The following is a 56730-nucleotide window of genomic DNA, read 5'->3' as shown; positions in this document are numbered from 1 at the left end:
GCGCTCGTCGAGACCGCCGCCGGGCTGGTGGAGGACGTCGAAGCCGTCGGCCGACTCCGGCACGACGTCGCCGTCGAAGAACAGGAGGCGGCGCTCGGCGGGCAGGGCGCGCACGGTCGACAGCGTGTCGGCGAGGCTCGCGGACGCGACACGGGCGGCACCCTCGGGGGAGAGCGCCGGGGTCAGCCGGGTCTTCACCTTGCCGGGCAGGCACTCCTTCGCGACCACGGCCACGGTGATGCCGGCGGTCATGCTCGCGTCCCCTCAGCCGAGGCGGTGACGGGTGCGGAGCCGGGCCGTGCCGCGGAACCGGTCGGGGCGGTGGAGCCGGCCACGTGACGGACGGAGGCCGGTGCGACGACCCGGACACGGGCCTCCCGGCGGTAGGCGCGCAGCAGGCGGGTCATGTCGCGGACCGCGTTGACCGTGCCGCGGAGCGTGCCGGTCACCTTGCTGTCGCCGATGCGCTGCGCGTAGCCGATGTCGGACTCGTCGACGCGCCAGCCGGCCGCGTGCGCGGCCAGGACCATCTCGAGCGGGTAGCCGCTGCGGCGGTCCTGCAGGTCGAGGGAGACGAGGTCCTCACGACGCATCACGCGCATCGGACCGAGGTCGCGCAGCCGGTAGCCGGTCGCACGGTGCATGAGGATGGCGAGGACGCGGTTCGCGAACCGGGCGTGCGGCGCCCAGGCGCCCTTGCCGGTCGGGACGCGCCGGCCCAGCGCCAGGTCGACGCGGCCGCTGGCGACGCGGTCGACGAGCGGCGGCAGTTCGGCGGGGTCCATCGACGCGTCGGCGTCGCAGAAGGCGACGAAGTCCGCGGTGGCCGCACGGACGCCGGCGGCGCAGGCGGAGCCGAAGCCCTTCACCGGTTCCGTGACGACGAGGGCGCCGTGGGCGCGCGCGACGTCGGCGGAGCCGTCGGTCGAGCCGTTGTCCACCACGATCGCGCGGTAGCCCTCCGGCAGGCGTGCGATCACCTTCGGCAGGGCATCGGCCTCGTCGAGGCACGGGAGGATGACGTCGACACTCATGTCCGTCATTCGGTGCCGTTCGTCAGAACGACGGGTCTGTCCTGTCATGCACTCGACGTAACACGACGACGCGCGGCGGGGTACAGGAAACTTGTACCCGCTGGTCAGTCAGCGCACTGTTCCGCGGCGCGGTCCCCAGAACGGGGGACAGGCGCGCTTCGTGAGCAGAATGGTCGGGTCGCGTCCGGCGACCCGACCATTCCTGCTCACGAAGCGGGCTACTTGACGGCGCTCCGGAGGGGAGCGGTGGCGAAGTCGCGCATGCCGGCCGCGAAGTCGACCTCGGCGCGCCAGCCGAGCTCGACGGCGATGCGGTCCGAGCTCGCCGTGACGTGGCGGACGTCGCCCAGGCGGTACTCGCCCGTGACGACCGGCTGCGGGCCGTCGGGGCCGGCGATCGCCGCGGCCATGTCGCCGATCGTGTGCACGACGCCGGACCCGACGTTGTACGCGCGGAACGAGTCGGCGGGCAGGTCGGCGGTCGCGGCGATCGAGGCGGCGTTCGCCCCGGCGACGTCGTCGACGTGCACGAAGTCCCGGCGCTGGGCACCGTCCTCGAACACGCGGGGCGCCTCGCCGCGGGCCAGTGCCGAGCGGAACAGTGAGGCGACACCGGCGTAGGGGGTGTTCGCGGGCATGCCGGGTCCGTACACGTTGTGGTAGCGGAGCGCGATCGCCCGGCCGCCCGTCGCGCGCGCCCAGCTCGAGGCCAGGTGCTCCTGTGCGACCTTCGTCTGCGCGTACACGTTGCGGGGGTCGAGCGCGGCGGACTCGTCGATCAGTCCGGGCAGCAGGGGGTGGCCGTCCGGGCCGATCGGGTCGAAGCGGCCGGCGTCGAGGTCCTCGCGGCGACGGGCCGGCGGGCGGACGGGCTCGCCGTCGGACGTCGTGTACGAACCCTCGCCGTAGACGACCATCGAACTCGCGACGACGAGCCGGCCGATGTCGTGCCGGTCCATGCCGGCGAGGACGTGAGCGGTGCCGGCGTCGTTCGACGAGACGTAGTCGGGGGCGTCCTGGAAGTCGACGCCGAGGCCGACCTTGGCGGCCTGGTGGCAGACGACGTCGACGTCGTCGAGCGCGGCGTCGAGCGAGACCCGGTCGCGGACGTCGCCGTGCACGAACTCGATGCCCTGCTGCTGGTGGGCTCGGAGGACTTCGCCGGGATCGCCGTGGACGTCGTCGCGGAGGGAGTCGAGGACGCGGACCTCGTGGCCGTCGGCCAGGGCGCGGCGGACGATCGCGGAGCCGATGAAGCCGGCGCCGCCGGTGACGAGGAGGCGGCTCATGCGGTGGGGCCCGTGGTGGGCTGGGCCTGCGTGACGCTGGCGCCTGTGGGCTGGGCCTGCATGATGCTGGCGCTCGCGCTGGTCGGGACGAGTTCGCGCGGGGTGAAGTCGGCGGGGATCGCGGCGACGATCTGGCCGATGGCGCGGACGATCACCTCGTTGGCGCGGGCGAGGCGTTCCATGACGAGGGCGTGGGTGACCACGGCCCCGGCGTCGTCGACGTCGGCGCCGCCGGCCGCGGCTGCGGCCTCGTCCTCGGTCGGGGCCAGGCCGGCGTCGGCGTCGGTGACGAACGACAGGTTGACCGTGGCGATGCCGAGTTCGGCGGCGAGCGGGACCTCGGGCGTCATCGTCATGTTGATGGTGTGGCCGCCGGCCTGGCGGAGCCAGACGGACTCGGCGCGGGTCGAGAACCGCGGGCCCTGGATCACGACGCACGTGCCGGTCGGACGGAACGGCACGTCGAGTGCGGCGATCGCCTCGACGGCCGCGCGCCGCAGCGTGGGGTCGAAGGGGTCGGCGAACGACAGGTGCTGGACGTCGTCCTCGAAGAACGTGTCCGCACGGCCGAAGGTGCGGTCGATGAGCTGGTCGGTCACGACGAAGGTGCCGGGGGCGTAGTCGGGGTGCAGACCACCGACGGCGCTCGAGGACACGATCGCCCGGACCCCCAGGGAGCGGAGCGCCCAGACGTTGGCGCGGTGGTTTATGCGGTGCGGTGCGACGGAGTGCGCACGACCGTGCCGGGTGAGGAAGGCGACCCGACGGCCGGACATCGTGCCGATGCTGATCGGGCTCGACGTCGGGCCGAACGGCGTCGGCACGTCCAGTTCCTCGGCGGTGCCCTCCTCGAACAGCTGGTAGAGGCCGGAGCCCCCGATGACACCGATCGTCACGGCTTCGTCGTTCTCCACAGGTCCTCCGAAAGGTCGTCGGCGCGGTCTGCGCGCTGGATACGCTACTGACGCCGGCCCCGGACGAACCGGGAGCGGCGACACCATCCCTGTTCGGAGGCACCTGTGCGAACGATCGGTCAGCACCGCGACGACCTGGCGGCGTTGCTCGCGCCGGTGGTGGCGGGCCTCGGAGCTGCGTCGTGGCGGATCGACGACCTGGCCGTCGACGGCCGCGCCGGTCACGGGCACCGCGTACTCGCTGCGCCCGTCGCCTCGCCGGTCCCGTTGCCGCCGTTCGACAACAGCCAGATGGACGGGTTCGCGGTCCGGGTGGCCGATGCCGGGCAGGACGTCCAGGTCGTCGCACCGATCCCGGCCGGGGTCGTGCCCACGCCGCTCTCCGTCGGCACAGCGGCACCGATCATGACCGGTGCGCGGATCCCTGACGGCGCCGATGCGGTCTTCCCGGTTGAGGCCACGTCGCCGGGGTCCTTCCCGGCCGCGCTCGACCTGGGGCACGTCACGGTGCCCGCTGACCTCGTGCCGGGCACCTTCGTGCGAGCGACCGGCAGCGACCTGGCCATCGGTGCGTCCATCGCTCCGACTGGTGCGCCGATCACCCCGGCCCTGCTCGGCGCGCTCGCGTCCGCCGGAGTGTCCACCGTGCAGGTCCGGCGCCCGCTGCGGGTCCTCGTCGTGTCGACCGGGTCCGAACTGCAGGGCGCCGACGCCGACGCGGCGACGATCGGCGACGCGAACGGCATCGCACTGCGAGCGGCGCTCGCCGAGGTCGGGGCTTCGTCCCGCGCGGTCCGGGTCCCCGACGACGTCGACGCGTTCGTCACCGAGCTCGACGACGCCGTGGGGGAGTGGGCCGACCTCGTGCTCACCACCGGGGGGATCAGTGCGGGCGCGTACGAGGTCGTGCGGCAGGCACTCGAACCCCGCGGGCTCGCCGTCACCCCGGTCGCGATGCAGCCCGGCGGGCCGCAGGCGTTCGGCAGCGTGGTGCTCGCCGGTCGCCCGGTGCCCGTGGTCTCGTTCCCGGGCAACCCCGTCTCCGCACTCGTCTCGTTCGAGGTCTTCCTCCGTCCGCTGCTCGCGCCCCTCGTCGGACTGCCGACCGACCGCGCCGTGCTGCACCTGCCCGCGGCCACGGCTGCGAAGTCACCGGGTGGCAAGCACCAGGTGCGACGCGGTCGGGTGGCCGACGGGGTCGTCCACTTCGTGGGTGGACCGAGTTCCCACCTGCTCGCGCACTACGCGGCCGCCACGCACCTCGTCCACGTCCCGGTGGGGGTCGACGCCGTCGAACCCGGTGACGTCCTGACCGTCTGGAGTCTCCGATGACCGATCCCGTCGACACGTCCGGCGTGTCTGATCCGTCCGACGCGGCCGATCCGTCCGACGCTGCCGAACAGGCCGACCTGTCGCACGTGCGCGCTGACGGGTCCGCGCACATGGTCGACGTGTCCGCGAAGGACGTCACCGACCGCTCGGCGACCGCCACCGCCACGCTCGTCACCCGGCCCGACGTCGTGGCCCGCATCCTCGACGGCTCCCTGCCGAAGGGCGAGGTCATCGGCACCGCCCGCATCGCCGCGATCATGGCGGTGAAGAAGACGTCCGACCTCATCCCGCTCTGCCACCCGCTGCCCATCGCCGGCGTGCAGGTCGACATCACCGGTGCCGACGACCGCGTGCTGATCGAGGTCTCGGTGCGCACGACGTCGCGGACCGGCGTCGAGATGGAAGCGCTGACCGGCGCGAGCGTCGCCGCACTGACCGTGTACGACATGGTGAAGGCCGTCGACCGAGCGGCCTCGATCACGGACGTCCGGGTGCTCGAGAAGCACGGCGGGCGCTCCGGGGACTGGAGCAACCGATGACCTCGCAGCCGACCAGGGGCCGTGCCGCCGTCGTGGTGGTGTCCACGCAGGCCGCCGCCGACCCCGCACTCGACCGCACCGGGCCCGTCATCGCAGGGTGGCTCCGCGAGCGGGACTTCACCGTCGCCGAACCCGTGATCGTCCCCGACGGCGGGGCCATCACCGAGACCGTGACCGCCGAACTGCTCGCCGGAGCCCGGATCGTCGTCACGACCGGGGGAACCGGCGTCACCCCGACCGACCGGACACCCGAGGCCGTCGCACCCCTCATCGACCTCGAGCTGCCGGGCATCCTCGAAGAGGTCCGTCGTCGGGGCCTCGCCGGAGCCGGTCCGACCGCACTGCTGAGCCGCGGCATCGCCGGCATCAGCACCGGTGGAACCCTGATCGTCACCCTGCCCGGGTCCCGCGGCGGCGTCGCGGACGGACTGGCCGTACTCGACGGGCTGGTCGAGCACGTGCTCGCGCAGGTGCACGGCGAGGGCCACGCGCCGCGGAGTGCGTCGTGACCGCGTCGCCGGCCCCGGCACCGGATGCGCGCGTCGTCCTCGCCGACGTCGTCGACCGGGGGATCACCGTCGACGAGGTCTCGGCCGTCGTCGCCACCGACCAGGACGGCGCCGTCGTCACCTTCGCCGGCGTCGTCCGCGACCACGACGGCGGCAAGGGCGTCACCGCCCTCGACTACGAACGACACCCCAGCGCCGGCGACGTCATCGCCGAGGTCGCCCGCACCGTCGCCGACGCCCACCCCGACGTCCGGATCGCCGTGCTGCACCGCGTCGGGTCGCTCGGCATCGGGGACGTCGCGCTCGCCGCAGCGGTGGCGTCGTCCCACCGGGCGCAGGCGTTCGCGGCGTGCGGCGAGCTGGTCGACCTGGTGAAGGAGCGCGTGCCGATCTGGAAGCACCAGCGGTTCACCGACGGGACGGACGAGTGGGTCGCGGCGCTGTGATGGATGCTCAGGTAAGGGTGGTTGGGTCGCACCGGTGACCAAGACGCAGACAGCTGCCGACCAGCGGTGGGCCGACGCGGAGACCCGGGCGCGGGTATTCCTCGCGCAGCCGCGGAATCACCGCGTCCTGCCCATCCGAGGGTTCGTGCTGGCTGTCGCCCTGACGTTGGCGCTCCTGGTCGTCATCAGCTTCACACTGCCCCCGGGCTCCGACGCACGGCTGACGCTCTCCGCCATCGGAGCCGGCATCGCGGTCCTCGTCTTCGTCGCAGAGGTCATCCGGGCCGTCCGGTTCCGACGCCGTGCGAGCCTCGCCGTCGTGCGTGTCCAGGTGCTCGCGTCGTTGCTGCAGCGCGAGCAGCGTGCGGTGTCCCGGGCAGCGACGGGCAAGACGGAGGCTCCGGCGGATCGACGGATCGTGGTCGACGCCGTCGCGACCGACCTGGCGAGCGGCGACGGTCTCCCGATGCTCGCCGGACAGCTGGTGGTCTGGACGGCGCTCGCCGTCTCAGGGGTGACCTTCTGGCCGCTCTACCTCGTCGGAGTCCTGGTCGCGGCTGTCCAGTTCGTGTGGACCACCCGCTCGGCAATGCTCGCCCAGCGGTACCTCGCTGCGTCACCGACATCGTGAGCACCGAGCGCGCCGACGCCGACCCTGTGCACCTTCGCAACCGCGACGCTCGTTCGGGGCATGGTGAGACTCCAAGCGGATCCATAGAATCGCGAACATGAGCGTCTTGCTGCCCGGGATCACCGTCATCCTGCTGGTCTTCGCCCTGATCGACATCCTGACGAAGAACGACGACCAGATCCGCGGCCTGCCGAAGATCGCGTGGGTGATCCTCGTGATCCTGGTCCCCGTCGTCGGCAGCATCGTCTGGTTCGCCATCGGCCACGACTGGGCACCGGGCGAACGGAACCACGGCCGCTACATCGAGCCCGCTCGCCACGAGGACCGGTACGCCACCCTCGGTGACGCCCGGAGCGCCCACGGCGCCAAGCGCGTCAGCGGCACGGAGCAGGAGCTCGCCGAACTCGAGCGCGAGATCGAGTACTGGGAGGCGCAGGCTCGCCTGAAGCGCGCGAAGGAAGCAGCGGGCGAGGGCGACGCCGCACCCGCGAGCTGACGTACCCGACCGCCGGAGCCGAACCGGCCTCGGGGAGCTGACCCGGGCCTCCCGGCTGACGCGCCGGCGCACCGCGCGAGGTCTGTCGGGTGGTGCGAGGTTGCGCGCCCCGTGCGCCGCTACAACCTCGCACCGAGCGGGCAACCTCGCACCACTCGAACAAGCGCGCACCGTGCGACCAGAGCCAGCCAAACACCCCAACCACCCACCCCGCACCGACCACCCCGCCACGCCGCCTACCCTTGACGCGTGGCACATCTCCTCGGCGCCGAGAACCTGCATCTCGAGTTCCCCACCAAGGTCGTCTTCGACAACGTCACCCTCGGCATCGACGAGGGGGACCGGATCGGCGTGGTCGGCCGCAACGGTGACGGCAAGTCGACCCTGCTCGCGCTGCTGTCCCAGCGCCTCGAACCCGATGACGGCCGCGTCACGCACCGCCGCGGGCTGACGGTCGGCTACCTGGACCAGCGCGACATCCTCCCCGAGGGTGCGACCGTCGGCAGCACCGTCGTCGGTGACCTGGAAGAGCACGAGTGGGCCGGCGACCCGAAGATCCGCGACGTCATCGGCGGCCTGGTGTCGGACATCCCTTGGGACGTCAGCGTCGACGAGCTGTCCGGTGGGCAGCGCCGCCGCGTCGCACTCGCCCGACTGCTCGTCGGTGACTGGGACGTCCTGTTCCTCGACGAGCCCACGAACCACCTGGACGTCGAGGGCATCCAGTGGCTCGCCGAGCACATCAACCGTCGCTGGTCGTCGAACCAGGGCGGCATGGTGGTCGTGACGCACGACCGGTGGTTCCTCGATGCGGTGTCGACCGACACGTGGGAGGTGCACGACGGCGTCGTCGACCCCTTCGAGGGCGGCTACGCGGCGTACATCCTGCAGCGCGTCGAGCGCGACCGGCAGGCAGCCGCCAGCGAGCAGCGCCGCCAGAACCTGGCCCGCAAGGAGCTCGCGTGGCTGCGCCGCGGCGCACCGGCCCGGACGAGCAAGCCGAAGTTCCGCATCGACGCGGCGAACGCCCTGATCGACGACGTCCCGCCGATCCGCGACACGGTCGCGTTGGCGAAGACGGCGACCGCCCGCCTCGGCAAGGACGTCGTCGACCTGCTCGACGTCAGCGTCTCGTTCGACGGCACCCAGATCCTGGACCGCATCGAGTGGCGCATCGCACCGGGGGAGCGGACCGGCATCCTCGGCCCGAACGGTGCCGGCAAGTCGACGCTGCTCAACCTCGTCTCGGGCACGCTCGCGCCGACGAGCGGCCGGGTGAAGACCGGCAAGACCGTGCAGGTCGCGATCCTCGACCAGCAGCTCGCCGACCTGGCGCAGTTCGCGAACGACCGGGTGCGCGAGGTCGTCGCCCGCAAGAAGACGAGCTACGTCGCCGACGGCAAGGAGATGACGCCGGCACAGCTGCTCGAGCGCCTCGGCTTCACGGCGGAGCAGCTCTCCACGCCGGTCAAGGACCTGTCCGGTGGGCAGAAGCGCCGCCTGCAGCTCATGCTCATCCTGCTCGACGAGCCGAACGTGCTGATCCTCGACGAGCCCACCAACGACCTCGACACCGACATGCTCGCGGCCATGGAGGACCTGCTCGACACCTGGCCGGGCACGCTGCTGGTCGTCTCCCACGACCGGTACCTGCTCGAGCGCGTCACCGACCAGCAGTACGCCGTGCTCGGCGGGCACCTGCGACACCTGCCCGGCGGCGTCGACGAGTACATGCGGCTCCGTGCGGCCGGCACCGGTGGCGGGACCGCTTCTGCGGCCGCCGCCGCGTCTGCCGGGAGGCCCGACACCGCTGGTGGGACCGGCTCGGCCGGGGCCGTGGCCGGGTCGAGTGCGTCGGCCGGTCCCGGCGCGTCCGCTGCGGCCGCCTCGGGCTTGTCGGGCGCGGAGCGTCGGACGGCCGAGAAGGAGATGTCGGCGCTCGACCGCAAGATCGCGAAGGTCGGCGCGGACCGGAAGAAGCTGCTCGACCAGTTCGCGACCCACGACCAGTCGGACTACGCCGGGCTCGGGGAGCTGCAGGCGAAGCTCGCGGCGCACGAGGCCGAGATCGAGCAGCTCGAGGAGCGCTGGCTCGAGGTCGCGGAGCTGCTCGGGGTCTGAGCGGGTCTACTCCGCTGGCGTCGCGTCCTCGGGGGCCCCGCCGCCGGGGTTCGCGACGACCTCCCACAGGTGCCCGTCCGGGTCCTGGAAGAAGCCGGACCACATGCCCCACGGGCGTGTGTACGGCGCCGCGAGCATCATGGCGCCGGCGATCCGGGCCCGGTCGAGGAACGCTTCGGCGTCGGCCTGACTGTCGACGAAGTGCCCGATCGTCGCCGTGGGGCCGTCGGCGAGGGCGACTCCGGAGTCCTTCGCCATGTCGTCCCGCCCGTAGACGCTGACGATGAGGCCGTCGTCGAGGGTGAACATCGCCGTCGTCCCGCCCGCCTGGGTCTCCGTCGACGGGAACTCGGTGCCGATGACCCCGCTGCCGTCGATGCCGAGCAGGGCGCGGTAGAACTCCGCCGATCGTGCGACGTCGGCGACGGCCAGGGTGATCGCGTGCATGGGCCGGAGGCTACCCCTGGAGCGCGGAGCCCTGTCCGCCGCAGCGCCACAACGCCGCTGCCAGGGCGTCGATCTCCTTCCGTGCGCCCGGATCGCTCGTCCCCTCGGCGAAGACCGTGAACACGACGCGGTCCCCGGCGACCTCGTCGGTCACACCCGTCAGGCCGAACATGTCGTCGAGGGTACCGGTCTTGCCCCGGACGTGCCCGCGCGCGTCCGCTGCGGCACCGGTGAAGCGGCCGTGCTCACGGAGCGTGCCCGTGCGTCCCGCCACGGCGAGCCCGGCGTCGACCGGGGCGAGACCGTCCTGCTTCGCGGCGACCGCCCGCATCAGCGTGGTGAGCGCCGAGGCGGGCACCCGGTTGTCCGGGCTGAGACCGGAACCGTCCACGAGTCGCAGGCCCTCCGTCGGCACCCGGTAGCGGACGAGTGCCTTCGTGCTGCCGGCCTGCACGGCGTCGAAGGACCGACCGGCACCCTCGGCGATGGCGACGTGGCGGGCGAGCACCTCGGCCAGGGTGTCGTCGGAGTCGGTGAGCAGCATCCCGACGAGTTCCGACACCGTTGCGGACTTCACCGATCCGAGCACCTGCGCACCGGACGGCGCCGTCCCCGAGGTCGTGTCCACCCGGACGGCCGGCCCGAGGAGCGCCGCGAACGCCGTCGCTGCCCGGGCGACCGCTCCGGCGCTCCGCATCGAGTATGACTCCGTCGGGTCGTCGCGATCACCGTCGACCATGAGCGCCGTGATGTTCGAGACGCTGCCGCTCGTGCGGGCGCTCTCCGGCCAGCTCGGGTGCCACGCCGGGCCGTCGAACAGGGCCGTGTCGACCTGCACCGCGGTCACCGGCTGTCCACCGCGGGCCGCCAGCACCTGCTCCGCCAGGTCGTCCAGGTGCGGCGCGTGCGGGTAGACGCTGTCCTGACCGGACGGCAGCCGGCTCAGGGTCGGGTCTCCGCCGCCGACCAGGACCACGGCACCGGGTTCGGCGCCGGCGACCACCGAGGTGGTGAACCGGTGGTCGGGTCCGAGGGCGGACACCGAGGCGGCGGCCGTCACGACCTTCATCGTGCTGCCCGTCTGCGTCGGTTCGTCGCCGCGGTGCGTCAGGATCGGCTTCCCCGTCCTGGCCGATCGCGCGTCGACGAACAGCGAACCGGCGTGCCAGCGGGCGGCGAGCGCATCGGCGGTGCAGCGCTCGCCCGCCGCCGTCGCCTGGCGCTGGGCCCCGATGGCCGAGGTCGTCGCGGTGATACCCGCGGCCAGCAGCAGGAGCACCACGGCGAACACGATGGTGTGTCGGCGTCGATGGATGAGGGCACGGAATCTGGGCACGCGACCATCGTGGCGAGCACCGGGTTCGGCGCACATCGACCCGGCGACCGAAGCGCGGCCGTGGGCTTCGTTCCAGCGGGTGAAGCGGTCTCGGCGGTCCGCTCAGTCGCCGAGGCCGAGGATCAGCCGTCGGAGCAGCCCGGCCAACTGGTCCTGCTCGGCGTCGGACACCCCGGACAGGATGTCCCGCTCCGCCGTCAGCAGGTCAGCGATGGCGGCGTCGACCGCCACCCGGCCCTGGTTCGTCAACGCCACGAGGATGCCACGGCCGTCCTTCGGGTCCGTCCGCCGACCGACCAGGCCCCGCGCCGCCAACCGGTCCACCCGGTTCGTCATGGTGCCGCTCGACACCAGGGTCTGCTGCAGCAGGGTCTTCGGGCTCAGCTCGTAGGGCTCGCCTGCCCGCCGAAGGGCCGACAGCACGTCGAACTCCCACGGCTCCATGTCACCCGCGTCGAACGCCGCACGCCGAGCGCGGTCGAGGTGCCGGGCGAGGCGATCCACGCGGGACAACACCTCGAGCGGACCGAAGTCGAGGTCGGCACGCTCGCGCCCCCACGCCGCGACGATCCGGTCGACCTCGTCCTGGTGCGGCATCCCTCCATCTTGGCCGAACCCGGGGCGGACGGCCAGCCGCGTCGGTCATGGGAAGATGGACGAGCACCTGCGGGTGCGTTCCGCCTTGGTGTAATGGCAGCACGACGGCCTTTGGTGCCGTTAGGTCCGGGTTCGAATCCTGGAGGCGGAGCTGCAGGGTGGGCGGGCGGGGTGATCGTGCTCATCACCCGCCCGCTACGCCTGACGTCTCCGGTGCTACTCGAGCAGCCCCTCCTTGGTCAGCCAGTCCTTCGCGGCGGCCTGGGCCTGGGCCTTCTCGCTGCCCTCGACACGGTTGCGCAGCGCGATGAGGTCATCGGTCGTCAGCTTCTCGGACAGCTTGTTCAACGTCGACGCGAGCTTCGCGCTGTAGATGTCCTTGTTCAGGAACGGCAGGATGTTCTGCGACGCGATCAGGTTCTCGGGGTCCTTCAGCACGAGCAGCTTCTTCGTCACCAGGTCGGGCGACGTCGTGTAGATGTCGGCCACCTGCACGGTGTCGTCGACGAGTGCCTTGACCGTGTCGGGCCCGCCGTAGTCCTCGATCGACTTGAACGTGACCTTGTCCACGCCGTACGTCGACTTCAGCCCGGGGATGCCGTACGGAAGGGTGCCGAACTGCGGGTTGGCGCCGAGCGAGAACGGCTCGATCTTGGAGAGGTCACCGATCGATGTGAGGCCGTTCTTCTCGGCCTCGGCCTGGGTCACGACGTAGGCGTCCTTGTCCTCGGCCGGAGACGGCTCGAGCACCTGGAAGTCCTTCGGGATCTCGGTCTTCAGCGCGGCGTCGACCTCCGCTGTCGTCTTCGCGGTCGCCTTGGTGTCGTAGAAGAACAGCAGGTTGCCGTTGTACTCCGGCATGAGGTTGATCGAACCGTCCTTGAGCGCGGGGATCGTGGTCTGCCGTGGGCCGAGGTTGAACTTGGTCGTGACGTCGAACCCGGCGTCCTTCAGGACGAGGGCGTACATGTTGCCCAGGATCTCGCTCTCCGGGAAGTTGAACGAGCCGACCACGATCGGCGTACTGCCCGATCCGTCGTCTCCGCCCGATGCTGGCTTCGTGGGGTCCGAGGTGGAACAACCGGAGAGTGCCACGATCGCCCCGACCGCGATCACACCCGCGAGGATGCGTGTCCTGGTGCCTGCTGTGAACATCAGTGGTCCCTTTCGTCGACGGAGAGTGCCGTCACCGCGCGGCGCCGGAGTGGCAGCGCGCGGACGTGTGTGCGGCGGCGGCGGGTCTGCCCCTCGGGGCCGCGGCGGGTGAGGTGTTGTGCGAGTGCGAACAGGCCGTCGATCACGAGGGCGAGGACCGTCACGAGCAATGCACCACCGAGGATGAGGTCGTTGTCGTTCAGGCTGATGCCCGTCGAGATGATCGCGCCGAGCCCGCCCAGCGAGATGTACGACGCGATCACGACGGTCGCGATGACCTGGAGGACCGACGCGCGGATCCCGCCGATGATCAGCGGCAGCGACAGCGGCACCTCGACCTTGAGCAGGATCTGCAACTCGGTCATCCCCACCGAGCGCGCGGCGTCCACCGTCTGCGGGTCCACGGACTCCACACCGGAGTACGCCCCGGCGAGGATCGAGGGGATCGCCAGGACGACGAACGCGATGATGGACGCGATGAAGGCGGTCTGCGTGAACGGCACGGTCATCCCGATGATGACGAAGAGGGTGCCGAGCAGGCCCAGCGTCGGCAGCGCGCGCATGGACCCGCTGAACGCGATGACGAAGCTGCGCCCGCGCCCGGTGTGACCGATGTACAGGCCCAGCGGCAAGGCGATCAGGGCGGCGATGGCGACCGAGATGAACGTGTACAGCAGGTGTTCGCCGATCCGGTCCTGGATCGGGAGTGGGGTCTGCAGGCCGGGGCGGTAGTTCGCCGGGTCGAGGAGCCAGGCGACCGCATGGAGGAAGAACTGCACGGTCAGGCCCCCCGTTCGATCGTCGCCAACGCGGCCCGACGGCGCGACCGACGCGACCGCACCTGTATCCGTCGCGACCACGGCATCAGGACGCGCCCGAGCGCCACCAGGACGGTGTCGAAGACCAGCGCGACGAAGAGACTCGCTGCCACGCCGACCAGGATCTCCTCGAGGAACTGACGCTGTCGCCCGTCCGTGAACAGGAAGCCGATGTTCGCGGAACCGACCAGGGCTCCGACCGAGACCAGGGCGACGGTGCTCGCCGAGACCACCCGCATCCCCGCGAGGAGGACGGGACCCGCCAACGGGAGCTCGACCGTCCAGAAACGCCCCCATGCGGAGTACCCCACTGAGGTGGCCGAGTCGACGACGTCCGCAGGGACGGCGGCGAACGCATCAGCTGCCAACCGCACCATGATGGCGACCGCGTACACCGACAGCCCGACGACGATGTTCACGGGATCCGTGATGCGGGTGCCGAGCAGGTAGGGCAGGATCACGAAGAGCGGCAACGACGGGATCGTGTAGAGCAGGCTGCCGCCGCCGACGATGACCGATCGGACGGCCTGCCAGCGGTTCGCCACCCAGCCCAACGGCACCGCCACGACGAACCCGAGGACGATGGGCACTGCCGCGAGACCCGCGTGCGTGACGGTGAGGCTCCAGACGAGACCGAAGTTCGCGATGATCCAGTTCAGGTCAGCATCCCAATCGTCATCCAGCGATCGGGACCAGCGCCCCGCAGGAACGCTGCGTCGCTCTCAAGGTAGTCGCGCAGGACGGTTCTGACCGGGCGGGTGGTGGTGGCAGGGGCACGCTGGGCCAGGTCGACCGCGTTTACGGTTGCGACGCGTTCCCGCACGGGCGCGTCCACGAACCCCACGAGACGAGACGACCATGTTCATCCACGACCGGAACCACGCCTGATGGACGTCCCACGGCTGCACGTCGCCAGCGCCGCGACGTTCGACGAGACCGCTGCCGACGTCTGGGCGCGCATCGGTGACTTCGGCGATGTGCGCTGGATGCCCGGCGTCGAGCAGGTGGAGCACCTCGAGCACGGCAGTGTGCGGAAGGTGCACCTCCAGGGCGGCGGGCCACCCGTCTCCGAACAGCTCGTCGCGTCCACCGCACGGTCGATGACGTTCAGGTTCTCCGATCCGGGGGCCCTGCCGGTCGCGCACTACCTGGCGACGCTCCGCGTCCACGACGAGGGTGACGGCAGCCTCGTCACGTGGTCGGCGGAGTTCGCAGCCGACGGGGCCGAGGACGAGACGGCTCGTGCGCAGATGACGGCCTGGTACGAGGCCTGCCTCAGCAACGCCGGCGGAACCATCCTCTCGCCGCTGTCGTTGCACGTCTTCGTGAGTGACTACAAGCCCATCAGCGCTCCGGTGGCCGAGTGGAGCTCCGCCGATCCGGCCACCTGGCCCGCCAGCACGGCGACGCTCATCGCCGGCGTGACCGACGCGGTCCTCATCGACGCGCTCATCACCGCGACCGAGGTGGACGAACTCGTCGCCTGGATCGCGGCGACCGGCAAGAACCTGACCACCGTGTACGTGACGCACGGTCACGCCGACCACTTCCTCGGCTTGGCAGCGGTGCTCGCCGCCTTCCCGGGCGCGACGGCAGTGGCGCTCCCCGAGGTCGTGCCGTTCGCCGACGAGCAACTGACCGACGCGTACCTGGCGTACTGGGGTGCACTCTTCCCTGGCCAGCTGCCGGAGACCGTCGCCGGCCCGAGACCGTTGCCCTCCCCCTCCATCGACCTCGAGGGGCACCAGCTGGTCCCGATCTCGGTCGGACAGAGCGACACCGATCCGTCCAGCGTGGTGTACGTCCGTGACCTGGACACGGTCGCCGGGGGCGACGTCGTCTACAACAACATCCACCCGTGGCTGGCACAGACCGGACCCACGCAGCGGGAGGAGTGGGAAGCCGCGATCGACATGGTCGACGAGCTCGAGGCGTCCTGGGTGGTGGCGGGGCACCGGGACCCGCACGCTCCGTCCGACGCTGCGGGTCCGCTCATCGCCGCCACTCGCCGGTACCTCGCGGACTTCAGCGCCGCAGCTGCGGAGTCGACGTCCGGCGACGCGCTCATCCGGGCGATGCTGCAACGCCACCCCGACCTCGGCAATCCCTACACGCTGACCGCCTCCGCCGTGGCGCAGTTCCCGGGGGCGGTCGACGCAGACGACGTCGAACGATGACCGAGGACACGGACGACCCCATCGGCGCAGGCGCGTCGGCGGCGTTGCTGCGAGCCGTGGCCGGGATGGCCGAGGTGCTCCCCGCGGGCAGGCACACAACCGGAGTCGTGGAGACCATCGTCACCGGCGCGGACCTCCGGACGATGAACGGGCTGCACCCGAGTCCCGGTGCATCGATCGCCGACGTCCTCCGTGCCGCGGACTCGCTCGATCACCGCGAGAAGTGGTCGATCATGAGCGTCGAGAGCGCGACGACGGGCGCCATCCGCAGCGCAGCCGCGCAGTTCGACGCCGTCACCGAGACGACGACGACGTACGTGCGGGCACTCACGGCAGAGGCAGCAGCACGGCGGGACGCCGAACTCGACGTCCGCGCGGTGACGTCGCGTGCCGTGGCGACCGACTTCGAGGAGGTGCTCGGCGAAGCGTTCGGGGCTGGGCGGAGCCTGGGTGCTCCCTTCGTCGACGACGCCGTGCTGGCCTCCGTCGGTGTGAAGGCCGTCGTGGCGTACCGGCGCGGTGTCCCCGTGGCCACGGGCATGTCGATCCGCGACGACCTCGGCTTCCTGGGCGTCTTCGCGATCGGGGTCCACCCCGCGGCGCGACGGCAGGGGATCGGCGCGGCCGTCACAGCGCACGTCCTCGACGAGGGGCGGCGCGACGGCGCGCACACGGCGTACCTGCAGTCCAGCGCGGACGGCCTGTCGGTCTACCGCCGACTGGGGTTCGTGCCGGCGTCGGACGGGATCACGTACTGGTTCCCGTCCGACGACCTGGGAGGACGACGGGACGGCGACTCACCAGCCTGACGGCTGCGAGCCCGACCGACGGGTTCGGACTGCTCACCCGAAGGACAGCACGATCTTGTCGCGGGTCTCGCCTGCTTCGAGCAGACGGTGCGCTTCGGCCGCTTCCCGGACCGGCAGGACCAGACGCCGCTTGAGGCGCAGCGCTCCTGCTGCGAGCAACGGCATGGTGACTGCCAACGCGTCCGGCGCCCGATCCGGGCTCGGGTGGGACAGCAGCGCTCCCGAGGCCACGACCTCGGGGCCGCCGACGAGTGTGCTGACCCGGTCCGCGGTCCCGAGTGCCGTGACCGCGTCCACCAGCCCGCCGCGGCCAGCCGCATCGATCACCGCGTCGACGTGGCCGTCGATCCGGTCGAAGAGTCCGGGGCCGAACGCGATGAACTCGGCACCGAGCCCGCGGACCACGTCGGCGTCGCGTTGTCTCGCCGCACCGATCACCCGGATGCCCTGTGCTCGGGCGAGCTGTGTGACCACTGCGCCGACTGCACCGACCGCACCGAGCACCACGAGCGTCTCGCCACGCACCGCACGGACCTGGTGCAGGGTACCCACGGCGGCGTCGGCCGAAGCAGGGAGGGCTGCTGCGGCGTCCCAGCTGACGGAGGCGGGTTTCGGGTACCAGACCGGGGTGGTGATGAGCTCGCCGTACCCGCCCTGGGCCGGCAGGAGCGCAGCGACCTCGTCGCCCGCCCGCGCGTCGGCGCCGACCCCGACGGCCTCGACGACCCCGGCCGCCTCGAAGCCCAGCACGTCGCCGGGGCGCTGCGGGAACACGGCAGTGAGGTCGCCGGCGCGGATGTGGAGGTCGGTGGGACCCACCGCCGCTGCCCGCACACGGACGAGCACCTCGCCCCGTCGCGGCTCCGGCGACTCCACGGCACGCCACCGCAGGACCTCCGGACCACCGAACTCCGTGATCACGATCGCGTTCGACATGTCTGCTCCGTTCGTCTCCGGAGCATGCTCGCGGGCACGCGGTCGTCGAGCCTGTTCCTGTTCGGGACACGTTCGGTGCCGTCGCCGTCCGTACCGTCGCTGACACCCAAGCGAACGGAGTCCCCGATGTCCCCCGTACAGTTCACCCGCGAGTCGCCCGAGGTCGGGCGGATCGTGGTCTCCGACCCACCCGTGGGCTTGATGACGGGAACGACCGTCCGTGGTCTCGCCGACGTCGTCGCGCGACTGGCCGACGATCGCTCGATCAAGGTGGTCGTCGTCGAGAGCAGCACCGAGGACTTCTTCCTGAACCACTTCGACCTCGCCGCACTCGACGACTTCCCGGGCGGCGACGCCTGGGTCGACCTGGTCGTCGGGCTCTCGGAGGCGCGCTACGTCACCGTCGGGCTGATCCGCGGCCGCACCCGCGGTGGCGGCAACGAGCTCGCCCTCGCGCTCGACCTGCGGTACGCGAGCCGTGAACGTGCTCGGTTCGGCCAGCCGGAGGTCGGCACGGCGGTGGTGCCCGGAGGTGGTGGTACCGAACGGCTCCCGCGCCAGATCGGACGGGACCGTGCGCTCGAGGTCGTCCTGACGAGCGACGACTACGACGCGGACACCGCCGAACGGTGGGGCTGGGTGACCCGCACGCTCGACGACGAGGACTTGGACGGGCACGTCGCCGGGATCGTCGCGCGACTGGCGTCCTTCGACGGCGACGCGCTCGCCACGGCGAAGGCGATGGTCAACCGGACGGTGCTGCCACCTCGGTCGGAGCTCCAGGCCGCGTACCGCACGTTCGAGGAGCTGGCGGCGAGCCCCTCGTACCGGGCCCGCGCCGCCGCGGGTGCTGCACCATCGGACGACGACCAGTTGCTCGCGCTGGAGCGCGACCTCGGTTCCTTCATCGGCGCGGCGGCCCGGCGACGGGCCACCGGTGTCTGAGGCGGGCATCGTCCCGCGGACGATGACGGCGATGCAGGTCCGGGTGCTCGGCGGGCCGGAGCGGCTGGAGCGGGTGACGGTCCCGGTTCCGGTACCCGACATCGGCGAGGTCCTGGTCAGGGTCCGCGCGGCCGGGATCAACCCGGCGGACGTCGGCGACCAGCGGACCGGGGTGTTCAGCGGTCCGCCGCCGTTCACACCGGGCTGGGACGTCTCCGGCGAGGTCGCCGCGCTCGGGCCCGGGGTCACGGTCCACCGGGTCGGCGATCCGGTGCTCGGGCTGCTGCCGTTCCCCCGGCGGGCAGGTGCGTACGCGGAGTACGCGGTCGGCCCGGCGCGGGCGTTCGTGCCGAAGCCGGACACGATCGACCACGTGCAGGCCGCGGCGCTCCCGTTGGCGGGACTCACCGCACTGCAGGCGCTGGTCGACACCGCAGACGTGCAGCCCGGTGCCCGGGTCGCGGTGACGGCGGCGTCCGGTGGCGTCGGGCACCTGGCCGTGCAGGTCGTCGCGGAACTCGGGGCGCACGCCGTCGCCGTCACTTCGGCACGCAGCGTCGACCTCCTCCGTGATCTCGGCGTGCGGGAGTTCGTCGACCGCGATCGGACCACGCTGGTCGACGGCGCCGATCCGGTCGACGTCGTGTTCGAACTCGTCGGCGGGGACGCGCCACTGGCGTCGCTGCGTGCCCTCGTGCCCGGTGGTGTGCTCGTGTCGTCCTTGCCGCAGAGCCTCGGCCCGGTCCGGCCGCTCGCGGCAGAACTCGGCGTCACCGCGACCGGACTGTTCGTCGAGTCGGACGGCGCCGGCCTGGCGCACCTGGTGGAGCTCGTCCACCACGGCGCGGTCCGCCCCGTCGTCGCGGCGGTCCACGACCTGGCCGACGCGGCTCGGGCGCAGTCCGAGGCCCACGGCCCCGGCAAGGTCGTCCTGCAGGTCCCCTGAGGTGCTCGCCGCGCCGCCCGCGGGGGCGGGCCCGTGAACGCGCTGCAGGAGGACGGGAGGCCCGTGGCCGAGCCCGCCACGGGCCTCCCGTCCGCACACCGGACACGGTTCAGGGAATACCTGACGCGTCAGGTAGTTGTGTCCGGTGTGCAACGGAGAATGAGCGACGGAGAACTCGCCACCTGGCAGCGACTGCAGGTGGTGACGGAACGGCTGCGTCGACGGGTCGGCGCCGGCCTCCGGGCCGACGCCGACCTGTCCGACGCGGAGTTCACGGTGTTGGCCCACCTCGTCGACGCGGGCGGCGAGGCGCGGCCGACGGCGTGCGCAGCGGCGATCGGGTGGGACTCCAGCCGCCTCGCCCACCAGCTGCGTCGCCTCGAACGCCGGGGGCTCGTCGAACGCCGGAGTGGCCCCGACGGCGACGCACGCGGCTCGACCAGCGCGATCACGGCCACCGGACGCACGACGCACCGAGCGGCGGTGGGCGCCCACCTGCGGGCAGCGGCCACGTGGTTCGGCGACGCCCTCGACGACGACCAGCTCGCCGCGCTCGACGATGCGCTGCAGACGCTGGCCGACCACATGCGCCGTCTCGACGGCGACGGCCCGGGCGACGGACGCCCGGAGGAACAGGAGCACGAGGAATGAACACCACCACCGACACCTGGACGACGGACCCCGCCGACCTGAGTCGATCGACCGTCGTCGTCATCGGGGGCAGCGGCGGCGTCGGCGAGGGCGTCGTGCGCGCCGCGCTCGCCGCCGGAGCGACCGTCGTCGCGACGGGGCGCGACGAGCGCCGGCTCGGCGAACTGGCTGAGCGGCTCGGAGCGCTCGGACTGGCGGGGACGCTGCACACGCGGGTCCTCGACGCCATGGCCGCGACGCTCGACGCGGACGTCACCGCGATGGCCGACGAGTTCGGCGCCTTCGACGGCGTCGTCGTCTCGGTCGCGTCGTGGGGCGAGCAGGGACGCAAGCCGGCGCTCGCCCTGGACGACGACGAGTGGCAGCAGCTGCTCGACGGCAACCTCACGAGCGTCTTCCGGCTCTTCCGCGCCTTCCTGCCGGTCACGGCGCGCACGGGAGTCCTCGTGCAGCTCAACGGCATGAGCGCGGACATCCCGTTCCCGGGCAGCGCCGCGGTGGCACTGAGCGCCGCCGCGACCAAGTCGCTCACCGTCACGCTCGCGGCCGAACTCGGTGGGCGCGGCCCACGTGTCGTCCAGCTGGTGCTCGGGGTCGTCCGGACGCGGGCGCGGCAGCTGGCCGGCATCGATGACGCCCGCTGGATCGACGCCACCCAGATCGGCGACCACGTCGTCGGCCTGGTCGCGGGGACGAGCCCGCTGTCCACCGAACCGTTGCAGTACTTCACCGACCGCGCCGAGGGTCCGCGACCCGGACCCTCGATGCGCTGAACCGAGGACCCCATGGAGATCGTCCGGCCCGCCGACCGCGGGTACGCAGCACTGCAGCACGTCTACTCGAGCACCGGCCGACCCGGTTCGGTGCTCCTGCCCCGGACCACCGCCGAGGTCGTCGAGGCGCTCTCGACCGTCCGCGACACCGGCCGTCCGTTCGCGGTGCGGAGCGGGGGACACGGCATCAGCAGCATCGCCACGAACACCGGCGGTGACGTCATCGACCTCAGGGGGATCGCCTCGGTCGAGCACCGTGGCGGCCGAGCGGTCCGCCTCGGCCCGGGAGCGCGATGGGGCGCGGTGGCCCGGTCCCTCGCGCCGCACGGGCTCGCGATCAGCTCCGGCGACTCCGGCGACGTCGGCGTCGGCGGTCTCGCGACCACGGGAGGCATCGGCCTGATGGGACGTGCGCACGGGCTGACCATCGACCGGCTGCGTTCCGCAGAGTTGGTCACCGCGGACGGCACCGTCCACCGGGTGTCGGATCACGAGTCCCCGGACCTGTTCTGGGCGATCCGCGGTGCCGGCGCGAACTTCGGGATCGTGACCGCGTTCGACTTCGAGGCATCGGACGTCGCGGACGTCGTGCAGACGACCGCGGTGTACCAGCCGGTCGACCTGGCGGCCTTCCTGAGCGCCTGGGGCCGGACGGTGGAGACGGCCGCGCGAGCGGTGTCGGCCTTCCTGTACCTGGGCGCCGGGCCGACCCCGTTCGCACAGGCGACGATCGTGTACGCCGGTGACGACGTCGACGCCGCCACCCCGGAGATCGAGCGGTTCCTGCGCCTCCCCGGGCTGGCCGGGCAGCGTGCCGTCGTGACCCCGTACGCGTCGGTACCGCTGACCAGCGGTGCGCCGCACACCGGCCAGCAGCGGGCGTCGACGCACACGGGGCTCGCCGTGCACCTCGACGACGACCTCGCCGACCGCATCGCCACCCTGCTGCGCAGCCCGGGGACCGACATGGTGCAGATCCGCTCGGTCGGCGGCGCGATCAACGACGTCGACCCGTCGGCGACCGCCTACGCGCACCGGCACCAGAACTTCTCGGTGACGGCCGTGTCGGTCCGCGGGGGAGCGGCGTTCCACGACGCCTGGGAGCCCGTGCACCGACGGATGGACGGCATGTACCTGAGCTTCGAGAGCGACCACGCACTGAGCGCGGTGGCGGAGGCATTTCCGCCCGCGACCCTCGCGCGCCTGCGCGACCTCAAGGCACGGTGGGACCCCGAGGACCTCTTCGACCAGAACTTCGACGTGACCGGGTCACCGAGCGGGGAAGCGCTCCGCGCGGTGCGGTGAGCGCTCGGCGTCGCGGGTCGGGCCGTGACCGGTCACGTGGTCACGGGCTCGGCCCCGATGCGTTCGGCGAGTTCAGCGAGGGCCCGTGCGCTCGCCGAACCCGCGACGGCGTGGTACGCGCAGAGCAGGTAGCCCGGTGTGTTCGGGACCACGAAGGTCTGGTGACGGAGCGGGACCTGACCGTACCCCTCGATGAACGGTCGCACGTCGCCGTCGTAGTAGGGATCGACCTCGTGGCGCTCCCACAGCGTCCGGAAGGTCGGGTCGACGGCCGAGAGCCGGGCGGCGGTCGCGTGGAGCCGTTCGTCGTAGGGGTGTCCGTAGAACCGCATGCGGCGCGCGGTCCGGTCCGCCAGCGCGGGCCAGGTCGGCAGCGCACGGACCTCCGGGAACGTGAACACCACCTCGGGGATGCTGCGCCCGACCTCGAGACCGAGCGGGACGACGCGTCGAGCGAGCGCGTTGGAGAGCACGACTTCGTGGCGCGAGTTGAGGATGTAGGCCGGGGTGTTCGGCCAGGAGTCCAGGATCGTGGACAGCACGTCGTTCGACACCGCAGCCTCGTCTGACGCCAGGTCCTTCGGCTGTGCGGAGGCGAGGCGCAGCATGTGCTGCACGGCGGCGTCGTCGAGGCGCAGCGCGCGAGCGAGCGCCTGCAGGACCTGGTCGGAAGGCGTCCGATCACGTCCCTGTTCGAGCCGCAGGTAGTACTCCTGGCTGATGCCGGTCAGACGAGCGACCTCGTCGCGCCGGAGCCCGGGCACCCGGCGCCGGGTGTAGGACTGCACGGACACGTCCTCCGGCCGCGTGGCGGCGCGGCGCGCTCGGAGGTACTCGCCCAGTGGCGACCATGCTGCGACCACGAGCGGTCCTCCGTTCCCTCCGTCCCGGCGGTGTTTCCCGGGCGGACCTCCATCCAAGCGCAGCCGACGTCCCCGACCGCGCCGAGTGTCCCCGACGGGGACACCCTCGTGCCGTCGTCGGTCCGTACCGTCGGCGCAGTGCGGAGGGAGTGTCGTGCACAGTTCACCAGTGCGACGGGCACACGTCACCGTCGCCGCCCGGTTCGCGGCCGCGCCGACCGCAGTGTGGTCGCGGTTCGTCGACTTCGCGGAAGCACACGTCGGCCCCGGAGGGTCGGTCGAGGCCCTCCGGCCCGGTGCGAGCCGCTGGGTCCGCCGGTCCTCGACGGACCTCGGTGTCGTCGAGGAGCGGACGAGCACCGACGAAGGCGTCGTTGCCTACCGAGCGCGGGTCCCCGGTGGATCCGCGCTCGACGACCTCGACGCCGTGGTCCGGGTCTCGCAGGACGGTGCGGGCAGCCTCGTCACCTGGAGCACCGAGGCACTCGCCGAGCAGACCCTCGCGGAACGTGCGCTGCTGCGTCGCTGGCTGGGAGCCCGGCTCGGCCGCGCCGGTGGGACGGTCCTGCCGCCCTTGACCATGGACGTGTGGCTCGGCGACTACCGTCCGATCGCACGTGCCGGGCTCGACGGCACCGGGACCGCGACCTGGTCGCCGACGACGGCCACCCTGATCGCCGGGGAGCGCGACGCCGTCCTGGTGGACGCGCTGATGACCGCCGACGAGGCGGAGCGGCTCGTCGAGTGGATCCGGGTGAGCGGAAAACGCCTCCGGTCCGTGATCGTGACCCACGGCCAGGCGGACCACTTCTTCGGGCTCGGCCACGTGCTGCGCGCGTTCCCGGAGGCGACCGCGACGGCCGTCCCGGACGTCGCGGAGCATGCACGGGAGCAGACGGGTGCCGCGTTCCGGTCGCGGTGGGACGAACTCTTCCCCGGACGGTTGCCGGTCGCACTCAGCGCGCCCGTGCCGTCACCGGCCGGCACGTTCGACCTCGAGGGGCACCAGGTGCAGCTGTTCGACGTGGGGTGCGTCGCGGGGCGACCGACCAGCGTGGTCTCCGTCCGGCACCTCGACGCCGTGATCGGCGGCGACCTCGTGTACAACGGCGTGCACCCCTGGTTGCTCGGGACCGACCGGACCGACCGCGTGGCCTGGTCGCGTGCGCTCGACCTCGTCGAGGCGCTGCGCCCCGCGTGGGTGATCGCCGGGCACCGCGACCCGGACGCGACGTCGGACGCGGCCGCGCAGCAGGTGGCGGCCCTCCGGTCCTACCTGCGAGGGTTCGACGTCGCGCTCACGTCGAGCAGCGACGCCGCCGAGCTGACCCGGAGGATGGTGCACCGGTGGCCGGACCACGGGAACCGGTCAACGCTCGAGGCATCGGCGGCGACGCAGTTCGCCAGCGGCCGGGACACCGCTCGCGAGGACTACCCAGACCTCCTGCCCGGCACGCCGTCGGGCGGGCCGACGGGACTCGGCTGAGCGCTGACGGGCGGTTACGCTGAGACCGACCGGGAGGAGCGTCGTGGGCGATACGGACCTCGCAGCGCGGCTCCGGACGCTCCGGCTCGCCGCCGGGATGACGCTCGAGGCGCTGGCCGAGCGGTCGGGGGTCAGCGTCCGGGGGATCAGCGACATCGAGCGTGGCAAGAGCCTGCATCCGCAGCCCCGGACCGTGGAGGCGCTCGTGCACGGACTGCGGCTCGACGAGGGCGGCCGACGGTGGTTGCGTGCGCCGCTGCTCGGCGCGGCCGCGGACGTCGGGAGGACCGACTTCCGCCCGCCGCGCCTGGCGGACTTCACCGGCCGTGCCCCCGAGCTGGCACGGCTCGTGGCCGGCCTCGACCCCTCTGCTCACCGCCCCCTGTTCGTCGTCTCCGGACCTCCCGGGATCGGCAAGACGGCGCTGGTCACCGAGGCGTTCGGTCGGGTGGACGCACGACGGGTGTTCGTCGACCTCGCGGGGCACGGCCGTCCCTCGTCCACCGCACTCGAGGTCCTGCAGCGGGTGCTCCGCCAGTGCGACCCGGGTGACCCGCCCGGTACGCTCGCCGCAGCTCGTGCTCGGTGGTCCGAACTCTGCACCGGCGAACGGGTCCTGGTGCACCTCGACAACGTCTCCGACGAGAGCCAGGTCCGCCCGGTGCTGGTCGAGGGTCGCGCGACGGTGGTGGCGACGTCCCGCCGGAGTCTCGCCGGCCTGGACTCGGAACGGATCGTGCTCGACGTCCTCGGACACGAAGACGGCCGACGGCTGTTGGAACGAGCGATCCCGGCGGGACAGCGGGACACCGCCGCGGTCGAGGAACTCATCGCGCTGTGCGACGGGTTCCCCCTGGCGCTCCGGGTCGCCGCGAACCGCGTCGCCAGCCGGCCCGCGACGAGCGTCGCCGACCTCGTCTCACGACTCCGCTCGGCGGACCGACGACTGGCGCTGCTCGTCGCCGGCGACGTCTCGGTCGCAGCGACGATCGCGGTGTCGTACGACGACCTCGACCCGGCCGTGGCGGCGGTGTTCCGGGCGACCGCGGCGCTCGACGGCGTCACGTTCGGGCCCGACCTGGTCGCTGCGGCGACGGACGGTGGCGAGGTCGACACCGAGGACCACCTCGACCAGCTCGTGGACCTCGGGCTCGTCGAGCCGCGCGGAGCCGATCGGTACCGCGTCCACGACATCATCCGCCTGTTCGCGCTCGGTCGGCTCCGCGACGACCCCGCCGCCGAGTCCGCCGCGCGCGACCGACTGACCGGGTGGCTCCTGGACCGTCTGCTCGCAGCGGGTTCCGCGTTCGTCGTGCCCGGCCGTGCTCCGGTGTCGAGACCGGACGACGACCAGGACACGGCGCGCGACTGGATCATCGGCGAGGTCGACCACTGGTGGCCGGCGTTCCAGCGGGCCGCCGCCGGCGGACGGCACGACGTCGTCCTGACGTTGGCCTCGGTGCTGCAGTGGTTCGCGAACCTCTGGCCGGACTGGGGGCGGTGGTACGAGCTCGACCTGCTGGCCGAGCGGTCGGCCGAGGCCATCGGGGACGACGGGGCGCGGTCCCGGATCGCCGGACACCTCGCCTGGGCGGCGCACGTCGAACGCGCCGACCACGACCTTGCGGGGCGGCACGCCGAGGACGCGCTGACGGCCGCGGAACGGTCCGGGGCGGTCGACCTCGTGGCCTGGGGGCACTACCACGTCGCGTGGTCGCTCCTGGAAGCGGGTGATGGCGACGGGGCGGAGGCCCACGCGCTCGCCGCGGTCGCCGGCTTCGAAGCCGAGGACGATCCGGTGTTCCTGCACCAGGCCCGTGGGATGCTCGGCCTGGTGCTCCGCGCCCAGGGACGGCACGTCGAGTCGGTCGCGTCGTTGCACGCGACCGTCGACGGCATCGTCGAGGGACTCGACCCCGTCGACGAACGCGTCCGGTACGCCCAGGCACTCGCACGTGCGGAGCTCGCTGCGTCGCTCCTGGAGTCCGGCGCGGTCGACGAGGCGCTCGCCGTGCTCGACGACGGACTGCGCGCCGTCCCGGACGACACCGGCACGTCGCTGGGGCTGCTCCTGCAGCGACGGGCGTCGGTCCTGATCGCCCTGGGCCGCCGCGCCGAGGCGCTCCACGACGTCGAGCGTGCGCTCGGGGCGATCCCGGCCCAGGGCCGTCCAGCCCGGCTCGAAGCCCTGCACCGCGAGCTCCGCGCGCTGCGCGTCGAGCTCGGCGGACCACCGGACTGATCGCTGCCCGGTCACCCGGCCGCGGCGCCGACCGCCGTCGCCCGGACCGGACCACCCGGCGCCGCACCGGGCCGGCGCCCGAGACCGGCGAGTGCTGCGGCCCCCTCGGAACCAGCCGGCGCGTGGAAGGCCGTCAGGACGAACCGTCGGGGACCGGGCACCTCGAGCGTCTGGCACGCCAGTGTCACCGGACCGTACCCGTGCACGTGCTGGCGGACGGAGCCGTTGAGGTACGGGCGCGCGTCGTGGCGTGACCACAGCTGCCGGAAGTCGTCGTCGCGGACCGACAGGGTGCCCACGATCTCCTGGAGCCGACGGTCCCGCGGATCGCTCCCGTAGCGCAGGGTGGCAGCGGTCCGCGCCGCCGCGTCCGGCCAGTCCTCGAGCATCGCCCGCCCCGCACTGGAGAAGACGGCGAGCGGTAGGTTGACGCCGGGTCGCAGGCCGCCACCGGTCATCGCCCGCGCCAGCGGGTTGACGATCACGACGTCCTGGTTGCCGTCCATGATGTAGGCGGGGGTCCCGGTCCACTGGTCCAGCAGGCCGGCCAGCGCCGCGAGGACCTCGGTCGCGGGAGCCGGAGCCTCCATCGGCGCCTCGCCCGCCTGCATCCGTACGAGTCTGCTCATGTGGTCGACGGCCACGGCTTCGAGGTTGAGGGCTCGGCCGAGCGCGTGCAGGACCTGGTCGGACGGCTGGCGGTCGCGCCCCTGCTCGAGCCGGAGGTAGTACTCCTGGCTGATCCCGGCCCGACGCGCCACCTCGTCTCGTCGGAGTCCGGCGACGCGGCGGGGCGTGAGCGAGACGATCCCCACGTCCTCGGGCTGCACGAGCGCTCGTCGTGCGCGGAGGTACTCGCCGAGCGGGGTCACGGTGATCGGCATGACGGCTCTCCCTCTGGTCGTCCGGTGCGGCCCCGCCGAGCGGTGCTGCATGATGTCGGAGATCAGCACACCAGCAGCCCGGCGTCCGCACCATGCAGAACGCAGGCAGGAATCGAGGAAGCCGTGCCCGAAGGACCAGATGGAGCACTCCTCCGCCGTCTGCGGACCCGCGCGGGCATGACCCTCGCCGACCTCGCCGGGGCCGCACGGATCGGAGTCCGGACACTCGGCGACGTCGAACGCGGCGTCGCACGTCGGCCGCAGCGCGCGACGCTCGAAGCGCTCGCCGATGCACTCGGCGCCGGACCGGACGAGCGCGCGGCACTGCTGCGCATCGGTCGGGCTCGGGCAGCGACCTCGTCCACCGCGCCGGACGTCGTCGCGGACTTCACCGGGCGGGACGACGAGGTCCGGCGGATCGTCGACCGCCTCCGCGCCGGCGCCGGCGCCGGCGCAGGAAAAGGGGCCGGGGCCGGGGCCGTCGTCGTCATCGCCGGCGGTCCCGGCATCGGCAAGAGCGCGCTCGCTGCCGAGGCGCTGCGGACCAGCAGGGGCCGGTGGCTCCACGTCGACCTGGCAGGACAATCGGAGACGCCGCTGTCCGCACTGGACGTCGTCCGTCGTCTGGTCACCCTCGCGACCGCCGGCGCAGAGGAGGCACCGACCGGGTTCGACGCGGCGACGGCGCGCTGGCGGGAGCTGCGCGATGCACACGGCCACGCCGTCCTGCTCGACGACGCCGTCGATGAAGCGCAGGTCCGTTCCGTCACCGGCGCAGGGGGCTCCGGCGGACCGGTCGTGGTGACGTCCCGGCGGCTGCTCGCGGGTCTCGACGCGGACCTCCGCATCACGGTCGGTCCGCTGTCCGAGACCGACGGCACGGCCCTGCTCGGGCGGATGGTGCCGGACGCGACCCACGACCCGGCGCTGCGTGCGTTGGCCGGGCGCTGCGCAGGCGTGCCCCTGGCGCTCCGGGTCGCGGGCGGTCGCATCGCAGCACCGGGCGCCGACGTGGACGGGTTCCTGCAGGCGATGCTGGCCGAGGAGCTCCGGATCGGTGCGCTGCGGCACGGATCGCTGTCGGTCGAGGCGGCGTTCAGCGCCTCGTACCGGCGGCTCCCGCAGACGACGGCCCGGGTGTTCCGGTCCCTCGCCGTCATCGACGGGACGACGTTCGACGCACAGGTCGGCGGTGCGGCGCTCGGTCTCGACGAACCGACCGCCGAGGACGCCCTCGAGGAACTGGTCGACCTCGGCCTGCTGGAGCCGCGCGGGGGCAACCGGTACCACGTGCACGACCTGCTCCGGGCCTTCGCTGCCGACCGGCTCACCGAGGAGGACGGGTCGGCCGCGACGGGGGCATGGCGCGAGCGGCTGCACCGGTCCCTGCTGGCCACGGTGACCGTGGCGGCGAGCCGGTTCGCCCCGGCATCCGAGCACCGTGCAGCAGCCGACCCTGCGGCGCTCCAGGTCTCCGCCGACCCGGTCGCAGCGAGGGCGTGGATCGTCACGGAGGTCGACCACTGGTGGCCGGCGTTCCGGTCGTCGGCCGAGTGCGACAGCCCCGAGGCGAGGGCGGAGGTCGTCGGCCTGGCAACCGGACTGCAGTGGTTCTCGAACCTCTGGCCGGCGTGGGGCCGTTGGTACGACGTCTTCGGCGCTGCCGTCGACGCGGCGCGAGCGAACGGGGACCGCGGTGCATCCTCCCGCTTGCTGGGGCTGCAGACGTGGGCCGCGTTGATGGAACGCGGCGATCGTGCCGGTGCTCTCGACCTGGCGACCGCCGGCCTGGCCGACGCCGCGGCGGCTGGCGACGTCGCGGTCACGGCGAACGCCGAGTACCACGTCGCCTGGGCGCACCTCGCGCTGCGGCAGCCCCTGCTCGCGCTGCCGCACATCGACGCGGCGATCGACGGCAACACCCGGGCCGGCGACGACGCAGCGCTCGTGCAGTGTCGATCGATGGCGGGCGCGGCGCTCCACCTGCTCGAGCGGCACGACGAAGCGATCGAGGTGTTCCGGGCCGTGCTCGTGGACCTCGGACGTGCGCCGGCGGGTGATCCCGGGGCGGCCTTCACCCGCGTGGTGGCCCTGGAGGAGATCGCGAAGTCGGCGAACGCGATCGGGCGGTGGGACGAAGCGCGTGAAGCGGCCGAGGCGGGACTCGGCGCCGCGACCGAGATGGCGTGGGACATCGGGGCGGCCCGCGCCCTGCGGCAGCGCGCGGAGGCTGCTCTCGGCGCCGGCGACGTCGACGACGCGGCCGCCTACGCCCAGCGGGGCATCGCCCTCGTGGACGACGAACGCGCCGACGCCCAGGCGGTCGCGGTGCTCGGCGGGCTGCAGGAACTGCTCCAACGGACCGGGCATCAGGCGTCCTGACGAGCACGGCCGGTGAACCTGTCCCCGGCACGGACACGCTCGGCGTCCGGGCCCTCCGTAGTCTGCGACGGTGCTGCCCGACCCCGACCCCGACCCCGACCTCGACCTCGACCTCGACCGTCAGCCGATCGTGCGTGCCCGTGACGTGGAGCACGCGTACCCGGTCGCGGCAGGACCGGCGGTACCGGTCCTGCGCGGGGTGTCCCTCGACGTCCGGCCCGGGGAGATGCTCGCCGTGGTGGGCCCGAGCGGTTCGGGCAAGTCGACCCTGCTCGCGTGCCTGTCGGGCCTGGAGACCCCCCTCCGTGGCTCGGTCGTGCTCGACGGTGTCGATCTCCGCACCTTGTCGCCGCAACGTGCGGCGCGGCACCGCCGCGGCCGCGTCGGGTTCGTCTTCCAGGCGTACAACCTGCTCCCGGCGCTGACGGCCCGGGAGAACGTCGCCCTGCCCGCTCGGCTCGCCCGCAGGCCGGCCGATCGGCGAACGGTGGACGCCGCGCTGGACGACGTCGGACTCCTCGCCGTCGCCGAACGGCGACCGGAAGCGATGTCCGGTGGGCAGCAGCAGCGGGTGGCGATCGCGCGTGCACTCGTCGTCCGACCACGAGTGCTCTTCGCCGACGAACCGACCGGAGCCCTCGACACCGTCGCGGGCTCCGACGTCCTCGACCTCCTGCGTCGCGCGGCTGGTGGCGACCGATCGGTGGTGATGGTGACCCATGACCTCGCCGCAGCGGCTCGGGCAGACCGTGCGATCGTCCTGCGGGACGGCACGGTGCACGCCGAACTGGACCGACCGGACGCGGCCGCGCTGTTCGCCGCCGTCGAGCGAGCGGCGGCCGCGGCGTGATCGTGGCCCGGCTGGCCGTGGCCGACCTGCGGTCGTCGTGGCAGGTGTGGGCCGGGCTGTTCACCGTGTGCGCGGTCGCCGCGGTCGCGGGTTCCGTGCCCGGCGTCCTGATCGTGAGTGGACTCCGGACCCCCGGCGTGCGTGGACTGGCGTTGCTGTCGATCGCCGGCACGACGGCTGCGTTCGGACTGATCGCGCTGCTCGTGGTGGTCTCCGCCGTGGTCCGGCTGACCGCGGGTCTCCTCGAGCGGACCCACGCCCTCTGGCAACTCGCCGGGGTGACACCCCGCGGCGTCCGGGTCACGATGCTCCTCCAGACGGCCGTCACCGCGACGATCGGGGCAGTGTGCGGAGGCACGGTGGCGGCCTCCGTCGTGCCGGCGTCGGTGGCGGCGTCGCTCGCCGACGCCTCGGGCCTCGCCGGTGTCGACGTGACGGGGTCCGGTCAGGAGACCGCCACGGTGGTCCTGTCCACCGTGGTGGCGGCCGTCCTGGCTGCGCTGCCCGGCAGCCGACGGGCTGCCTCGACCTCGCCGCTGCTGCTGCTGCGCACCGAGACGGGTGGACGTCGGTCCGGAGCCGGTCGGATCGCGGTCGCGGTGCTGCTGAGCGCCCTCGTCGTCAGCATGCTCGTCGGACTCCCGCGGTCGGTCCCCGATGGAGCGGCTCCGGCGCTGCTCATCGGACCCGTGCTCATCGCCGTGGTCGCGGTCCTCGGTCGGTCGATCGGTGCACCCGTCGTGCGGCTCTGGACGGCGGCGGTGCCGGAACGGGCGTCGGTGGCGTTCGCGGTCGCACGGGCCACGGCGCGGTGGGCCGCGACGCGGAGCGACACCACCCTCGCCGCACTCCTCATCGCCGTCGGGCTGCCCACGGCGCTCGTCGGCGGCCAGCGGACGGCGGCGAGCGCGTTCGGGGCAGCCACGGCGCACGCGAGCGGGGCCGGGGCGACGCTCCTCGTCCTGAGCGGACCGGTGCTCCTCGCTGCGATCGGCGCCGCCGCGACCGCGGCGATGTCGACGCGGGACCGCGGTCGTGAACGGGAGCAGCTCCGCGCGATCGGCGCGTCGCCCGGGCTCGCGGTGGGCGTCGCAGCGCTCGAGGGACTCGTGCTCAGCGTGACGGGGATGCTGATCGCCGGCGCCACCGTGTTGATCGCCGTCGGCGCGGAGTGGACCGTCCTGGCGCCGTCGTACCCGGCGACACGGCCCACCGTCCCCCTCGACGTGCTGCTGTGGGCGGGTGGGTTCTGCTCCGTGCTGGTGGTGGTCTCGACGCTCCTGCCCGCCCTGGACGTCCGCCGCTCGTGGCTCGGCCGTACGCTCCGCCCGTGAGCACGGACGACGGAGCCGACGGCCGGCGGGCACTGCTCGAGCGCCTGGTCCTGCCGTGGCGGACGGTGCCCGCCGTCGTCTACGACCGGCACCTGACGATCCGGATCGTCAACGATCTCGCGCGTGCCCTCCACCGGACGTTCCGACCGGGCGCGAACCTCGCGCGCTCCGCGTTCCTGCCGTCGGGGGACGGTGCTCGGGCCGGCTCGAGCGTGGACCCCGCCGGCACCACACCCGTCGGCGCGCGACTCGCCGCCGAGCTCCGGCGGTCGCTCGACGAACACCACCAGGACCGCGGGTACGTGGAGCTCATCGGGGAGCTGGCAGCCCGGAGCGCCGCGTTCGCGCAGTTCTGGGCGGAGCCCGACGGGGCCGAGCCGAGCGGGGTCGTCGGGTTCGCGCTCCATGGCACCGGCCGGGTCGTCCTGGCCTACCACCGGTTCTCGGTCCCCGGGCCCGACGGTGACACGCTGCTGCTGTGGCACGGCGCCGACGACACGTCGACCGGGCGACTCGCGGCACTCGCCCGGTCGCTCCACGACTGATGCGGGGTCCCGTGGGACGCCGCGAGACCCGCTCCGGGTCCCCACGTGGGCTGCGGGGGAATGGCCCTCGGGGGGACACGTGCGCAGGGTCCGGCCGCCGTAGCGTCGTGAGGGTCGCGACGACGTGACACCGACCCGAGGAGACCCGCGATGACGATCTCGTTCCCGCCCCTGCCCGCCGTCCTGCACGTGGGCGCGGGCGCCGCCACCCCTGCGGTGCAGACCCTGCTCCTGCCGTCCCCGGCAGTCGTCGCCGGCCGTCCGGGAGCCCGGCGGTGAGCCCGCTGCGTGCCGTGCTCCACGTGCGCCGGGCGGAGCCGGACCAGTGGCGCCGACGCGGGCTGCGATCGCCACGTGAGATCGCGGTCCTGACGGCGGAACGTTCACTGCCCGACGATCCCGCGTACGGCGACTTCTTCCTGAGGGCGCCGTGACCCGGGTGCATACCGAACGGCCCGGTCCCTGCGGGGACCGGGCCGTTCTCTGACCGGGGACGGCTCAGGCCGCGTGGACGGCCGTGCGTTCCCGGCGGGACCGCGCGGTGAGGCCGCTCGCTGCGGCGACGGCGGCGATCGCGACGAGTCCGGCGTAGACGGCCCCGACCTCGGCGAGCCCGACGACGTCGGTGAAGAACCCGGCGACGAGCACCGGGATCCCGTACGCCGCGTAGGCGACCAGGTAGACGGCGGCGAAGAGGCCACCGCGTGTGGCGTTGTCGGCGAGTGGTCCGAGGATCCGCAGGGACGAGCCGAACGCGGCGCCCTGGCCCGCTCCGCCGACGATCGCGGCGGCGACGAGCAGCGGCAGGTCAGCGGCGAGGATCGCCGTGCCGGCGCCGATCGCGCCGAGCAGCAGGAGCCCGGCGCCCACGGCGGTGGCGACCCGCGCCGCCGAGCGTGAGAAGAGCATGCCCGCGATGGCTGCGGCGGCGGGCTGCAGCGCGATGACGACGGCGCTGGCGGTGCCACCGTCGATGCCGAACACGCCGTCGTCGAGGCGTGGGCCGAGGCCGAGGAAGAGTCCCGAGAACATCCACCCGGCGACCGTCAGCGGAGCGAGCACGCCGAACCAGGTCCGGGCGGCCGCGGGGACGGCGAGGACCGGCCGGAGCGACGCGAGCGCCCCGGAGTGGCGGTCGGCGGTCTCATCCGCAGCCAGGACCGCGGCGACACCGACGAGCAGGACGACGCCCAGCGTCAGGAACACGGCAGCGGTCGGGTCCGGTGCGAACTGCGCGGCGAGACCGCCACCGAACGCACCGAGCGCCAGCCCCCCGACGGGAGCGGCACTGGTCAGCACGGTCATCGTGCGGCGGTGGCGCTCGCTCGACAGCTCGATGATCGCCGCTGTGAACGTGCTGGTCGCCGCACCAGTGGCGATCCCCTGCACGGCACGAGCGGCGATCACCCACCAGACGGAGTCGGCGACCAGGAACAGGGCACCAGCGACGAGCAGGAGGACGAGCGCGCCCACCAGCACCGGGCGACGTCCCACGTGGTCGGACAGACGTCCGGCGACCAGGAGCGTCCCGAGCAGGGTGACGGCGTAGGCCGTGAAGGCCGTGGTCAGCTGCCAGTCCGGGAAGCCCCAGGCCGACTGGTAGACGACGAACAGCGGGCTGCCCGCTCCGGCGCCGAACGCCACGGCGACGGACGCGATGACGACACCGACCAGGGCGGTGCGTCGGTAGGTCGCCGAGGACCGACGGGGTCCGTCGGCCTCCGACCGGCGCAGGAGGCCGAGCGAGCGGGTCGCGATGCTGCCGACGATGACGGTCGCCACCCCGACGACCACCCATGCGAGGGCCGTCCCGAGCGCGCCGACGTCCGCGGCGGTGAGCAGTCGCACCGCGTAGGTGGCACTCGCCGCCGTCGTGAACGTCATCGCCCAGAACCCGATCGCGAAGCCGCTCGTCAGGTACCGGCGGAGCAGGAACAGGTGCGGGAGCAGGAGCGCGACCATCGTGCCGGCCAGTACGGTGTCGACCGTCGAGGGAGCACCCCCGCTGATGACCCACCAGGCGTTGCCGGCGACCGCCGGTGGTGCGGAGAAGATCGCGAGCGTCGGCAGGAGCGGCGCTGGGATCGCCGGCCCCGTCGCCAGGCGCGCGACGAGCATCGCGCCGATGAGGATCCAGAACAGGATCCCCGCGGCGAAGTACCCGACGGCGAGGGTCTGTGCGCCGATCGTCGCGAGCGACTGCGCTGCGAGGAGCGAGCCGGCGACCGTCGGCAGCAGGTACCCACCGTGCAGCGTGCCGATGTCGCGGGGGACGGTGAGCAAGGAGGTGAGGAACCAGGCGCCGAACGCCGTGGTCAGGACGAGCATCACCCAGACGCCGACCGCACCCACGACCGGCGACGTCGCGCTGAGGTGTGCCGCCAGCAGCGACCCGACCGCGGGGACGAGCGCGGCGAAGGGGCCGAGCACGGGGTGCCGGAGATCCGCTCGGATGCCCCTGACACCCCCCGGGCGTCGGAGGGAGCGGACGATCGTGATCACCCAGGCCAGAGCCGCCGCGGCCCAGAGGACCTCGCCGATCGCCGGCGGCGCGCCGAGCTCGACGCCCGCGACGGTCCACGTGCCGGCGAGGCCGGCTGTGCCGAACGCGATGCCGAAGGTGTTCAAGGGGAGCCGTGGGCGCTCCGCGAGTGTGCTGTTCATCGATGCCTCCAGAGGCGGACGCGAATGTAACCTGCTGAGGTGGGTGGGCATTCCGTGGGATGGCCAAGGGCGACCTGGAGGCGCGTGGCGGGGCCGCCACGCGCCTCCAGGTCGCTGCGGGGGGGTCGCGTCAGCTCCTGATCCAGGCGAGCACGTCCTGCTGCAGGGCCTTGCGGTAGTCGCCGTGGATGCCGTGCGGGGCACCCGGGTAGGTCTTGAGCGTGCCGTCCGCGACGAGCTCGATCGCCTTGCGGGCGGCGTCGTCGATGGGGACGATCTGGTCGTCCTCGCCGTGGTTGATCAGTATCGGCACGGTGAGGGACCGCAGGTCCTCGGTCTGCTCGGTCTCCGAGAACGCCTTGACGCAGTCGTACGCGGCGGACAGGTTCACGTTCTGCCCCTGGCGCCAGAAGTCGAGCTTCGCGCCGTACGAGACGTCGCGGCCGTGGTTCGCCCCGAAGAACGACTCGGACAGGTCGAGCCAGAACTGCGAGGCGTCCTCGAGCACGCCGGCACGGATGCCGTCGAAGACCTCCATCGGCGAGCCCTCGGGGTTGCTCTCGGTCTTGACCATGATCGGCGGGATCGCTCCGGCCGTGACCACCTTGGCGACCCGGCCGTCGGCGTACCGCGCGGCGTAGCGGACGACCTCGCCACCACCGGTGGAGTGCCCGAACACGACGACGTCGTGCAGGTCGAGGTGTTCGATGAGCGCCGCCAGGTCCTTCGCGTACTGGTCGATGGTGTGGCCGACCGCGGTCTTCTCCGACCGACCGTGTCCACGGCGGTCGTGGGCGATGGCGCGGTAGCCGTTGTCGCTGAAGAACTTCAGCTCGGGCTGCCAGGCGTCCGAGCTGAGCGGCCAGCCGTGTGCGAAGACGATGGGCTGTCCCTCGCCCTGCTCGGTCCAGTACATCTCGATGCCGTCGGGGGTGGTGAACGTGGGCATTGCGGGCTCCTTGCGTCGTGGTCGGGTGCCGGACGTCCGTCGTCGGCGATGGCGACGCTACGAGCGGGGCCGCGGCAGGGGCGTGTCCCCACCGGGACCACCCACCTGCTGGCCGACGCGGCCGCCACGGGTGCCCCGGGCGGGGACACGCACGTCCGGGGGACGTCGACCTACGGTCCGGACATGCACCCCCACCAACCCGCGTCCACCGAGCACTCCGCCGACCGTCCCGTGGAGCCGTCGCCGTGAGCATCGACACGACCCTCGCCTGGGTCGTCGCGTTCCTGGTCGTGACGGTCGCGGTGAGCGCGGCGGCACGGCGCGTCGGGTGGTCGGCTCCGCTCGCCCTGGTCGTCATCGGCGTCGCCGTCTCCTACGTGCCCGGCGTGCCCCGCGTGGACGTCGAACCGGACTTCGTCCTGTCCGTGCTCCTCCCGCCGCTGCTGTTCGCAGCGGCCCTGCAGACGTCGCTGTCGGACGTCCGCGCCCGCCGCGAGTCGCTGCTGTTGCTCTCCGTCGGCCTCGTGGCCTTCACCACGGTCGTCGTCGGTCTGGTGACGTGGGCGGTCGTCCCGACGCTGACCCTCGCAGCGGCCTTCGCCTTCGGCGCCGTGGTGGCCCCGACCGACGCCGTCGCGGTGTCCGCCGTCACCCGTCGTGCACCGCTGCCGAGGCTGCTCGCCTCGATCCTGGACGGCGAGAGCCTGCTCAACGACGCCACGGCGTTGGTCGCGCTCAACACGGCCGTGGTCGCGATCGTCGCGGCGTTCGACCCGGTCCGGGCCGTCGGTGAGTTCGTCCTCGCGGTGGTCGGCGGCATCGGCATCGGCCTGCTCGTCGCCTTCGCCATGGGCGCCGTCCGGCGGCGGCTCTCCGTCGCGGTCCTCGACACGAGCCTGTCCCTCGTGACGCCGTACGTCGCGTTCCTGCTGGCGCACGGCATCGGCGCATCAGGGCCCCTCGCGGTGGTCGTCGCGGGGCTGTTCCTCGGGTTCCGGGCCCCGGTCCTGCAGTCGGCCGAGGCCCGCCTGGCCGAGTCGCTCAACTGGCGCACCATCCAGTTCCTGCTCGAGAACGCGGTGTTCCTGCTCATCGGTCTCAGCCTGCCGGCGATCCTGCGTGGCGCGCTGTCGTCCGGGATCGGGCTGGGTCGAGCGTTGTTCGTGATCGGGGTGGTCCTCGTGGTCCTGGTGGCCGCGCGACTGGGCTGGAGCCTGGCCGTGACCGCGGTCTACCGCTGGGGACCGGCACGGCTCAGACGTCGGAGCTGGCAGTGGCGGTTGGACCTGCCGGTCACGGTCGCCGGTGTGCGCGGCGTCGTCACCCTCGCCGCGGTGTTCCTGCTGCCCGAACAGACGCCCCACCGCGCGTTCCTGCAGTTCCTCGCGTTCGTGGTCGTCATCGCCACGCTCCTGCTCGGGCTCTCGCTGCCCTGGGTGATCCGCCGGGGGGGACTGCCGGCGCCGAACCTCGACCAGGAGCGGATGGAGACGCAGCTGCTCCTCGCCGAGGCCCGTGCCGAGAGTCTGCAACTCGTCGACCGGCTGGAGGCCGGAGCCTACGACGACCGCGCGGTCGAACGCGTCCGGATCGATGCGGCACTCCTCGGCGAGACACTGGTCGGCGACGAGGGCGTCCGTGCGGACCGTGCGGCGGCGTACGCCGAGCTGCGGATGCTCACGATCGTCGAGGAGCGACGGGCCGTGCTCCGCGCACGTGGCGAGGGGCGTTACCCGGAGACCACGGTCCGCGCAGTGCTGACCGTCCTCGACATCGAGGAAGCCGCCGTCCGCGCCACGCTCGCCGACGACGCGGACTGAGGGACGGGACCGTGCCTGCCCGCGTCCGGACCATGTCCCTGACGGGAGCACGCGGCTCGGCGTGCACCGCTCCTAGCGTCGACCCCGCAGCCGACCACCGGGGTCGGTCGAACCCGAGGAGTCACCCATGAGCACCACGGCAACCACGACCGGTCCCACCACGACGACCGTCCCGACCGAGACCGTGACGGCGGCCGACGGCACCACGTACGCCTACCGCCGGTTCGGGAGCAGCACCGATGGCGTCCCACTCCTGTTCCTCATGCACTTCCGGGGGAACCTCGACAACTGGGACCCGGCGCTCATCGATCCGATCGCAGCTCGGCGCGAGGTCATCCTCGTCGACAACGCCGGCGTCGGCGCCTCGACCGGGATCGTCCCGTCGACCGTCGCGCAGATGGCGACGGACCTGCTGGCCTTCACCGATGCACTCGGCATCCGACGGTTCGACCTGTTCGGGTTCTCCCTCGGCGGGTTCGTCGCACAGGACATCGCCCTGCTGCGGCCGTGGGCGGTCCGCTCCCTGGTGCTCGCCGGGACGGGCCCCGCCGGCGCGCCGACCATGCACGGATGGCGCGAGGACATCGAGCGCGAGTCCCGCCACGACGTCCCCACGGCCGAGAGCCTGCTGTACATCTTCTTCGCGCACACCGACACGAGCCGGGCTCGCGGTGTCGACTTCCTGCGTCGACTGGGCGCCCGGACCGAGGACCGTGACGCCCCGACCACCCCGGCGGTGCGCGACGCCCAGTACGACGCCGTGCTCGCCTGGGGGGTCCCGGGCCTGACGAAGCTCGAACGTCTGACCGCCATCCGCCAGCCGACGCTCGTGCTGCAGGGCGACGACGACCTCATGATCCGCACGCCCGGCAGCCACACGCTGGTCGGGCTCATCCCGGACGCGCGCCTGCACGTGTTCCCCGACGCCGCGCACGCGTCGATCTTCCAGTACCCCGACGAGGCCGCGGCCGTCGTCGAGGAGTTCCTCTCCGCGGCGACCGCCGCCTGACCACGGAGTCATCATGACCACCACCACGACCCTGCTCGACCGCATCGTCGACGCCCACGGCGGAACCCGCTGGGCCGACGTCTCCACCATCTCGGCGAACCGCCACTTCGGCGGCGTCTTCTGGGGCCTCAAGCAGGTGCCCGGGATCGCCGAGGAAGGACGCTTCACCGTCGACCTCCGGCGTCAGCGCACGTCGCTCGACCACTTCGGCGCCGACGACCTCCGGACCGAGTTCACCGGCGACCACGTTGCGGTGGTCCGCACGACCCCCCACGGCGACGAAGTCATCGAGGAACTGGCGGATCCACGGTCGTCGTTCCGGGGACACGTGCTCGAGACCCCGTGGAACCGGCTGCAGCTGGCCTACTTCACCGGGTACGCCATGTGGACCTACAACACGGAGCCGTGGTCGTTCACGTTCCCCGGCGTCCACGTGGAGGAAGTCGGTCCGTGGACCGAGCCGGACGGCGCGACGTGGGACCGGCTCCGCGTCACCTACCCCGACAGCATCGCGACCCACACCCCGACGCAGACCCTCTACGCCGACGCTGACGGCGTCCTGCGGCGTCGTGACTACGAGGTCGACATCGCAGGCGCCTCGCCGAGCGTCGAGTACATGACCGGGCAGACCTGGGTCGACGGTCTCCTGCTCGCCACCGAGCGGGAGATCTTCGTCCGCGACGGCGACGGCCGGGCGCTGCCGGAGCCGCTGATCGTCTCGATCGGCATCGACGACATCGTCGTCGGTTGACGGGGTCGAGCATGTCCAGCACCTGGTTCATCACCGGTTCGTCCCGCGGCTTCGGCCGCGCACTGGCCCTCGCCGCACTCCGCGCCGGAGACCGGGTCGCGGCCACCGCGCGGGACCCCCAGCAGGTGTCCGACCTGGTCGAGGAGTTCGGCGCCCAGGTCCTCCCGCTCGCCCTCGACGTCACCGACGCCGCCGCGGCCGCGACCACGCTCGCAGCCACCCGCGACGCATTCGGCCGGGTCGACGTCGTCGTCAACAACGCCGGCTACGCGAACCTCGCGCCGATCGAGACCACGGCGGAGGACGACTTCCGACGGCAGTTCGAGACGAACTTCTGGGGCGTCCACAACGTCTCCAAGGCGGCGATCCCGATCCTCCGTGCGCAGGGCGGCGGCACCGTGGTCCAGTTCTCGTCCGTCGGCGGTCGGGTCGGTGGCACCCCGGGGCTCGGCTCGTACCAAGCCGCGAAGTTCGGCATCGACGGACTCACCCGGGTGCTGGCCACTGAGACCGCCCCGTTCGGGATCCGCTACCTGGTCGTCGAGCCGGGCGGGTTCGCGACCGACTGGGCCGGAGCGTCGATGGACGTCGGCACCGTCCCGGACGAGTACCGATCCACGGTCGGCGCCGTCGCCGAACGGTTGCGGAGCTCGCCCGCGGCCGGGGACCCGGACCGTGCCGCCGAGATCCTCGTGCGGACGGTGGGACGGGAACGCCTGCCGTCCCACCTCGTCATCGGCGCCGGAGCGGCGCGACTGGCGATCGCGTACTCGGAGCAGCAGATCGCAGAAGCGACGGCGTGGGAGGCCGTCTCGGCGTCCGCGGACTTCGCGGCGCCGCGCGTGGAGCTCCCGAGCGACTGACGACCGCACCGCGACCGCCGGTCACTGGTGCAGGAAGTCCTGCCGCTCCTGCTCGACCACCGGCGCGAGTCGCACCCGGACCACCGGACCGGAGTCGACGCTGGTGACGCCCTCGAGTGCGACCACGAGTGCGTCGGGGCGCTGCTCCCAGGCGACCTCGCCGGCGTGGCCGAGGACCGCGACGGACCGGATGGTCCGACCGAGCAGGCCCGAGGCCGACCCGAACGCCCGGATGCTGGCCGACCCGTCGTCCGGGTCGGCCAGCAGCGTCGCGTAGACGGCATCGCCGGTGACGTCGTGGCGCGTGGTGAACCGGACGTCCTCGGCGGTGTACTCGACCGTGTCGGCGTCCACGAACGAGCCGGCGGGTCGTGTCGTCGGCCCCTCGCCCGAGATCGTCCACGGCCGGGTGCCGTAGATCGCCTCGCCGTTCACCGCGAGCCACGAGCCGATGCCGCGCAGGATGCGGACCTCGTCCTCGGGCAGGGTGCCGTCGGCCTTCGGCCCGGTGTTGAGCAGCAGCACACCGTTCTTCGCGACCACGTCGACGAGTTCGGCGACCAGGTCGCGCACCGTCTTGTAGTCATGGCCCTCGATCCAGCTCCACGCAGTCTTCGCGATCGCGGTGTCGTTCTGCCAGACGGTCTCGGGTGTGCCGGCCATCGCTCCGCGCTCGATGTCGTACACGGCGCTGCCCGGCGCGAACGTCTCCCACTTGTAGTTGATGACGACCTCGCGGCCCCACTCGGCGGCGCGGTTGTAGTAGTAGGCCGCGAGGGTGCGGACGTACGGCTGGAACGCGGGCTGCTCGATCCACCAGTCGAACCAGAGCACCTGCGGGCGGTACTTGTCGATGAGCTCGACGGTCCGGAGCAGCCAGTCCTCCAGGAAGCGTTCGTTCGGGGCGGTCTCCTCGCGCTGCGCCGGACCGTAGAGATCGGTATACCGCGGATCGAGCACATCCGACGGGGTCTTCGTCCCGCCATTCATGAAGAACCAGTGCTCGGCGCGGTGGGACGACGCGCCACGGACCATCCACGCTTCGTCCGCGGCGACGAGGAGTTCGCCGAACACGTCACGCCCCGGCCCGAGCTGCGCGGCACTCCAGCGGGAGCGGTCGGTGTCGTACATCGCGAAGCCGTCGTGGTGCTCGGCGACGGGGACGACGAACTGCGCGCCGGCCTCGCGGAACACCCGCACCCATTCGGCGGCGTCGAAGTGCTCCATCGTGAACGAGGGGATGAAGTCCTTGTACCCGAACGCGTCCTGCGGCCCGTAGGTCTCGACGTGGTGCGCGAACTCGGGCGTCCCGGCGCGGTACATGTCGCGGGAGTACCACTCGTTCCGGAACGCGGGGACCGAGAAGACACCCCAGTGGACGAAGATCCCGAACTTGGCGTCCTGGTACCAGAGCGGTGCGCGGTACCGCTGCAGCGACGCCCAGGTCGCGTCGTACGGGCCCGAGCGGACGACGGCGTCGACCGCGGCGAGGGCCGCGGTGTTGTCCGACACGTCGACCGGCTCGGGCAGGGTGGTCGGGTCCAGCGGGGTGAGCGGTTCGTGCACGACGTGCTCCGATCGGTTGCGGCGGCTCGGCGACGGCGATGTCGGGAGCATGAGACATCCTACGTCTGCGTGATCCACCCGGGAGGGGTTCCCGGTCAGGGCATCCCCGCACGTGAACGGGCGGGGGAGCATCGAACCGTGACCGCTCCGACGACAGCCGACGTCCCGACCGATCGAGGCCCGCACCGAGCCGCGCGGCTGACACTCGTGCTCGCCTCGCTCGGGTTCTTCCTCATCACGCTCGACATCCTCATCGTGAACGTGGCCCTGACCACGATCGGCCGGGAGCTCGGCGGCAGCACCGCGGGGCTGCAGTGGGTGATCGACGCGTACACGCTCCTGTTCGCCTCGTTGCTGCTGTTCGCCGGCAACCTGTCCGAACGGATCGGGGCGAAGCGGGCGATCGGCTGGGGCGTCGCGGGGTTCCTCGTGGCCTCCGTCGCCTGTGCCCTCGCCCCGACGCTCGGCGCGTTGATCGCCGCGCGAGCGGTCCAGGGCGCGGCTGCCGCGGTGATGCTGCCCGCGTCGATGGCGCTCATCCGCGAAGCCTTCCCCGAGGCCCGCGAGCGGGCGCACGCCCTCGGCATCTGGGCCGTCGGTGGCGCGGTCGCCGGAGCGGTGGGACCGATCCTCAGCGGCGCGTTGACGACGCTCGACTGGCGGTTGGTCTTCGCGATCAACCTGCCAGTGTGCGTCGTGATGCTCGTGATGCTCGTCCGGGTGGCCCCGTCGGCTCGGCGACCGGCGCGGTTCGACGCTGCCGGTCAGGTCCTCGCGCTGCTCGCGCTCGGAGGGCTCGTCTTCGGGCTCATCGAGGGCGGTGCGACGGGCTTCGGCCGCTGGTACGTGGTCGTCGCGTTGGTGGTCGCCGCTGCCGCGGTCGCCGGGTTCCTGCTGGTGCAGGCGCACGGCCGGAACCCGATGATGCCGCTCGACCTGTTCCGCTCCGGCGGGATGCGGATCGCCCTCGGTGTCGGGTTCGCGTTCATGGTCGGCAACTTCGGCAGCGTCTTCGTCCTGAGCCTCTACCTGCAGCAGCACCTCGGCTTGTCGCCACTGGCAGCAGGGTTGGTGTTCCTGCCGTCCGCGGCGTTCAGCATCGTCGGCAACGTGGTGAGCGGCACCCTCGTGAACCGGTTCGGCGCACGGGTCCCCGTCGTCGCCGGACTCAGCACGATGGTGCTCGGTCTCGTCGTGATGATCGTGCTCGCACCCCACGACTCGGTCGTCGCGGTCGCGGTCTGCACGATCCTGACCGGCGCGGGCGGGTCGGTCGCGATGCCGCCCGCGACGTCGGTCGTCCTCGCCAGCGTCCCCGCTGAGCGGTCGGGAACCGCGAGCGCGGTGTTCAACACCTTCCGGCAGGTCGGCGGGGCGGTGGCGATCGCGGTCTTCGGGGCGTTCCTGGCGGACCGGTCGCAGTTCGTGGTCGGGACGCAGACCAGCTTCGTGGTCGCCGCCGTGGTGCTCCTCGTCGCGGCGCTGGCAGCGATCCGCATCACGAGCGAGTGACCGCTGGCGACGGCACAGCGTCAGCTCCGGACGTCGGTCCCACGGTGCTCGGCGGAGTCCCGCTGCTCCGTCGCGGCCACGGACCCGAGCAGGCGGAGCGCGTCGGCCGTCGGTGAACCGGGTTCCGCGCTGTAGAGCAGGAGGCTGAGGCCCGGGTCGCTCATCAGCCGTGACCCCTCGAAGTGCAGGTCGAGGACGCCGACGACGGGGTGGACGAAGTGCTTCTCGCCCGTGGCGTGCCGACGGACGTCGTGCGCACCCCACTTCGCCCGGAACTCCGGGCTGCGCGTCGACAGCTCACCGATCAGGGCTTGCAGGTCCTCGTCGTGGGGATCGTGGCCGGCCGCGGTGCGGAGGATCGCGACGCTCTGGTCGGCGGCGACGTCCCAGTCCGGGTGGAACGCGTCGGCCCAGTCCCGGTCCAGGAACGCGGCGCGGGCGAGGTTCGGCCGCTCCGACCTGCGGAACAGGTCCGCGTAGAGCGCCCGGCCGAGCGCGTTCGCACCGAGCAGGTCGAGTCGGTCGTTGCGGATGAACGCCGGCCCGCCGGTGAACGTGTCGAGCGTGTACTGGAGCCCGACGCGCAGGGTCTTCGGCGTCGCTGCGCGGCGCTGTCCACGGACCGGGGAGGCGTTCGCCGCCCGTGCGAGGTCGAACAGGTGGTCGCGCTCCGCGTCGTCGAGGAGCAGCGCGCCGGCGATGGCGTGCAGGACGCCGTCGGAGACGCCGGAGAGGCTGCCGCGCTCGAGCCGCGAGTAGTACTCCACGCTGACGTCGGCGAGCATCGCGACCTCACTGCGGCGCAGGCCGGCGACCCGCCGGTTGGGCCCGCCGGGCAGGCCGACCTGCTCCGGGCGGACCCGGGCACGGCGGCTGACGAGGAAGTCCTTGACGTCGTCGCGGTTCGTGGTCATGAGGCGACCCTACGAGTCCGCGCCGGGGCGCGGGGTGCACTGCCAGGACACCGGACGGGAGGCACGGTGCCAGCTGGCACCGCGCCTCCCGTCCGCCCTGTGGCGCGTCCACCGCGCCCCTGCCGTGGTCACGCGCGCGGACTGATCCGGACGGTCGCCGAGGTCGGCCCGTCCTGGAGCATCGGCGGGAGGTACGGACTGCCGGCGTACTTCGTCTCGTACGCGAGGTCGATCCGGCTGTTCAGGTCGGGGCCGATGGATTCGAACACCACCTCGTGTTCGGTCCCTGCGGCGCTGATCCTGCCGGCGCCCTGTTCGATCGCGGAGCGGTACCAGCGGGAGCGTTGCCCGTTGTAGGCGCGGACGTAGAGGTCGCCATCGACGACGACCGACCAGATCCAGGTCGGCGTGCCGTACGTCGTGCCGTCCGCCCGGAACGGGCTGACGTGGAGGTCGTCGGAGGCGGCGATCGCCGCGATGGTGTCGGGGTTCCAGTCGGACATGTGCATCCTGTTCGTCGGGCCAGTGCGCTGCTCCCCCACCGTACGAGGGTGTGGACGGTCGAGGGATGCCCTCGTGGAGCACCTCTCGACGGTGCATCCCAGCCGTGTCCGGTGCGGTGTTCGCTCGTCAGCGACCCACGCGAGTGACCCACGGAACAGCGGAGGAAACACCGATGACGACGAACCAGCCCACGAACGCCGAGCACGATGCGCTGCTCGGAGCATTCAGCACGACGGACCCGGAGTTCGTCGAACGCATCGGAGCGTTCACCTTCACGGAGACGGTCGCGGAGAGCGCACTCGACGCGACCGATCGCCTGCAGTACCAGCTCGGCGCCCTGGTCGCCGTCGGTGCCGTCGAACCGTTCCGGGTGCTCCTCGACGCTGCGCTCGACGCCGGTGTGTCACCGATCGCCGTGAAGGAGGTCGTGTACCAGGCCGGCGCCTACGTCGGGATCGGCCGCAGCCTGGGGTTCCTGGCCGCGGTGAACGAGGTGCTGACCGCGCGCGGGACCGCACCGCGGCTCCGGTCGCAGGCGACCACGACCCCTGCGGACCGGACCGAGCGCGGCATCGCGACACAGCGGGAGATCGTCGGTGGTGACACGGTCGACGCCATGTACGCGAACGCCCCGAGCGATGCGGCGCGCTTCCAGCGGTTCCTGTCCGCGAACTGCTTCGGCGACTACTACACGCGGACCGGTCTCGACGTCCGGCAGCGAGAACTCCTGACGTTCGCGGTGCTCGTCGCACTCGGGGGAGCGGACGGCCAGGTCGCCGCGCACGTCACCGCCAACCAGAACGTCGGCAACACGCGCGCCGAGATGCTCGACGTGCTCACGGCGCTCCTGCCGTACATCGGCTACCCGCGCACCCTCAACGGCCTGGCCGCCGTCGAGAAGGGTGCGCCCGCGGCGGCCTGAGCCACAGCGGTGCCCCACTGGTGCACCCCGTGCTCGGCTCCGTTTCCCTAGGGTCGAACGTGACGCGGGAACGACCCCCGTCCAGAGGCGTCGTCCGTCGCCGCAGCCGCACACCACCGGAAGCAGGACACCGTGCACCACACCCGTCTCGGATCGACCGGACTCGTCGTGAGTCGTCTCGCCCTCGGCTGCATGAGCTACGGCGACCCCGCTCGGGGTCTGCACTCCTGGACCATCGACGAGGACTCCGCCCGCGGGTTCTTCCGGCAGGCGGTCGAGCTCGGCATCACCTTCTGGGACACCGCGAACGTCTACCAGCAGGGTTCGAGCGAGGAGTTCGTGGGGCGCGCGGTCCGCGAGTTCTCACGACGCGAGGACATCGTCCTCGCGACGAAGGTGTCGGGGAAGATGCACGACGGCCCCGGCGGTTCGGGCCTCTCGCGCGGGGCGATCCTCGAACAGGTCGACGCGTCGCTCTCCCGCCTCGGCACCGACTACATCGACCTGTACCAGATCCACCGGTTCGACCCGGAGACCCCGGTCGAGGAGACCATGGCGACGCTGCACGACCTGGTGCGGGCGGGCAAGGTCCGGTACCTCGGCGCCTCGTCGATGTGGGCCTGGCAGTTCGCGAAGATGCAGACCGCTGCGACGGTGAACGGGTGGACGCCGTTCGCGACGATGCAGGACCAGTACAACGCCCTCAAGCGTGAGGAAGAGCGGGAGATGATCCCGATGTGCGTCGACCAGGGCGTCGGCCTCGTTCCGTACTCCCCGAACGCGAAGGGGCGGCTCACCCGCCCACGCGGCGTCGAGACGGCCCGCTCGAGCGTGGACGAGGTCGCCAAGGCGTTCGACTCCGACGCCGACGGGCCCGTCATCGACGCGGTGCAGCGCATCGCCGAGGACCGGGGCGTCCCGATGGCCCAGGTCGCGCTCGCCTGGGTGCTGCGGAACCCGGTCGTCTCCGCACCCGTCGTCGGCGCGACCAAGCCGAACCACCTGGAGGACGCCGTCGCCGCGCTCGACATCGACCTCACCGACGACGAGGTGGCCGCGATCGAGGCGCCCTACCAGCCGCAGGCACCGTTCTGGTGGTGAGCGCGACGCTCAGCGGACGCGTGTCCAGGTGCCGCTGAGCTGGATGAACTCCCCGCCGACCACGGAGCTGGCCATGCAGGTCCCGGCGTCGTAGTCCTCTATGTGGGTGACGTGGTCGCCCGCGTCGTCTTCCGTCCACCGGACCACGTAGAGCCCGTCCCGCACCTTCGTGGTCGTGTACGGCATCGTCTCGGTCCGTCCGGCGATGGCGCCCCCGGTGACGTGGAACGTGACCTGGGTGTCGGTGTCGAAGGTGATCTCGACGGTGAAGTGTCCGAGGGGGGTGTCCGGGCCGAGGTCGGCGAGCCAGGTCTGTCCGACGGCGGGGAGGGTTGCGGTGGTGTCCAAGAGGGGTTCCTTCGTGGGTCGTGTGGATCAGAATTCGAGGACGAGCCGGCCGCGGACGCCGCCCCGTTCGAGTCGTTCGTGAGCGGCGACAGCGTCGGCGGCGGGGACGACTCCGGCGACATCTGCCGTGAGCTCGCCCCGGTCGACGGATCGGGCGAGCCGCTCGATGGCGTCGTGCCGGAGGTTCGAGCGCATCACGTAGGACCCGAACACGCTGATGCCGCGGCCCGGGTCGACGTCGGTCGGCAGGTAGAACGCGACCTGCCCGCCGTCGCGAGCAGCGTCGACGACCTGGTCGGTCAGGACCGCCGGGTCCGCGACCGCGTCGGCACCGCGACCGTTCGTGGCGTCCCGGACCCCTGCGGTGAAGTCCGCCGCACGGTCGAGGACGACCGCCGCACCGAGACCGCGGACGCGCTCTGCGTCGGCGGGACGCGCATCGGCGATCACGGTGATGCCGCGCGCAGCGGCGAGTTGCACCAGGTACCCGCCGACGGCGCCGGTCGCACCGGTCACGGCGAGGGTCTGGCCGGGCTCCAGGGCGAGGTGTTCGAGGGTGATCTCCGCGGTGAGGGCGTTCGACAGGAACGCCGCGCCTCGGGCGAACGAGCCGTTCGACGGCATCCGGGTCACCGACAGGCTCGGCAGGACGATCCGTTCGGAGTAGCCACCGTGGCTCCCGTCCGGCACGACGAACCCGGTGACGGAGTCCCCGACGACCAGGTCGAACCCCTCGGGTTGCTCCGGGCCGATCTCGTCGATGGCACCGGCGACGTCGGTACCGGGGACGACGGGTTCGGCGATCGCACGGTCGTTGCCGGCGAACCCTCCGGACCGGATGATGGTGTCGACGGGGTTCACGGCAGCGGCGCGGACCCGGACACGGACCTCGCCCGGTCCCGCGTGCTGTTCCGGCAGCTGCACCTCGTGCAGCACATCGGGTGCTCCGTACTCGGTCAGACCGATCGCTCTCATGGTGGCTCCTTCGTGGTCGGGGACGCACCCGACGATGCCAGCCGGCGTCCGCGCTGTGGAGGGCACGGATCTCTCCCCCTCTCCGTCCGGTGGCAGACTGCCCGACGTGGCGATCGACGTGCGCGCAGCAGAGCTCGGTGACTTCCTGCGTGCTCGGCGCGCGGAACTCGACCCGGCGGCGTTCGGGATCCCTGCGGACGTGCGGCGACGTGTGCCGGGCCTCCGTCGGGAGGAAGTCGCGCAGGCCGCGTCGATCAGCGTCGAGTACTACACGCGCATCGAGCAAGGCCGTATCGCGGTGTCCGCTCCAGTCCTGGCAGACCTCGCCGACGTGATGCGTCTGACGAACGAGCACCGGGCGTACCTGACCGACCTCACCGGGAAGGCCGAGGCCGCTCCGCCACTGCCGAGCGTGCAGTCGGTGCAACCGGCGCTGCAACGCGCGCTGGACGACCTCGCGACGACACCTGCGTTCGTCCTCGGACGGTTGACGCGGATCATCGGCTGGAACCGGCTCGGTGCCGCGCTCATCACCGACTTCGGGGCGATCCCACCGGCGGACCGCACCTTCATCCGGCTGTTGTTCGCGGACCCGGCGATGCGAGCCCTGTACGCCGACTGGGCAGAGGTCGTCGAGCTCGCCATCGCGCAGCTCCGGGGTGACAGCGCGCGGTACCCCGACGACCCCGAGCTCCGCCGGGTCGTCGACGGGATGACGGCCGACTTCCCGGAGTTCCGGGAGATCTGGGCCGCCCACGCCGTCGCCGGTCGCGGGACCGGGCGGAAGACCCTGCGTCACCCGGTCGTCGGTACGGTCGAGCTCGACTGGGAGATCCTGGCGTCGGCGATGGACCACGACCAGCTGATCGTGCTGTGGACGGCGGAACCGGGGTCGGCGTCCGAGGAACGGTTGCGCCAGCTCGCCGAGCGCACTCCGCACCGCTGACGCTGACGCTGCCCAGGGCAGCCGACGGCCGCAGCGCCGCTCAGGCGCTCGCTGTCGCCCCGATGATCACGGCACCGAACACCCAGGCGTAGCGCGCCGGACACGGACGCGGAGCGCTGCCGCCGACCGACGCGGAGCGCTGCCGGTCAGGCCGTGTGGAGCATCGCCACGCTCCGGTCCCACAGCTCTCGGGCCAGGTCGGCGTCCTCGGCCTGCGGGTTCGGTGCCGCCACCTTGCGCTTCACGTAGTACTCGCCGGTCGGGTAGTCGCGGCCGGGGGTGTTGTCCGCCAGGTACACCAGGGTGTCGGCGCCCTTCTCCGGTGTCGTCAGGAACACGTGGCGCAGGGGCGTGTGGTACACGAGGTACATCGGCGAGGTCTTGTCGTTCGAGAACCCGGTGCTGATCGTGCCGGGGTGGAACGCCGTCGACGTCACGCCCTGGTCGCGGTACCGGCGGTCGAGTTCCTTGGTGAACAGGATCTGTTCGAGCTTCGAGTCGCCGTAGGCCTTGGTGGCCCGGAAGTGCCGCTCGGCGTCGAGGTCGTCGATGTCGACGCGGCCGAAGAGCTTGTTCGCGACGCTCGAGGTGTTGATGACCGTTCCGCCGGACGCGACGAGCCGGTCCATCAGCAGCTCCGTGAGCAGGAACGGCGCCAGGTAGTTGACCTGGAACGTCAGCTCGTGACCGTCGACGGTGACCTGGCGGCCCGCGCTGAAGATGCCGCCGGCGTTGTTGGCCAGCACGTCGATCCGGGGGCAGCGCTCCAGCAGGTCCGCGGCGAGCTCCCGGACGGCGGACAGGTCCGAGAAGTCGGCCACGAAGTGGTCGACGCCGAGGTCACGGGCGACCCGCTCGGTCTTGGCGGGGTTGCGACCGACCACGACGACCTCGTTGCCGCGGCGGACGAGCTCCCGCGCGGCGGCGACGCCGATGCCGTCGCTCGCGCCGGTGATGACGATGGTCTTCGCGGCCATGGGTGCTCCTCGGGTCGAGGCGAGCGTGCGCTCGCCTCCGTCCGTCCTACAGGGTCGGCCCTGGACGGACCACGTGACGGACGGGAGGCACGTGGCGGGCCCGCCACGGGCCTCCCGTCCGCCACGGTGTCAGTGCGCAGGCCGCGCCCGGCCCCGCCAGGTCGGCCGTCTGCACGACGACGCCGAGGGTGGGGACACCGAGCGCACGCGAGAGGATGGGCGTGTGACCACCGCGACCAGCATCCTCGACGCGATCGTCCGGCACGTCGACGACACCGGCTTCGGCGCCCACGGCCTGCATGTCCGCACCGGGGGCGACGGCACCGCGGACGACGTCGCCGAACACCGCTGGACGCCCGACGTGCGCGAGGAGATCCACTCCGCGGCCAAGGGTGTGTGCGTGCTCGCCACCGGGATCGCCGCCGACGACGGCCTGGTCGACGTCGACGAGCCCATCGCCGACGCCCTGCCCGGGTTCGCGTTCGGAGACGGCGTCGAGCAGGTCACCCTCCGGCACCTGCTGACGATGACGAGCGGGATCGACATGCCCTGGTCGGCGACCGAGCTGACGGACTGGCCGGACCTGGCCGCCGAGTTCCTGCGGCGCCCCTCGCGGGGCCGCGTGTTCCAGTACGCGAACGTCAGCACCTACACCGCCATGCGCGTGCTCGAGACCCGCGTCGGCGACGTCGGCACGTTCGTGTCCCGACGCCTGTTCGACCCGCTCGGCATCGACGACGTCGAGTGGTCACGCTGCGCGAACGGGTACGTCGCCGCAGGTGAGGGCCTGGCACTCCGCACCGAGGAACTCGCGCGCCTCGGCAGGCTCATCCGTGACGGCGGAGTGGTCGACGGGCAGCGCATCGTCAGCGCCCGCTGGTGCGACGCGATGCACTCCGACTGGGTCGAGCGCGAGGGGACCGGGCCGGGGTACCACCGCTACGCGATGGCCGGGTGGGGCGGCCCGGGGCAGCTGTGGCGGCTGCACGGGGCGTACGGGCAGATGCTGCTGTTCGACGACCACCCCGACGGTGACACCGTGGTCACGATCACCGCCGACGACCACTTCGGCGCCGACGCCATGGCCGCGTTCGTCGCCGAGGAGCTCGCCCGGCAGCGGTAACTGACATCTCGTGGCTCCTCGCCGTGCGAGGATCGATCAGTGCAGGAACAGGCGCCCGTCGCGATCATCATCGCGGCCATGAGCGAAGAGGTCTCCGCCTTCGCCGACCTCTTCGGCGGAGTGCCGATCCTCGACGGCCCGGTCGGTGGCCACGACCCGCACCAGCTGCTCGACATCGGCGGCGCCACCGTCGCCGTCCGCCGCAGCGGCATCGGCTTCACGAACGCGACGGCTGCCGTCGCGCACGGCTTCCACGACTTCGGACCCGGCATCCCGGTGATCAGCGTCGGGACCGCCGGCGGCCTCATGCACGGCATCGCGATCGGGGACGTCGTCGTCGGCGATCGCTACGTCAACCTCAACGCGGACGCCACGGCGTTCGGCTACGCCCTGGGCCAGGTGCCCGGGATGCCGACCGGGTACGCACCGGACGCCCGACTGGTCGAGCTGGCGATGGCCGCCGACATCGCCTGGCCGCTGCGCTCGGCGACGATCGGCTCGAGCGAGGTCTTCGTCACCGAGGGACGCGCCCGGACGCTCCGCGGCGCCTTCCCCGACGTGGCCGCGGTCGACATGGAGTCGGCCGCCATCGCGCAGTTCGCGCACGTGCACGACATGCCGTTCGTGTCGGTCCGGTGCATCAGCGACCTGTGCGCGCCCGACGGCGCGGAGTTCCGCGAGCACCTGGACGGCGCCGCGGCGCGCGCCGCCCGCGTGGTCCACGACCTGGTGCGCGGCCTGCGTCCCTGAGACCCGGCCCGCTGTCGGACGGGAGGCGCGGTGCGGGCCCGCCACGTGCCTCCCGTCCGCCCCGTGCACGTCGAGAGCCACGGTGCTGCCCGCCAAAGCGACAATCCTGCGGCACGGGGCACCGTCCGTTCCGCCATCGCGACAGATCTCCGCGAACTGTTCGCGGCACTTTGTCGCTTTCGCGGATGCGGGATCGTGCCGCGGCCCGCTGTCGGACGGGAGGCGCGGTGCGGGCCCGCCACGTGCCTCCCGTCCGCCCCGTGCGCACGTCGAGAGCCGCGGTGCGCACGCATGTGCGCCAGCTGCGAGCGCATCCCGCGCACGGTGCGATGATGAGCGGCGGCCGTCGCCCGGACGGCCGGAGACGGAAGTGCCGAGCGTGACCGAGACCCGCTCCGAGACCCCGACGGAACCGTCGAAGCCGACGGACCACACCACCCCCACGACCGACACCACCGACGACGGTGGCCACGGGCCGCGCAAGGGCGTCGCCGTCCTCGCGCTCGCCGCACTCGGGGTGGTGTTCGGCGACATCGGCACGAGTCCGCTCTACGCCCTGCGCACCGTGTTCACGATCGACGACGGCCTGGTCAAGGCCAACCAGGAAGACGTCTACGGCGTCATCTCGATGATGTTCTGGAGCATCACGATCATCGTCTCGATCAAGTACGTCCTGATCCTGATGCGCGCCGACAACGACGGCGAGGGCGGGGTGATGGCACTCGCCGCCCTGGCCCGCCGGCTCTACGCCAAGCGCCGCGGAGGTGCGGTGATCTTCCTGGTGATCGGCATCGTCGGCGTCTCGCTCTTCTACGGCGACTCCGTGATCACCCCAGCCGTGTCGGTGCTGTCCGCGGTCGAAGGGCTGGGCACCGCCGCACCGTCGGTCGGGCACCTGATCGTGCCGATCGCCGCCGTCATCCTGGTCGTGCTGTTCGCGGTGCAGCGCTTCGGTACCGGCAAGGTCGGCAACCTGTTCGGCCCGGTGATGCTGCTCTGGTTCGTGGTGATCGCCGCCGCCGGTGTCCCGCACATCCTGCAGCACCCCGGTGTCCTGCAGGGGCTCTCGCCGACGTGGGCGATCTCGTTCACCTTCGCGCACCCGTACATCACGTTCGTGGCGATGGGCGCGGTGGTGCTCGTCATCACCGGCGCCGAGGCGCTCTACGCCGACATGGGGCACTTCGGCCGCTCGCCGATCCTGCGGGCGTGGTTCTTCGTGGTGTTCCCGGCGCTCGTCCTGAACTACCTCGGGCAGGCGTCGCTCGTGCTGCGCGACCCGTCGGCGGCGAAGGACCCGTTCTTCCTGCTGTTCCCGGACGCGCTGCGACTGCCCGTGGTGGTGCTGGCGACGCTCGCGACCGTGATCGCCAGCCAGGCCGTCATCTCCGGGGCGTTCTCGCTCACCCGCCAGGCCGTCCAGCTCGGGCTGCTGCCGCCGCTGACGATCCGGCAGACCTCGCGGCGGGAGAGCGGCCAGATCTACCTGCCCGCGGTGAACCTGCTGCTGTTCATCGGCGTGCTCGCGATCATGCTCGCGTTCCGGTCGTCGGCGAACCTCGCCACGGCGTACGGGGTGTCCGTCACCGGCGCTCTCGTCGTCGACACGCTCCTGCTCCTGCTCGTCGTCCGCCCGCTGTGGAAGTGGACGACCTGGAAGCTCGTGGTCGCGGCGGTGGCGTTCGGCGGACTCGAGCTGACGTTCCTCGCCGGCAACCTGTCGAAGATCATCCACGGTGGCTGGGTACCGCTCCTCATCGCCCTGGCCGTGATCACGGTGATGACGACGTGGCGCCGTGGACGCGCACTGGTGCAGGAGGAACGGAAGGAGCGCGAAGGGTCGCTCGCCGACTTCATCGACCGCATCAACCACGAGCACATCCCGCGGGTGCCCGGGGTCGCGGTGTTCCCGCACCCGAACAAGGAGACCACCCCGCTGGCGCTCCGGGCCAACGTCGAGCACAACCACGTCGTGCACCGGACCGTCCTGATCGTCTCGGTGCTCACCGCCAACGTGCCGCACGTCCCGCACGCGAAGGCCTTCTTCCGCGACGACCTCGGCTACGAGGACGACGGCATCGACCACATCACGGTGAAGTTCGGGTTCTCGGACGACCAGGACCTGCCGAAGGCCCTGCACGCCGCCTGCCTGGCCGAGGTGCTCGACATCGACCCGGAGGAAGTGCTCCGGGCGTCGTACTTCATCTCCCGCGGCGCACTCCGCCCGGTGCCCGGCAACCGGGGGATGGTCGCCTGGCGGAAGAAGCTCTTCGTCGGCCTCGCCCACAACGCGGCCGACCCCGCAGCGCGCTTCGGGCTGCCGGCACAGCGCACCGTGACGATGGGCAGCGACGTCGAGATCTGACCGGGGATCCGCATCCGCGGAGCGCAGACCCCCGTTCGGGGGTGCTGGTCTTGTGCACCCGTTCAGGGTTACGCTCACGGGAACCACACTCGCGCTGTAGGCAGCATCACCAACTGCCGGACCAGCACCAGGATCAGGAGCACAGCCAATGAGGCTTGGAGCACTCGCGCGCGCCCAGAAAGAACCGGGGGCGCCCACTTCCACCCGATGGTCAGGTCGGACACAGGGGGTCGCGGTCGTCACCGTGGCGCTCCTCGGCGCCGGCGGCAGCATCCTCGCGGCAGCCCCTGCGATGGCTGCACCGGTCGCGTCGACCGCAGAGGGCCGCTTCATCAGCGGTTCCGCGCTCGGCCTGAACCTCGACGACATCCTCACGGTGACCCCGGCGGACGCCGTGAACACCGGTGGGGCCGCGGACACCGACGTCCACCCGCTCGACGTCACCGCGCTGAACGCGGTCAACGTGAACCTCGGCGGGGGTCTCAACCTGCTCGGGAACAACGGCATCCTCACCCTCGGTGCCGTCAACCAGTACGCCGCCGCCAACGCCGACGGCAGCTCCGTCGCCGCTTCCGGCGCGGTGACGAACACCGGTGGGATCGGAGTGGGCGGCCAGGACGGCGTCCCGCAGTCCAACGCCACGCTCGACCTGTCGGGCCTCATCGGCACCGACCTGGCGGGCGCACTCGCGAACGCCCAGCTCGAGGTCGGTGCCGTCTCGGCGACCGCTGCCCAAGCAGCCGGCCCGGACGGTGCACAGACGGGCGACTACGGCATCGCCGGACTCGACCTGTCGCTGACGAGCCCCGCGCTCGGCGCCACGGTGACCGACCTCCGCACCACGCTCGGCACGCTCCAGCCGACGGTCGACAACCTCGAAGACCTGCTCGCGGTGCTCGGTCCGCTCGTCGAGGTCGACGGCATCCCGAACCTGGTCACGGTGCTCGACTCGGCCACCGGTGACGTCACCAGCGCCGACGGCTCGATCACGGCGAACCTGCAGACCGGTGCGATCACGGTCGACGTCGCCGCGGTGCTGACGAACGCCGGACTGGACATCAACAACCTGCCGGCGAACACCGAGCTGCTGCCGTACATCACGGACGCGCTCACGACGCAGCTCCTGCCGGCGGTCACGACCGCGCTGCAGGGCGTCGTCACGCAGCTCACCGCCTCGCTGCAGGGCCTCTCGGTCACCGTGCTCGGCGTCCCCGTGCCGGTCGGCCAGGTCCTGCCCATCGTGAACCCGGTGCTGGCGCAGGTCGTCGCCCCGATCAACCAGGTCGTCGTCGGCCTGGGCGAGACGGTGGTCACACCGCTTGCCAACGCCCTGACGACCGTCGTGTCGCTGCAGGCCAACGTGCAGGAGACCAGCGCCGACGGCGTCTTCACGCAGCGTGCACTGCGCGTCGCCCTCCTGCCGGCTGCCGGCACCGCCGTCGTCAACCTCGCCTCGGCGGCGGTCGGTCCGAACGCCGGTCCGCTCGCGGTCCCGACCATCACCACGCTCGACCCGGACAACGGCCCGGTGGCCGGTGGCACGGTCGTCACCGTGACGGGTACGGGCTTCACGGACGACGCCACGGTGTCGGTCGACGGTTCCGACCCGATCGAGGCGGACTCCGTCTCGGACGACGGTACCGAGCTGACGTTCACGACGCCGGCGCACGACGTCGGCACGGTCGACGTCACGGTCACCACGCCCGCTGGGACGTCCGACCCGCTCGACTTCACGTACACCGACGACGCGGCCGCGGTCCCGACGATCACCACGCTCGACCCCGACAACGGCCCGGTGGCCGGTGGCACGGTCGTCACCGTGACGGGTACGGGCTTCACGGACGACGCCACGGTGTCGGTCGACGGTTCCGACCCGATC

At 72.3% G+C, this 56730-nt stretch carries 54 protein-coding genes and 1 tRNA gene (2 of these 55 only partly in view); 34 read left to right on the top strand and 21 right to left on the bottom strand.

From position 1 onward, the window contains the following. The 4 genes from EDF63_RS00285 to EDF63_RS00270 form a co-directional block, all read right to left on the bottom strand. Window positions 1-252: the start of a DUF2064 domain-containing protein gene (locus EDF63_RS00285; RefSeq protein ID WP_123310158.1), read on the bottom strand. The gene continues 378 nt to the left of window position 1, outside the view; only the first 252 of its 630 coding nucleotides appear in the window; its start codon is at window positions 250-252; the stop codon falls past the left edge of the window. Continuing rightward, window positions 249-1043: a glycosyltransferase family 2 protein gene (locus EDF63_RS00280; protein ID WP_260232901.1), complete on the bottom strand. Its 795-nt coding sequence runs from the start codon at window positions 1041-1043 to the stop codon at window positions 249-251. Before EDF63_RS00280 ends, EDF63_RS00285 begins: the two co-directional genes overlap by 4 nt. 209 nt (window positions 1044-1252) lie before the next feature. Beyond that, window positions 1253-2323, bottom strand: coding sequence for an NAD(P)-dependent oxidoreductase (locus EDF63_RS00275; protein WP_123310157.1), 1071 nt, complete (start codon window positions 2321-2323; stop codon window positions 1253-1255). After that, entirely contained in the window at window positions 2320-3237 is a 918-nt protein-coding gene (locus tag EDF63_RS00270; RefSeq protein ID WP_123310155.1) for an MTAP family purine nucleoside phosphorylase, read from the bottom strand. Before EDF63_RS00270 ends, EDF63_RS00275 begins: the two co-directional genes overlap by 4 nt. A 105-nt stretch (window positions 3238-3342) precedes the next feature. Here EDF63_RS00270 and glp point away from each other — a divergent pair, with 105 nt between their 5' ends. The 7 genes from glp to EDF63_RS00235 all read left to right on the top strand — a co-directional run bounded on the left by glp (window position 3343) and on the right by EDF63_RS00235 (window position 9311). Continuing rightward, the gene (gene glp / locus EDF63_RS00265; protein WP_123310153.1) at window positions 3343-4569 is read left to right on the top strand and encodes a gephyrin-like molybdotransferase Glp; all 1227 of its coding nucleotides are present in this window, start codon (window positions 3343-3345) and stop codon (window positions 4567-4569) included. Then, complete coding sequence (moaC, locus tag EDF63_RS00260; protein WP_395871085.1) at window positions 4566-5108, top strand: cyclic pyranopterin monophosphate synthase MoaC; 543 nt, start codon at window positions 4566-4568, stop codon at window positions 5106-5108. The genes glp and moaC overlap by 4 nt, the downstream gene beginning before the upstream one ends. Further along, window positions 5105-5617 carry a molybdenum cofactor biosynthesis protein B gene (locus EDF63_RS00255; protein ID WP_123310151.1) on the top strand — a complete coding sequence of 171 codons (513 nt, stop codon included), beginning with the start codon at window positions 5105-5107 and terminating at the stop codon, window positions 5615-5617. Before moaC ends, EDF63_RS00255 begins: the two co-directional genes overlap by 4 nt. Then, window positions 5614-6063: a molybdenum cofactor biosynthesis protein MoaE gene (locus tag EDF63_RS00250; RefSeq protein WP_123310149.1), complete on the top strand. Its 450-nt coding sequence runs from the start codon at window positions 5614-5616 to the stop codon at window positions 6061-6063. The genes EDF63_RS00255 and EDF63_RS00250 overlap by 4 nt, the downstream gene beginning before the upstream one ends. 34 nt (window positions 6064-6097) lie before the next feature. Further along, a complete protein-coding gene (locus EDF63_RS00245) occupies window positions 6098-6694 on the top strand; it encodes a hypothetical protein (RefSeq protein ID WP_123310147.1) in 597 nt (198 codons plus the stop codon). Window positions 6695-6791: 97 nt separating this feature from the next. Further along, on the top strand, window positions 6792-7190 hold the full coding sequence (locus EDF63_RS00240) for a PLDc N-terminal domain-containing protein (RefSeq protein ID WP_123310144.1): 399 nt from the start codon (window positions 6792-6794) through the stop codon (window positions 7188-7190). A 249-nt stretch (window positions 7191-7439) separates the two neighbouring features. Next, window positions 7440-9311 (top strand): ABC-F family ATP-binding cassette domain-containing protein, encoded by a 1872-nt coding sequence (locus EDF63_RS00235; RefSeq protein WP_123310143.1) that lies wholly within the window; start codon window positions 7440-7442, stop codon window positions 9309-9311. A 6-nt stretch (window positions 9312-9317) separates the two neighbouring features. Here EDF63_RS00235 and EDF63_RS00230 read toward each other — a convergent pair whose 3' ends face one another. From EDF63_RS00230 to EDF63_RS00220, 3 genes are all read right to left on the bottom strand, one after another. After that, a complete protein-coding gene (locus EDF63_RS00230) occupies window positions 9318-9758 on the bottom strand; it encodes a VOC family protein (RefSeq protein WP_123310141.1) in 441 nt (146 codons plus the stop codon). A gap of 10 nt (window positions 9759-9768) precedes the next feature. Next, a complete protein-coding gene (locus EDF63_RS00225; RefSeq protein WP_260232899.1) occupies window positions 9769-11094 on the bottom strand; it encodes a D-alanyl-D-alanine carboxypeptidase/D-alanyl-D-alanine-endopeptidase in 1326 nt (441 codons plus the stop codon). Between the two features lie 102 nt (window positions 11095-11196). Beyond that, window positions 11197-11691 (bottom strand): MarR family winged helix-turn-helix transcriptional regulator, encoded by a 495-nt coding sequence (locus tag EDF63_RS00220; RefSeq protein WP_123310137.1) that lies wholly within the window; start codon window positions 11689-11691, stop codon window positions 11197-11199. A gap of 79 nt (window positions 11692-11770) precedes the next feature. On the opposite strand from EDF63_RS00220, the gene EDF63_RS00215 reads away from it, so the two are divergent. Continuing rightward, window positions 11771-11842 (top strand) — tRNA-Gln (locus tag EDF63_RS00215). Between the two features lie 65 nt (window positions 11843-11907). On the opposite strand, the gene EDF63_RS00210 is transcribed toward EDF63_RS00215, so the two are convergent. The 3 genes from EDF63_RS00210 to EDF63_RS00200 are packed head-to-tail and all read right to left on the bottom strand — an operon-like array spanning window position 11908 to window position 14254. Then, window positions 11908-12846 (bottom strand): ABC transporter substrate-binding protein, encoded by a 939-nt coding sequence (locus tag EDF63_RS00210; RefSeq protein WP_123310135.1) that lies wholly within the window; start codon window positions 12844-12846, stop codon window positions 11908-11910. After that, a complete protein-coding gene (locus EDF63_RS00205; protein WP_123310133.1) occupies window positions 12846-13625 on the bottom strand; it encodes an ABC transporter permease in 780 nt (259 codons plus the stop codon). The genes EDF63_RS00210 and EDF63_RS00205 overlap by 1 nt, the downstream gene beginning before the upstream one ends. Before the next feature lie 2 nt (window positions 13626-13627). Continuing rightward, complete coding sequence (locus tag EDF63_RS00200) at window positions 13628-14254, bottom strand: ABC transporter permease (RefSeq protein WP_307860918.1); 627 nt, start codon at window positions 14252-14254, stop codon at window positions 13628-13630. A 297-nt stretch (window positions 14255-14551) separates the two neighbouring features. Between EDF63_RS00200 and EDF63_RS00190 the strand changes: the two genes are divergently transcribed. Together EDF63_RS00190 and EDF63_RS00185 are read left to right on the top strand one after the other, a co-directional pair. Then, window positions 14552-15841, top strand: coding sequence for an SRPBCC family protein (locus tag EDF63_RS00190; RefSeq protein ID WP_123310128.1), 1290 nt, complete (start codon window positions 14552-14554; stop codon window positions 15839-15841). Continuing rightward, entirely contained in the window at window positions 15838-16650 is an 813-nt protein-coding gene (locus tag EDF63_RS00185; RefSeq protein WP_123310126.1) for a GNAT family N-acetyltransferase, read from the top strand. The genes EDF63_RS00190 and EDF63_RS00185 overlap by 4 nt, the downstream gene beginning before the upstream one ends. A gap of 33 nt (window positions 16651-16683) precedes the next feature. Here EDF63_RS00185 and EDF63_RS00180 read toward each other — a convergent pair whose 3' ends face one another. Then, window positions 16684-17586, bottom strand: coding sequence for an alcohol dehydrogenase catalytic domain-containing protein (locus tag EDF63_RS00180; protein WP_123310124.1), 903 nt, complete (start codon window positions 17584-17586; stop codon window positions 16684-16686). A gap of 126 nt (window positions 17587-17712) precedes the next feature. Here EDF63_RS00180 and EDF63_RS00175 point away from each other — a divergent pair, with 126 nt between their 5' ends. The 5 genes from EDF63_RS00175 (at window position 17713) to EDF63_RS00155 (ending at window position 22206) form a co-directional block, all read left to right on the top strand. Continuing rightward, window positions 17713-18531 carry an enoyl-CoA hydratase/isomerase family protein gene (locus tag EDF63_RS00175; RefSeq protein ID WP_123312139.1) on the top strand — a complete coding sequence of 273 codons (819 nt, stop codon included), beginning with the start codon at window positions 17713-17715 and terminating at the stop codon, window positions 18529-18531. Further along, window positions 18524-19477: an NADP-dependent oxidoreductase gene (locus EDF63_RS00170; RefSeq protein ID WP_221180511.1), complete on the top strand. Its 954-nt coding sequence runs from the start codon at window positions 18524-18526 to the stop codon at window positions 19475-19477. The genes EDF63_RS00175 and EDF63_RS00170 overlap by 8 nt, the downstream gene beginning before the upstream one ends. 159 nt (window positions 19478-19636) lie before the next feature. Beyond that, window positions 19637-20128, top strand: coding sequence for a MarR family winged helix-turn-helix transcriptional regulator (locus EDF63_RS00165; protein ID WP_123310120.1), 492 nt, complete (start codon window positions 19637-19639; stop codon window positions 20126-20128). Next, the gene (locus tag EDF63_RS00160) at window positions 20125-20901 is read left to right on the top strand and encodes an SDR family NAD(P)-dependent oxidoreductase (protein ID WP_123310118.1); all 777 of its coding nucleotides are present in this window, start codon (window positions 20125-20127) and stop codon (window positions 20899-20901) included. Before EDF63_RS00165 ends, EDF63_RS00160 begins: the two co-directional genes overlap by 4 nt. A gap of 12 nt (window positions 20902-20913) precedes the next feature. Beyond that, on the top strand, window positions 20914-22206 hold the full coding sequence (locus tag EDF63_RS00155) for an FAD-binding oxidoreductase (protein ID WP_123310116.1): 1293 nt from the start codon (window positions 20914-20916) through the stop codon (window positions 22204-22206). A gap of 32 nt (window positions 22207-22238) precedes the next feature. Here EDF63_RS00155 and EDF63_RS00150 read toward each other — a convergent pair whose 3' ends face one another. Continuing rightward, window positions 22239-23069: a helix-turn-helix domain-containing protein gene (locus EDF63_RS00150; RefSeq protein ID WP_185021217.1), complete on the bottom strand. Its 831-nt coding sequence runs from the start codon at window positions 23067-23069 to the stop codon at window positions 22239-22241. Window positions 23070-23238: 169 nt separating this feature from the next. Between EDF63_RS00150 and EDF63_RS00145 the strand changes: the two genes are divergently transcribed. Next, window positions 23239-24555, top strand: a complete 1317-nt coding sequence (locus EDF63_RS00145; protein ID WP_185021216.1) for an MBL fold metallo-hydrolase — start codon at window positions 23239-23241, stop codon at window positions 24553-24555. Between the two features lie 43 nt (window positions 24556-24598). Then, the gene (locus EDF63_RS00140; RefSeq protein WP_123310112.1) at window positions 24599-26797 is read left to right on the top strand and encodes a helix-turn-helix domain-containing protein; all 2199 of its coding nucleotides are present in this window, start codon (window positions 24599-24601) and stop codon (window positions 26795-26797) included. An 11-nt stretch (window positions 26798-26808) separates the two neighbouring features. Here the strand turns inward: EDF63_RS00140 and EDF63_RS00135 are convergent, their stop codons facing one another. Beyond that, the gene (locus tag EDF63_RS00135; RefSeq protein WP_185021215.1) at window positions 26809-27681 is read right to left on the bottom strand and encodes a helix-turn-helix domain-containing protein; all 873 of its coding nucleotides are present in this window, start codon (window positions 27679-27681) and stop codon (window positions 26809-26811) included. A gap of 24 nt (window positions 27682-27705) precedes the next feature. Here EDF63_RS00135 and EDF63_RS00130 point away from each other — a divergent pair, with 24 nt between their 5' ends. The 5 genes from EDF63_RS00130 (at window position 27706) to EDF63_RS18890 (ending at window position 33071) form a co-directional block, all read left to right on the top strand. Then, on the top strand, window positions 27706-30063 hold the full coding sequence (locus EDF63_RS00130) for a helix-turn-helix transcriptional regulator (protein WP_311316872.1): 2358 nt from the start codon (window positions 27706-27708) through the stop codon (window positions 30061-30063). A 70-nt stretch (window positions 30064-30133) separates the two neighbouring features. After that, on the top strand, window positions 30134-30913 hold the full coding sequence (locus tag EDF63_RS00125) for an ABC transporter ATP-binding protein (protein ID WP_221180509.1): 780 nt from the start codon (window positions 30134-30136) through the stop codon (window positions 30911-30913). Then, window positions 30910-32247, top strand: a complete 1338-nt coding sequence (locus EDF63_RS00120; protein WP_123310106.1) for an FtsX-like permease family protein — start codon at window positions 30910-30912, stop codon at window positions 32245-32247. Before EDF63_RS00125 ends, EDF63_RS00120 begins: the two co-directional genes overlap by 4 nt. Beyond that, entirely contained in the window at window positions 32244-32792 is a 549-nt protein-coding gene (locus tag EDF63_RS00115) for a hypothetical protein (RefSeq protein ID WP_148061673.1), read from the top strand. Before EDF63_RS00120 ends, EDF63_RS00115 begins: the two co-directional genes overlap by 4 nt. Window positions 32793-32942: 150 nt before the next feature. Next, the gene (locus EDF63_RS18890) at window positions 32943-33071 is read left to right on the top strand and encodes a hypothetical protein (RefSeq protein WP_260232894.1); all 129 of its coding nucleotides are present in this window, start codon (window positions 32943-32945) and stop codon (window positions 33069-33071) included. Window positions 33072-33290: 219 nt separating this feature from the next. Here the strand turns inward: EDF63_RS18890 and EDF63_RS18830 are convergent, their stop codons facing one another. Further along, window positions 33291-35456 carry an MFS transporter gene (locus tag EDF63_RS18830; protein WP_221180508.1) on the bottom strand — a complete coding sequence of 722 codons (2166 nt, stop codon included), beginning with the start codon at window positions 35454-35456 and terminating at the stop codon, window positions 33291-33293. A gap of 130 nt (window positions 35457-35586) precedes the next feature. After that, complete coding sequence (locus EDF63_RS00105) at window positions 35587-36405, bottom strand: alpha/beta fold hydrolase (protein ID WP_123310101.1); 819 nt, start codon at window positions 36403-36405, stop codon at window positions 35587-35589. Window positions 36406-36650: 245 nt separating this feature from the next. Between EDF63_RS00105 and EDF63_RS00095 the strand changes: the two genes are divergently transcribed. From EDF63_RS00095 to EDF63_RS00080, 4 genes are all read left to right on the top strand, one after another. Further along, the gene (locus EDF63_RS00095; protein ID WP_123310097.1) at window positions 36651-38225 is read left to right on the top strand and encodes a sodium:proton antiporter; all 1575 of its coding nucleotides are present in this window, start codon (window positions 36651-36653) and stop codon (window positions 38223-38225) included. Window positions 38226-38352: 127 nt separating this feature from the next. Beyond that, the gene (locus EDF63_RS00090; protein WP_123310095.1) at window positions 38353-39234 is read left to right on the top strand and encodes an alpha/beta fold hydrolase; all 882 of its coding nucleotides are present in this window, start codon (window positions 38353-38355) and stop codon (window positions 39232-39234) included. A gap of 13 nt (window positions 39235-39247) precedes the next feature. Next, window positions 39248-39985 (top strand): hypothetical protein, encoded by a 738-nt coding sequence (locus tag EDF63_RS00085; RefSeq protein ID WP_123310093.1) that lies wholly within the window; start codon window positions 39248-39250, stop codon window positions 39983-39985. Window positions 39986-39996: 11 nt separating this feature from the next. Beyond that, window positions 39997-40848: an SDR family NAD(P)-dependent oxidoreductase gene (locus tag EDF63_RS00080; RefSeq protein WP_123310091.1), complete on the top strand. Its 852-nt coding sequence runs from the start codon at window positions 39997-39999 to the stop codon at window positions 40846-40848. A gap of 21 nt (window positions 40849-40869) precedes the next feature. On the opposite strand, the gene EDF63_RS00075 is transcribed toward EDF63_RS00080, so the two are convergent. Next, window positions 40870-42465: an alpha-L-fucosidase gene (locus EDF63_RS00075; RefSeq protein WP_123310089.1), complete on the bottom strand. Its 1596-nt coding sequence runs from the start codon at window positions 42463-42465 to the stop codon at window positions 40870-40872. An 87-nt stretch (window positions 42466-42552) separates the two neighbouring features. On the opposite strand from EDF63_RS00075, the gene EDF63_RS00070 reads away from it, so the two are divergent. Next, window positions 42553-43926, top strand: coding sequence for an MFS transporter (locus tag EDF63_RS00070; protein ID WP_221180507.1), 1374 nt, complete (start codon window positions 42553-42555; stop codon window positions 43924-43926). A gap of 20 nt (window positions 43927-43946) precedes the next feature. On the opposite strand, the gene EDF63_RS00065 is transcribed toward EDF63_RS00070, so the two are convergent. Beyond that, window positions 43947-44840: a helix-turn-helix transcriptional regulator gene (locus tag EDF63_RS00065; RefSeq protein WP_123310087.1), complete on the bottom strand. Its 894-nt coding sequence runs from the start codon at window positions 44838-44840 to the stop codon at window positions 43947-43949. 128 nt (window positions 44841-44968) lie between these two features. After that, a complete protein-coding gene (locus tag EDF63_RS00060; RefSeq protein ID WP_123310085.1) occupies window positions 44969-45343 on the bottom strand; it encodes a DUF2255 family protein in 375 nt (124 codons plus the stop codon). Window positions 45344-45516: 173 nt separating this feature from the next. Here EDF63_RS00060 and EDF63_RS00055 point away from each other — a divergent pair, with 173 nt between their 5' ends. Further along, the gene (locus tag EDF63_RS00055) at window positions 45517-46266 is read left to right on the top strand and encodes a carboxymuconolactone decarboxylase family protein (RefSeq protein WP_123310083.1); all 750 of its coding nucleotides are present in this window, start codon (window positions 45517-45519) and stop codon (window positions 46264-46266) included. A gap of 132 nt (window positions 46267-46398) precedes the next feature. Then, window positions 46399-47367 carry an aldo/keto reductase gene (locus EDF63_RS00050; protein WP_123310081.1) on the top strand — a complete coding sequence of 323 codons (969 nt, stop codon included), beginning with the start codon at window positions 46399-46401 and terminating at the stop codon, window positions 47365-47367. Between the two features lie 9 nt (window positions 47368-47376). On the opposite strand, the gene EDF63_RS00045 is transcribed toward EDF63_RS00050, so the two are convergent. Then, window positions 47377-47715, bottom strand: coding sequence for a MoaF-related domain-containing protein (locus EDF63_RS00045; protein ID WP_123310079.1), 339 nt, complete (start codon window positions 47713-47715; stop codon window positions 47377-47379). Between the two features lie 27 nt (window positions 47716-47742). Next, on the bottom strand, window positions 47743-48690 hold the full coding sequence (locus tag EDF63_RS00040; protein WP_123310077.1) for an NADP-dependent oxidoreductase: 948 nt from the start codon (window positions 48688-48690) through the stop codon (window positions 47743-47745). Window positions 48691-48796: 106 nt separating this feature from the next. On the opposite strand from EDF63_RS00040, the gene EDF63_RS00035 reads away from it, so the two are divergent. Further along, the gene (locus EDF63_RS00035; RefSeq protein WP_221180505.1) at window positions 48797-49636 is read left to right on the top strand and encodes a helix-turn-helix domain-containing protein; all 840 of its coding nucleotides are present in this window, start codon (window positions 48797-48799) and stop codon (window positions 49634-49636) included. 146 nt (window positions 49637-49782) lie between these two features. On the opposite strand, the gene EDF63_RS00030 is transcribed toward EDF63_RS00035, so the two are convergent. Continuing rightward, complete coding sequence (locus EDF63_RS00030) at window positions 49783-50613, bottom strand: SDR family NAD(P)-dependent oxidoreductase (RefSeq protein ID WP_123310067.1); 831 nt, start codon at window positions 50611-50613, stop codon at window positions 49783-49785. A gap of 223 nt (window positions 50614-50836) precedes the next feature. Here EDF63_RS00030 and EDF63_RS00025 point away from each other — a divergent pair, with 223 nt between their 5' ends. The 4 genes from EDF63_RS00025 to EDF63_RS00010 form a co-directional block, all read left to right on the top strand. Beyond that, window positions 50837-51736: a serine hydrolase gene (locus tag EDF63_RS00025; RefSeq protein ID WP_123310065.1), complete on the top strand. Its 900-nt coding sequence runs from the start codon at window positions 50837-50839 to the stop codon at window positions 51734-51736. Between the two features lie 39 nt (window positions 51737-51775). Further along, complete coding sequence (gene mtnN, locus EDF63_RS00020) at window positions 51776-52486, top strand: 5'-methylthioadenosine/S-adenosylhomocysteine nucleosidase (protein WP_123310064.1); 711 nt, start codon at window positions 51776-51778, stop codon at window positions 52484-52486. A 379-nt stretch (window positions 52487-52865) separates the two neighbouring features. After that, entirely contained in the window at window positions 52866-54851 is a 1986-nt protein-coding gene (locus EDF63_RS00015; protein WP_123312134.1) for a potassium transporter Kup, read from the top strand. 244 nt (window positions 54852-55095) lie between these two features. Next, a protein-coding gene (locus EDF63_RS00010; protein ID WP_185021214.1) for an IPT/TIG domain-containing protein crosses the window boundary here: on the top strand, window positions 55096-56730 show its 5' portion. 1476 nt of this gene lie beyond the right edge of the window; only the first 1635 of its 3111 coding nucleotides appear in the window; the start codon lies at window positions 55096-55098; the stop codon falls past the right edge of the window.

It is taken from the genome of Curtobacterium sp. JUb34, assembly GCF_003755065.1.
Classification (GTDB): Bacteria; Actinomycetota; Actinomycetes; order Actinomycetales; family Microbacteriaceae; genus Curtobacterium.
This window is presented reverse-complemented; position numbering and strand designations above follow the sequence as displayed.

Excerpts from the sequence above, each read along its gene's own strand:
- EDF63_RS00280 (WP_260232901.1), bottom strand. The coding sequence starts at position 1,043 with ATGACGGACATGAGTGTCGACGTCATCCTCCCGTGCCTCGACGAGGCC.
- EDF63_RS00275 (WP_123310157.1), bottom strand. The coding sequence starts at position 2,323 with ATGAGCCGCCTCCTCGTCACCGGCGGCGCCGGCTTCATCGGCTCCGCG.
- moaC (WP_395871085.1), top strand. The coding sequence starts at position 4,566 with ATGACCGATCCCGTCGACACGTCCGGCGTGTCTGATCCGTCCGACGCG.
- EDF63_RS00255 (WP_123310151.1), top strand. The coding sequence starts at position 5,105 with ATGACCTCGCAGCCGACCAGGGGCCGTGCCGCCGTCGTGGTGGTGTCC.
- EDF63_RS00240 (WP_123310144.1), top strand. The coding sequence starts at position 6,792 with ATGAGCGTCTTGCTGCCCGGGATCACCGTCATCCTGCTGGTCTTCGCC.
- EDF63_RS00230 (WP_123310141.1), bottom strand. The coding sequence starts at position 9,758 with ATGCACGCGATCACCCTGGCCGTCGCCGACGTCGCACGATCGGCGGAG.
- EDF63_RS00220 (WP_123310137.1), bottom strand. The coding sequence starts at position 11,691 with ATGCCGCACCAGGACGAGGTCGACCGGATCGTCGCGGCGTGGGGGCGC.
- EDF63_RS00210 (WP_123310135.1), bottom strand. The coding sequence starts at position 12,846 with ATGTTCACAGCAGGCACCAGGACACGCATCCTCGCGGGTGTGATCGCG.
- EDF63_RS00190 (WP_123310128.1), top strand. The coding sequence starts at position 14,552 with ATGGACGTCCCACGGCTGCACGTCGCCAGCGCCGCGACGTTCGACGAG.
- EDF63_RS00185 (WP_123310126.1), top strand. The coding sequence starts at position 15,838 with ATGACCGAGGACACGGACGACCCCATCGGCGCAGGCGCGTCGGCGGCG.
- EDF63_RS00180 (WP_123310124.1), bottom strand. The coding sequence starts at position 17,586 with ATGTCGAACGCGATCGTGATCACGGAGTTCGGTGGTCCGGAGGTCCTG.
- EDF63_RS00175 (WP_123312139.1), top strand. The coding sequence starts at position 17,713 with ATGTCCCCCGTACAGTTCACCCGCGAGTCGCCCGAGGTCGGGCGGATC.
- EDF63_RS00165 (WP_123310120.1), top strand. The coding sequence starts at position 19,637 with ATGAGCGACGGAGAACTCGCCACCTGGCAGCGACTGCAGGTGGTGACG.
- EDF63_RS00160 (WP_123310118.1), top strand. The coding sequence starts at position 20,125 with ATGAACACCACCACCGACACCTGGACGACGGACCCCGCCGACCTGAGT.
- EDF63_RS00155 (WP_123310116.1), top strand. The coding sequence starts at position 20,914 with ATGGAGATCGTCCGGCCCGCCGACCGCGGGTACGCAGCACTGCAGCAC.
- EDF63_RS00135 (WP_185021215.1), bottom strand. The coding sequence starts at position 27,681 with ATGCCGATCACCGTGACCCCGCTCGGCGAGTACCTCCGCGCACGACGA.
- EDF63_RS18890 (WP_260232894.1), top strand. The coding sequence starts at position 32,943 with ATGACGATCTCGTTCCCGCCCCTGCCCGCCGTCCTGCACGTGGGCGCG.
- EDF63_RS18830 (WP_221180508.1), bottom strand. The coding sequence starts at position 35,456 with ATGAACAGCACACTCGCGGAGCGCCCACGGCTCCCCTTGAACACCTTC.
- EDF63_RS00105 (WP_123310101.1), bottom strand. The coding sequence starts at position 36,405 with ATGCCCACGTTCACCACCCCCGACGGCATCGAGATGTACTGGACCGAG.
- EDF63_RS00090 (WP_123310095.1), top strand. The coding sequence starts at position 38,353 with ATGAGCACCACGGCAACCACGACCGGTCCCACCACGACGACCGTCCCG.
- EDF63_RS00085 (WP_123310093.1), top strand. The coding sequence starts at position 39,248 with ATGACCACCACCACGACCCTGCTCGACCGCATCGTCGACGCCCACGGC.
- EDF63_RS00080 (WP_123310091.1), top strand. The coding sequence starts at position 39,997 with ATGTCCAGCACCTGGTTCATCACCGGTTCGTCCCGCGGCTTCGGCCGC.
- EDF63_RS00075 (WP_123310089.1), bottom strand. The coding sequence starts at position 42,465 with ATGCTCCCGACATCGCCGTCGCCGAGCCGCCGCAACCGATCGGAGCAC.
- EDF63_RS00065 (WP_123310087.1), bottom strand. The coding sequence starts at position 44,840 with ATGACCACGAACCGCGACGACGTCAAGGACTTCCTCGTCAGCCGCCGT.
- EDF63_RS00060 (WP_123310085.1), bottom strand. The coding sequence starts at position 45,343 with ATGTCCGACTGGAACCCCGACACCATCGCGGCGATCGCCGCCTCCGAC.
- EDF63_RS00055 (WP_123310083.1), top strand. The coding sequence starts at position 45,517 with ATGACGACGAACCAGCCCACGAACGCCGAGCACGATGCGCTGCTCGGA.
- EDF63_RS00040 (WP_123310077.1), bottom strand. The coding sequence starts at position 48,690 with ATGAGAGCGATCGGTCTGACCGAGTACGGAGCACCCGATGTGCTGCAC.
- EDF63_RS00030 (WP_123310067.1), bottom strand. The coding sequence starts at position 50,613 with ATGGCCGCGAAGACCATCGTCATCACCGGCGCGAGCGACGGCATCGGC.